Here is a 56001-nt window from a genome sequence, read left to right on the forward strand (position 1 = left end):
GACTGGGTGGTGCGCATTTCGACGACGGCGGCCTGTCGGACGGCACGAAGCTCCGCCTGGAGCCGGGGCACGGAGTCCAGGACGGAAGCGACCGCGCGGGCCCGGTCTGTCGCGTCGGGCATAGCGGCAAGCTCAGCGATGACGCCACGGATCGCGTCCACAGCAGGAGAAGTCTCGATCACGATTTTAGGGTACCCCTAAACATCTTGGGCGGTTAGCCTCTTCTGGTCGGGGAGCGCATCCTCGACAGAATGCCGACCCTCCGAGCATGCATAGATGTACGATGCTTCGCATGAACATACGCCCCACTCCCTACGACCACCCTGACGCGGTCAAACTCAACGACGCCGTTCAGCTGGAGTACGCCGCCCGCTACGGCGACGAGGGCGATGTCACACCACTCGACGCCGGCATGTTCGCGCCGCCATCCGGGCTCTATCTCCTCGCGTACGACTCCGCGGACCGCCCCGTCGCGACCGGCGGCTGGCGCACCCAGGACAGGAACGACGAGGGCTACTCGGACGGCGACGCCGAGCTCAAGCGGATGTACGTGGTGCCGGAGGCGCGCGGCCTGGGGCTGGCCCGTCGCATCCTGGCGGCCCTCGAGGCGGACGCCCGCGCGGCGGGCCGTATCCGCATGGTTCTGGAGACGGGAACGGCGCAGCCGGAGGCGATCGCGCTGTACACGAGCAGCGGGTACGAGCTGTGTGCGAAGTTCGGCCACTACCGGGAGTACGAGAACAGCCGCTGCTACGCAAAGCCTCTGACCTGAAATCGCCGACCTGATTCCCTGACGCGCCCCTGACAATCGTCTCACCATCTGGCACGCTTCCTCACGCACGTCGATCCGCACCGTTCTCATCCCCCACCTGCCTCGGCAGAAGGAGACATGCGTGAGACGCCATCGCACAGTCGCAGCCGTCCTGTTGTCGGTCGGAGCGCTGCTGACCGGAGCCCTGACCACGACCTCGGCGCAAGCGGCGGAGAAGCCCGCCTTCTGGACCGCGGAGCGGATGCGCTCGGCGACCCCGCTCGACCTCGAGGTCGCTCCCGGCGCCCTCAAGACCCTCAAGCAGGTCGCCCGCTCGTCCACCCCGACCACGATCTCCCCGACCTCCGTCGCCCCGACGGCCTTCCCGCAGCCGGGTGGCCCCTGGACAGGCGGCGGCGCGGTCGTGAAGACCTCGGGCCGGGTGTTCTTCACCTTCCAGGGCCGTACGGCCTCCTGCTCGGGCAACGCGGTCACCAGCCAGAACCAGAGCACGGTCATCACGGCCGGCCACTGCGTGAAGTACCAGGGCGCGTGGCACACGAACTGGGTGTTCGTCCCGGCGTACGACAACGGCAGCGCGCCGTACGGCCAGTGGGCGGCGACGAAGACGCTCACGACCCCGCAGTGGGAGGCGAGCGAGGACATCAACTACGACGTCGGCGCGGCGGTCGTGGCCCCCCTGAACGGCCAGAAGCTGACGTCCGTCACCGGCGCCCAGGGCATCCAGTTCAACGGCGGCTACAACAAGCCGATGTACGCCTTCGGCTTCCCGGCCGCCTCCCCGTACGACGGCTCGAAGCTGATCCACTGCGCGGGGAACTCCTCGAAGGACTTCCTCTTCTCCCAGGACCACAGCCTCGCCTGCAACATGACGGGCGGATCCAGCGGCGGCCCCTGGTTCACGGGCTTCAGCGAGGCCACCGGCACCGGCCTCCAGGTCTCGGTGAACAGCTTCGGCTACACCTTCCTGCCCAACCGCATGTTCGGCCCGTACTTCGGCAACGACGCGAAGGCCCTGTACGACCGGGCGCAGGTCTCCTGACCCCCGCCCGCGGCCCCCGGCGAACTCCTCCGCCGGGGACGCGGTGCGCCCCGGGTGCGTCCGGGGGCGTCCTGTCGTGTCTTGTGTGACGAGATGGGATAGGGGGCGTTCGGGTGGTAAGTCGCGGGAACCGCAACTGCCCGCGGCCCGGCCGCAGTCCTCATGGCCAGTGGCAGGACAACCGAGGAGGAACTCATGACTGCGCTCCAGTCTTTCACCGCGGCCCCGACCGAGATGGCGGACCTCGATCCCTACCGCTTCCCTGCTGCGTTCATCGACGACTTCGCCGAGGAGCCGGAGGCATGGACGCAGCCGCGGACGCAGACGTACGTCGCGCACGGCTTCATGGAGTCCGGCGACTACCCGCTGCCCGCGCCGGTGCCCAGCACGCGGCTGTCCGTGGCTCTGGAGCCGGCGGACCGGCGGCGGCTGGACCTGCACGCGGCGCTCACCACGGCGGGCATCGCCCCGCTGCCCGGCGACCTCGACGCGATCGAAGCGCTGTGCACGCTCGACGACTTCACCCACATCGCGCTCCAGCGGTGGATCACCCGCACCGCGTGAGCCAGGGCGCGGGCGGCCGCGTCGGTGCGGCCGCCCTCGCCCGGCGCGGAGGGGTCAGAACTCGTCGGCGCCGTTGCGCAGCTCGTGCGTCCAGTAGCCGGTCTTGGCGACCGCGTCGTCGACGGCGATGCCGCCCGCGGGCGCGGTGACGACCTTGCTGCCCTCGGCCGGGCCGTCCGCGGCGAAGAGGTTCACGTGGAACGACGACACCGCGCGGTTCTCCTCGTCGACACCGCCGTCGTTGATCCGCACGGCGGCATAGGCCGCCGCTCCGGCGGACAGCACGACGGGCGTGCCCGGCCTGCTCTTGGCGACGGACGGGACGTCCTTGGCCGTCTGGATCTCGCCGAACGCGATCAGCGGGTACTGGAGCAGCGTGCAGGAACGGCCGGAGACGTTCGTCGCGGTCAGGGTGATGTGCGTGGTGGGCACGCCGTCCTGCTTGGCCGCGGAGATCTTCACGTCGTTGACGGTGCACGCCGGGGTCTTGCCGTCGTTCTTCTTCTTGGTACCCGTCTGTGCGGCGGACGTCGCCGGGTTCGACGCGTCCGCGCCGGCGGTGCCGGTACTGCCCGTGCTGCCGCTGGTGCCGGTGCCGCCCGTCGTACCGGTGCCGCCCGTGCCCCCGGTGCTCGTTCCGCTGTCCGCGGCGCCGGCGCCGGGCGTGACCTCCGAGACGGACGCGGCGCCCTCGTCCTTCGTACCGGCGTCGTCCGCGCCGCCGCAGGCGGTGAGCGCAAGGGCGAGCGCGGCGGTGGCGGCGGCAAGGACGGTGGTGCGGGTGCGGAAGGTACGCATGTGAACTCCCCGTAGGTGGTGACCGCCTCGTCCGGCGGCCTGGTCACCACCCTGCGGCCGGGCCCGCCACCGCCGCCAGAGCCCACCGCCGATGCGGGACGCTGGGACGTTCCACCCCATCTGACCTGCGGGAACGCTCAGACCCAGAACGGTGGGGTGGAACGGGAAGGGAACGCTCCGCCGCCCCAATACGGTCCGTGCCCGGTAACGGTCCACCGCCCAGTCACGGTCCGCCGCCCGGATCAGGGCGTGTGCCCGCGCCTGCTCGGGGACTGGGCCGTCACGACCCCGGCCTCGTACGCCGCGATGACCAACTGCGCGCGGTCTCTGGCGCCCAGCTTGGCGAGGAGGCGGCCGATGTGGGTCTTCAGCGTGCCCGTGCTCATGTGCAGGTACGCCCTGATCTCGTCGTTCGCCAGCCCGCGGGCGATCAGTTCCAGGACCTCCCGTTCCCGCTCGGTCACCCCGACCAGCGCATGCGCGACGCGGCTGCTCGGTTCCGGGCGGCTCGTGAACTCCTCGATGAGCCGGCGCGTCACGGACGGCGCGAGGAGCGACTCGCCGGAGGCCACCACACGGATGCCCGCCAGTACCTCCGCGGGTGGGGTGTCCTTCAGCAGGAAGCCGGCGGCCCCCGCCCGCAGTGCCGCGTACACGTACTCGTCCAGGTCGAACGTGGTGAGCATCAGCACCCGTACGTCAGCGGTCTCCGGGGAGCCGCAGATCTGCCGGGCCGCTTCGATGCCGTCCATGACGGGCATTCGGACGTCCATCAGCACCACGTCCGGGCGGTGCAGCCGGGCGAGTTCCACCGCCTCTGCGCCGTCACCGGCCTCACCGACGGCGGTGAGACCGGGTTCGTTCTCCACAAGGATGCGGAAGCTGCCCCTCAGCAGTACCTGGTCGTCGACGACGAGTACCCGGATCGCCGCATCGCTCACGTGGTCCCCCCAGCGCTGTCCATCGGCAGTCGGGCGGCGACCGCGAAACCCCCGCCGGGGCGCGGGCCGGCCCTGAACGTTCCGCCGTACATCATCACGCGCTCCCGCATGCCGACCAAGCCATGCCCCCCGGACGGCAGACCGCCCCCGCCGCGGTCTCCGCCGCTGCCGTCTCCGCCGCGGCCGTCGTCGGTGATGTCGACGCGGACCTCGCGCCGGTCCGCCTCGATCTCGACCCGGCAGCGGGCGGGCGCCGCGTACTTGACCGCGTTGGTGAGGCTCTCCTGGACGATCCGGTGCACGGCGAGGGCGATGCCCGCGGGCAGTTCGTCCGGCACCGTCATGTCCACATCCACGACGAGTCCGGCCTGTTGGGCCTTCTCGACCAGGAGCGGTACGTCGTCGAGCCCGGGGACGGGGACGAGCGCGGCGCCGCCGCGGCTGCCCGGGGTGTCGGTGCGCAGCACCCCGAGCGTGCGCCGCATCTCGATCATCGCGGCGCGGCTGGTCTCCTCGATGACGCGCAGCGCGTCCCGCGCCTCCTCGGGGCGGGCCTGGGCGACGTGGCCCGCGACGCCCGCCTTGACCGCGATCAGGCTGAGGCTGTGGGACACGATGTCGTGCAACTCGCGTGCGATCCGCAGCCGTTCCTCGACGCGTCCTTGCTCGGCCTGTCGCTCGGCATCCGCCTCTTCCCTGGCCCGGCGCAGACGTACGACAGAGCCTGCCGCCCAGCTCGCGCCCAGGATGAGCCAGACGGTGGCGGCGATGCCGATCGCTCCGCTCCATGTCTCGGCGGGGGTCACCACGGCCTCGCCGGCCAGGACGGCGGCTCCCGACACGGCGAGCGCCAGGGCCAGTGTGGGCACGGAGCGCCGCGGTGGCTCGACGAGCGCGACCAGGTAGAGGGTGAGGGCGACGGCGGCGCACGGCTCTCGGGTGATGTCCAGGAGTGCGGCGGCCGTGGCTCCGGCGAGCGCGGTCGCGGTCGCGGCCAGGGGCCACTGCCGCCGTACCGCGACCGGCATTCCGACGGCGCAGGCCACGACCCAGCCCGCCCACACCGGTCCGGTGTAGGCGGGCTGGGTGTCGACCGCGGTCATGCCGGCGAACCCGATGTAGACGGCGGTCAGGAGGAGCGCGGCGACGAGGTCGAGCGCGAGGAGATGGCCGTCGCGCCGCAGTCGTCCGATACGCGGGGGTCGCATGGCTTGACCGTAACCGGTCAACCCGCTCGTCCCAGGACGATCATCGCGACGGCCACGGCCGCGACCAGCCCGATCCAGCGCAGAGCCGTGGCGCGGCGCGGCGCCGGACCGTCCCGCAGGACGGTGACCCCCAGCGGAACGAGCGCGAGGCACAGCCCGGCGACCGCCACGACCGACAGGGGTGTGGTGCCCTTGAGCACGCCGAGCGGCAGAGCGGCCGCCGCCGCGAGAGCGACGGCCCGGACCGGTCCGAGCACCCGCGCCCGCCAGGCGCCGAGGGCCAGCAGCAGCCAGCCGCCCATGATGGCGATGTTGAGTGCGCTGAAGACGTGGAAGGCGCCGTACGTCTCCGCGACGAACCTGCTCGCCTCCTGCGCGCCCTGGCGGTCGGCGAGTTGGAGGGCCAGGTGGTCCACACCCGCGTGGAACGTCCGGGCGAAGAGCCCCAGGACGGCGAACACCCCGCCCCACAGGGCCAGTCCCGGCCTGCTCCGCCCGATCCGGGAGGTGAGCACGGCCACGCCGGGCCACAGCAGCACGGTGCCGGCGGCGAAGGCGCCGTAGGAGGCGGCCATCAGTCCGGGGTGATCGGCGCGAGCGGCGAGCTGCTCGGGAAAGAAGAAGGGGAAGGGCAGCCGCAGGAGCACGCCGGTGAGGAGCAGCGACGGTCCGAGTACGAGCGAGACCCCACCGACCCACCGCCCGGGGAACGGTGTGTCTCCGGCCCATTCGACCGGCAGAGCCATCGTGCGTCTGCCGAGCAGAGAGGCCGTGCGCGTCGGCCGTTCCGTGGTGACGGGCGGGGTGTTCTGCGTTGTCGTCATGCGAGGACGATCCCGCGAACGGCTCCTCGCCCGCGTCGGACCTGGGCCCGGTTTCCGGCATCGGACCCAGGTCCGATGCCGCGCGGTCCGGAGACGCCGAGATGCCGAGGTGCCGCACCATCCCGGAAACGACGAAATCCCGCCCGATCAATCAGATCGGACGGGATCCCGTCTTGCGCTTGTGGACCTGTGGGGATTTGAACCCCAGACCCCCTCGATGCGAACGAGGTGCGCTACCAGACTGCGCCACAGGCCCTTGCGACGTGTGAAACATTAGCATCCCGATCGGGGTACGAGGAAATCCGTTCCCCCGCAGGTCAGCCGAGGGCCCCGAAGGGCCCACGGCCGGGGGTCATTCGTTGGCCGCGCGGGGCCGGTCGTCGTCCGCGTACTGGTCGAAGAGCGGGGTGCGGCCGTGGTCGCGCTGGCGGCGCGGCGGGTTGGTGCGCTGGCGCGGGGCCTGCGCCGGGGCCGGGGACGGAGCGGGGGTCGGGTCCGCCGCTGTGGAGGAGCGGGCCGAACTCCAGGTCTCCGGGTCCGTGATGTCGACACCGCTCGTCGCACGCGGCGCGACGGGGGCGGTGACGTACGTGGGGAGCGGGACCGGGACCGGGTCCCAGCTGTCGCCGCGGGCCGGGCCGCGCTCGCGCTGCTGGTCCACCCACTCCGCGTGGTCGGTCTGCTCGACGAGCGCGCGGCGGCCGGCCTCCTGCGGGGAGACCGAGGGGGCCGGTTCGGGTTCGGGGCGGGCCGGCTCCTCGTCGGCGTCCGGCACCGGCTGGCGGCGTTGCGGCCGGCTCTCGCGCAGGCGGGCCGCCGCTGCCTCGGCACGGCGGCGGTCCATCACGTACACGAAGCGCCGGCGCTCCGTCGTCCGCAGATGCACGATGTACGCGCTCAGCAGCACGGCCGGGACGCCCGGTGCCCACAGGAACGCGAGGCCGCCGACCGCGGCGACGACCGCGCCGAGGGTGAAGGCGAGGAAGAGGACGACCGTGGTGCGCCGGCGCCGGGCGAGGACCTTGCCGCGGCGGGCGCGCTCGGCGGCCGCCTTCGAGGGTCTCCGCGCGGCGGCGGGAGCCGGTGCCGGCTCGGGTGCCGGTTCCGGGATCTCCAGGCGGGCTTCCGTCCTGGCCGCGGGCGCGGAAAAGGCCCGGACGTCGACCGAGCTCAGATGCTCGGTCTCGGCGTCCGGGTCCACGTCGGGCTCCGCGTCGTCCGCCCCACGGTCCCGGTCCTTCAGCTCCTTGGCGTACCGGCGCTCCATCCCCGCCCGTCCGGACAGCAGCCGGATGGCGGTGCTGAAGCGTTCCGTCGGACGGGCTTCGTTGAGCTCGTCCTGCCTGCGGAGCCACATCGGTACCAAGTAGGCGGCCCAGGCCCCGACGATGACTGCGTAGATGAGGCCGCTGCTGCTCACGCTTCACACCGTAGAGGGGTTCCGTTACGGGCATCGGCCAATTGGCCCGGTGTGTCGCACGATCTGGCTGATATCACTGAACTTTTTTGTGATTGTTCAGATCGATTGAGGATCAACTGCTGATTGAATTCGAACACTTATTTTATTTTGCGGGGTGGGCGGGACGAGCCTGGTGCCAGCGGCGCAGCAGCCCCTCGGGCACTTCCTCGGCGGTGAGGGCGAACACGAGATGGTCCCGCCAGGCCCCGTCGATGTGGAGGTAGCGCGGCCGCAGCCCTTCCTCCCGGAATCCCAATTTCTCCACGACCCGTCGCGAGGGGCCGTTCTCGGGCCGAATGCAGACTTCCATCCGGTGCAGCCCCACCGTGCGGAAGCAGTGGTCGACGGCGAGCGCGACCGCCGTCGGCATCACACCGCGTCCCGCCACCTCGCTGTCCACCCAGTAGCCGACGTGGCCCGAGCACATCGAGCCCCAGGTGATTCCCGCCACGGTCAGCTGACCGACGAGCCGGCCGCGGTACTCGATCACGAACGGAAGCATCCGGCCGGCGTTCGCCTCGGCCCGCAGATGACGGACCATCTGCCGGTACGTCGGCCGCTGCGTGACCGGACCGCCGGGGGCGGGCGGCGGAATCGTCGCCTCCCACGGGCGCAGCCAGTCGCGGTTACGCCGGTTCACCTCGCGCCAGGCCCGCTGGTCGCGCATCTTTATCGGGCGGAGCACGACGTCTCCGTCGGAGAGGACCACGGGCCAGGACGGAATCATGACGCCGGGCCCGGTTCCGCGTCGGGTCTCGGGTGGTCACCGCCGCGGACCTGGTCGACCGCGTGGACGAGAAGCGGCTCCAGGACGGCCAGACCGTCGCGGACCCCGCCCGAGGAGCCCGGCAGATTCACGATCACGGTCCCGCGCGCGACACCCGCCAGGCCGCGGGAGAGTGCGGCGGTCGGGACCTTCTCACGGCCGTACGCGCGGATCGCCTCGGGGATTCCGGGGATCTCGTGGTCGAGGACCCGGCGGGTGACCTCGGGGGTGGCGTCGGTCGGCGAGATACCGGTGCCACCGGTGGTGAGGATGACGTCGTACCCGGCCGCGACCCCGGCCCGGAGCGCGGCCTCGACCGGCGCGCCGTCCGGGACGACCTGCGGGCCGTCCACCGCGAAGCCCATCCGCCGCAGCCCCTCGGCGAGCAGCGGGCCGCCCTTGTCCTCGTAGACACCGGCCGCGGCCCGGTTGGAGGCGGTGACGACCAGGGCGGAGTACGGGGCGGTGAGGGCGCCGCCGATGCCCTCACCCAGCGCCGCAGGGGGGTGCTCCTCGTGCTCGTGCGCCCCCGCCACGCGACCCGCGCGGGTCACGACTCGGCCCCTTCGCGGGTCCAGTCGCCCGACTTGCCGCCGGTCTTCTCCTCCACCCGTACGTCGGAGATGACCGCGCCCTTGTCGACCGCCTTGATCATGTCGACGACCGTCAGCGCGGCCACCGAGACGGCCGTCAGGGCCTCCATCTCCACGCCCGTGCGGTCCGTGGTCTTCACGGTCGCCAGGATCTCCACCGCGTCGTCCGCGACCGTGAGGTCGAGCGTCACGCCCGAGACGGCCAGCGGGTGACAGAGGGGAATGAGGTCGGGCGTCTTCTTCGCGCCCATGATCCCGGCGATCCGGGCGGTGGCGAGCGCGTCGCCCTTCGGTACGCCCTCGCCCCGCAGCAGCTCGATCACGCGAGGCGAGACGAGGACGCGGCCACTGGCGCGTGCGGTCCGCGCCGTGACGTCCTTCGCGGAGACGTCGACCATGCGGGCCGCACCCGCCTCGTCGATGTGGGTGAGTCCTTGCTGCGTGCTCATGGCCGTGACACTCCCGGTCGCTGTGTGGGACGCCACGGTACCGCCACCAGGGCCTCCTCAGCCGAGGAGGACCACCTCCAGCTCGCGGCCCGGCTCCACTTCCGTGGCCTCCTCCGGGACGACGAGCAGCGCGTTCGCCTGCGCGAGCGCGGCGATCAGGTGGGAGCCCGCGCCGCCCACGGGGGTGACGGTGCCCGACTCGGCGTCGTACGTCCCGCGCAGGAACTGGCGACGGCCGGCCGGGGACGAGAGCGCCTTGTCGGCCTTGAGCTCGGCGCGGACCCGCGACCTGTGGAGATCGCCGAGGCCCATCAGAGCCCGGATCGCGGGCCGTACGAACAGCTCGAAGGAGACGTAGGAGGAGACGGGGTTGCCCGGCAGGGCGAGCAGCGGGGTGTGCTCGGGGCCGATCGTCCCGAAGCCCTGCGGCTTGCCCGGCTGCATGGCCAGCTTGCGGAAGTCGACCCGCCCGTCGGCGGTCAGCGTCTCCTTGACCACGTCGTACGCGCCCACGCTGACCCCGCCCGTGGTGACGAGCAGGTCGGCGCGGATCAGCTGGTCCTCGATGGTGGCCCGGAGCGTCTCGGCGTCGTCGGTGACGGCGCCGACCCGGTAGGCGATGGCCCCCGCGTCGCGCGCGGCGGCGGCCAGCGCGAAGCTGTTGGAGTCGTAGATCTGGCCCGCGCCCAACTCCTCGCCGGGCTGGACCAGTTCACTGCCGGTGGAAAGCACGACGACGCGCGGGCGGGGGCGTACCCGCACCGTGGCGCGGCCGATCGCGGCGAGCAGCCCGATCTGGGGCGGCCCGAGAACCGTCCCGGCCTCCAGGGCCAGGTCACCGGCCTGGACGTCACTGCCCCGCGCGCGGACGTGCGCGCCGGCCCCGGCGGACCGGTGGACGCGGACCTCGCCACCGGCGCCCTCGGGGGCGGCGCTGGCGGCGCGCATCCCGCTCGCCGCTCCCCCGCCCGTACCGCCGTCGGTCCACTCGACGGGGACGACGGCCTCGGCGCCGGGCGGCAGCGGGGCACCGGTCATGATGCGGGCGGCCTGGCCGGGGCCGACCTCGGGCAGGCCGCCGGCGCCGGCGGCCACGTCGCCGATGACGGTCAGGACGGCCGGGAACTCCTCGGTGGCACCGGCGACATCGGCGACCCGGACCGCGTAACCGTCCATGGAGCTGTTGTCGAACGGGGGCAGTGCGACCGGCACCGTGACGTCCTCGACCAGGACACAGCCCTGGGCCTCGGGCAGTTGCAGCTCGATGGGTTCGAGCGGGGAGACCGCCGCCAGGATGTCGTCCAGGTGCTCGTCCACCGACCACAGGTCGCGGGAGGGACCCGCGCAGGGATCGCCGGGCGTATCGCCGGACACCGGTGCCGCACTGCTGCTCAAGGTGCTACAACTCCTCGGTGACGTAACTACGGAGCCAGGTCCGGAAGTCCGGGCCCAGGTCTTCACGTTCGCACGCGAGTCTGACAATGGCACGCAGATAGTCCCCGCGGTCACCGGTGTCATAGCGCCGGCCCTTGAAGACCACGCCGTGGACCGGGCCGCCGACCGTCTCGTCCTTGGCGAGCTTCTGCAGGGCGTCGGTCAGCTGGATCTCGCCGCCGCGGCCCGGCTCGGTCTCGCGCAGTATCCCGAAGATCGCGGGATCCAGGACGTATCGGCCGATGATCGCGTAGTTGCTGGGCGCCTCTTCCGGCGCCGGCTTCTCGACCAGATCCGTCACCTTCACGACGTCCGAGTCGATCGTCGCCTCGACCGCGGCGCTGCCGTAGAGGTGGATCTGGGAGGGCTCGACCTCCATCAGCGCGATGACGCTGCCGCCTTCACGCTCCTGCACCTCCACCATGCGGGCGAGCAGCGGGTCGCGCGGGTCGATCAGGTCGTCGCCGAGCAGCACGGCGAAGGGCTGGTCGCCGACGTGCGGCGCGGCGCAGAGCACGGCGTGGCCGAGACCGCGCGGGTCGCCCTGGCGCACGTAGTGCATCGTCGCGAGGTCGTTGGACTCCTGCACCTTGGAGAGGCGCTCCGCGTCGCCCTTGCGGACGAGTGCCTCCTCCAGCTCATAGTTCCGGTCGAAGTGGTCCTCGAGGGGACGCTTGTTACGACCGGTGATCATGAGGACGTCGGAGAGGCCGGCGGCGGCCGCTTCCTCGACGACGTACTGGATCGCGGGCTTGTCGACGACCGGGAGCATTTCCTTCGGCGTGGCTTTGGTGGCCGGAAGGAAGCGCGTACCGAGACCGGCGGCCGGGATGACAGCCTTGCTGATCCTGGGAGGGGACTGAGTCATGCGCGCATGATAGCCGTTCGATATGAGAGGAAGATGGGCGTCCCATTGGCTTCCTGCGGATACGACAGTTACGAGAGGTTTCGTGAGTTCACGTGAGTCCCCGGTGACGGCCGACATGGTCGAAAAGGCCGCATTGCGCCGCCGGCTTCTGGCTGCCCGTGCCCAGCTGCCCACCCATGTTCTCGAATCCACCGGGGAGCTGTTCGCCCGGGGTGCTCTGGAGCTGGCCGCGCTGGCGGAGGCGTCGACCGTGGCCGCGTACGTGTCGGTGGGACGCGAGCCGGGCACGCGCGCGTTGCTCGACGTGCTGCGGGCGCGGGGCGTCCGCGTCCTGCTGCCGGTGCTGCTGCCCGACAACGATCTCGACTGGGCGGTGTACGAGGGTGCGGGCAGCCTGGCGAAGGCCGGCCGGGGCCTGCTGGAGCCGACGGGGCCGCGGCTCGGTCCGGAGGCCGTGTGCGAGGCCGACGTGGTGCTGCTGCCCGGCCTCGCGGTCGACGAGCGCGGGATGCGCCTGGGCCGGGGCGGCGGCTCGTACGACCGGGTGCTCGCCCGGCTGGCCCGGGCGGACGCCCAGCCGTCCCTGGTGGTCCTCCTCTACGCGAACGAGGTGGTCGCCCGGGTCCCGGAGGAACCGCACGACCACCCCGTGCACGCGGTGGTGACCCCGGAGGGGGTCAGGCACTTCAGGCCTTAGGGCTTGTCGAGCCCTATGGCTTGAGGACCAGCGTCTCCTTCGTCGAGGCTTCGACCGCCGCCTTGCCGAAGGACCAGTCGAGCAGCTCGCCCTTCGCCCAGGCGTCGGTCTGGTCGGTGTAGTGCGAGTGGTACGCGTGGCCGGAGGCGCCGGACAGGTTGATCCAGCGGGACCTGTCCCAGTCGCCGACGTTGACGACCATCCGCATCGACGGGACCCAGATGACCTCGTAGCCGCCGGCCGCGTTCCAGCCGGTCGCGTTCACCGCCGCCTCTCCGCCGCCCAGGTTCCAGGGGCCGCGGTTGAGCATGGACTGGATGAAGCCCGGTCCGGCGGTGCCGAGGGTCTGGTTCTGCAGGGTCAGCTGGTGCAGTCGGCCCCAGCTCCAGGTGGAGACGTCCTTGCCGAGCTTGGCGGTCAGCTCCCAGCGGGCGTCCTCCATGGCCCGGGCGAGCAGCTGATCACGGTTCTCGGTGGCCTGGTTCGTGCGGTTGGCCTCGGTCTTCCACCAGTCGCTGTTCTCCTGCTTGAGGAGCGGGCGGACCACCTCGTACCAGCGGTCGCCGCCGTCGGGCTGCGCCGAGTCGGCGTCGCGCTCGCCGCACTCCCGTACCCGCTTGTTCTGCTCGTCCACCGGCAGTCCGGTGGAGTCGGCCGGGCGGACGCTGATGCAGTCGCCCTCGGCCCGCAGCTCCTTGGGCAGCTTGTCGCCGAAGGCGAGCTTGAGGACGTTGCGCCAGACCGCGTTGAAGTACGCGGCGGCGGCCGAGTCGGGCTCCTGGGTGTAGTCCCAGCCCTCGAGCAGCTTCTGCGCCTCGCGGACGTAGGGGTCCGAGATGTCGATCTTCAGCAGGAGCGGGTTGAGGAGGGTCGCGATCTCGCTGCGGTTGTCCATCTGCATGGTCCGCATGTCGTCGGGCGAGATCTTCCCGCCGTCCTTGGTCTTCGACTCGATGAGGTCGTTGATCCGCTGGCTGCGCGAGCCGTATCCCCAGTCCTCCGTCAGGAGGTAGGGGTACTTGTCGGCGTCGACGACGGCCTGGTTGGCGGTGACGATGTAACCGCGGTCGGGGTTCTCCTCGTACGGCAGCTCGTCGTACGGGATGTAGCCCTTCCACCGGTACGCGGAGTCCCAGCCGGGCGCGGGCACGGTGCCGTTGTGGCCCTTGGCGCGGACCGGGATCTTGCCGGGTGCCTGGTAGCCGATGTTCTCGGCGTCGGCGTAGATCAGGTTCTGGGAGGGGACCTCGAAGTTCTTGGCCGCGGCGCGGAACTGCTTGAAGTTCTGGGCGCGGTTGAGCTCGAAGATGGCGTCCATGGACTTGCCGGGCTGCAGGGCCGTCCACCGGAGGGAGACGGCGTAGCCGGTGCCCCGGTCGGGGGCGGCGTTGCCGACGGGGGCCTTCTGGCCGACGTGCTCCAGTTCCGAGGAGCGGTCGGAGACGAGGGGGCCGTTGCCGGTGGAGCGGATCGTGATCTTCCGGCTGCCGCCGCCCGCGATCTTGATGATCTCCTCGCGGATCGCGAACGGCTTGACCCGGCCGTCGACGAGGTAGCCCGTGTTCCCGACCTTCTCCAGGTAGAGGTCGGTGACGTCCGCGCCGAGGTTGGTGAGACCCCAGGCGATGGTGTCGTTGTGGCCGATGATCACGCCGGGCGTGCCGGAGAAGGTGTAGCCGGCGACGTCGTAGCGGCAGGTGGCCGAGACGGAGCGGCAGTGCAGGCCCATCTGGTACCAGAGGGACGGCAGCATCGGCGCGAGGTGCGGGTCGTTGGCGAGCAGCGGCTTGCCGGAGGTCGTGTACTTGCCGGAGACGACCCAGGAGTTCGAGCCGATGCCGTTGCCGTTGGGGCCGAGCAGCGCGGGGATCTTGTCGAGCGCGTCGGAGAGCGCGCCGAGCTGGGACTGCGTCCCCTGCAGCGCGCCGTCCGCACTGCCGTCGGTCGAGCCGTTGGTGCCGGTGCCGTCGGTCGAGCCGTCCGTGCCGGTGCCGTCGGTCGAGCCGGTGGCGCCCTTGCCCGTGCCCTCGACGATCGGCTGGTGCAGGTCGTACGGGTACGCCGGGTAGAGCTGCTTGATCTGCGCGGCGCTCAGCCGACTCGTCATCAGGGAACGGTCGATCTCGTCCTGCATGTTGCCGCGCAGGTCCCAGGCCATCGCCTTGAGCCAGGCCACCGAGTCGACGGGGGTCCAGGGCTCGATCTCGTAGTCGTTGGAGAAGGCCAGCGCCGCGTACTCGACCGAGATGTCCGAGGCGTCCCGGTCCTTGAGATAGGCGTTGACGCCCTCCGCGTAGGCCTGGAGGTTCTTCTTCGTCTCCTCCGAGAGGACCTTGTCGTACTCCTCCTGGGCAACCTGGCGCCAACCCAGGGTGCGCAGGAAGGCGTCGGTGTCGACCTGGTCCTTGCCGAACATCTCGGACAGCCGGCCCGACGTCATGTGACGGCGGACGTCCATCTCGTAGAAGCGGTCCTGGGCCTGGACGAAGCCCTGGGCACGGAAGAGGTCGGCCTCGGTGTCGGCGTAGATCTGCGGCACCCCGTAGGCGTCGCGCTTGACCTCGACCTGGCCGGAGAGCTTGTCGAGGCGGAGCTCGCCCGTGGTCTGCGGGAACGAGCCGCGAACGGTGCTGACGCCCCAGTACCCGCCGTATCCCATGCCCGCCACCAGTGCGAGGACCAGGACGAGGACGATCAGGCGGGCGCGTCGCCCCTTCTTCTTGGCGGGAGGCGCGGTCGTGTTGGAGGGCATCTCTGTCCTTCGAGGGGCAGGGTGGTCCTGGAGTACGGGAGCAACCTTAGGCGCAGCGTCCGAGCGGCCCGGACGCGGTGCCGGTAAGCAGACCGCACTGGTGATCGAGGCGATACCGAGGGAGATGCAAAAGGGCGTCAAGAAAGCGTTAAAGATTAGGTAAGGTAACGAAGTACCGGCTGCTGGAGGAACGATCCGGCTGCACGCGAGGGGAAGGATCGGCCACTGACTGTCCACCAGCTCAATGAACTCCTGCTCATCTGCTCGCTCGTGCTGCTCATCGCTGTCGCGGCGGTGCGGATCTCCTCCCGGAGCGGGCTCCCCAGCCTGCTGCTGTATCTCGGGATCGGGGTCGCCATCGGGCAGGACGGGATCGGCAACGTCGCCTTCGACAACGCCGAACTGACCCAGGTGATCGGCTATGCCGCACTCGTCGTGATCCTCGCCGAAGGTGGCCTGGGCACGAAGTGGAAGGAGATCAAACCCGCGTTGCCCGCGGCGGTCGTGCTGTCGACCGTCGGCGTCGCGGTGAGCGTGGGCATCACGGCCGCGGCCGCCCACTATCTGGTCGGCCTGGACTGGCGGCAGGCGCTGATCATCGGCGCGGTCGTCTCCTCGACGGACGCCGCCGCCGTCTTCTCCGTCCTGCGCAAGGTGCCGCTGCCCTCCCGGGTGACCGGCGTCCTGGAGGCCGAGTCCGGCTTCAACGACGCCCCGGTCGTCATCCTCGTCGTCGCCTTCTCGGCGGTCGGCCCCGTCGACAGCTGGTACGTCCTGGTCGGCAAGATCGCCCTGGAACTCGCCATCGGCGCCAGCGTCGGCCTCCTGGTCGGCTTCCTCGGCTCCTTCGGCCTGCGGCACGTCGCCCTGCCCGCCTCCGGCCTCTACCCGATCGCCGTCATGGCCATCGCGGTGGTCGCCTACGCGGCGGGCGCCCTGGCCCACGGCTCCGGCTTCCTCGCCGTCTATCTGGCCGCGATGGTCCTCGGCAACGCCAAGCTGCCGCACGCCCCCGCCAACCGCGGTTTCGCGGAAGGGCTCGGCTGGATCGCCCAGATCGGCATGTTCGTGCTGCTCGGCCTGCTGGTGACCCCGACCAAGCTGGTCGACGACTTCTGGCCGGCGGTCGTCATCGGCCTGGTCCTGACGGTCGTGGCGCGGCCCACGGAGGTCTTCGTCAGCCTGCTGCCGTTCCGTATCCCCTGGCAGGAGCAGGCCCTGATGTCCTGGGCCGGCCTGCGCGGAGCCGTACCCATCATTCTCGCCACGATCCCGATGGTCTCCGGGATCGAGGGCAGCGAGCGGGTCTTCAACATCGTCTTCGTCCTCGTCGTGGTCTACACGCTGGTACAGGGGCCGACGCTGCCCTGGCTGGCGAAGGCGCTGAAGCTGGGCGACTCCTCGGAGGCCGCCGACCTGGGCGTCGAGTCCGCACCGCTGGAGCGGCTGCGCGGACATCTGCTCTCCGTCGCCATCCCGGAAGGCTCGAGGATGCACGGCGTGGAGGTCGCGGAGCTGCGCCTCCCGCCCGGAGCCGCGGTCACCCTCGTCGTACGGGAGGAGAAGAGCTTCGTGCCCGGTCCGGCGACCGTGCTGCGGCACGGGGACGAACTGCTCGTCGTCGCGACCGATCCGGTACGGGACGCCACCGAGCGGCGGCTGCGGGCCGTCGGGCAGGGCGGAAAGCTGGCCGGGTGGCTCGGGACGGGCGGCGCGACGGCCGTTTCCGAGCACAAGGGGCACATGCATTGGCCGCATCTGCCGGGTGGAAAGCGAACGTCCGGTTAATCACAGGCATAGTTTCGGGCGGACGGGCGTTTTCCCAGGCGGGAAGACGCCCTTTCCCTGTACCATGAAGGCACACTTGATCGAACCAACTCTGCCTGACGCAGAGCTGGCGCGACCGTATGGCGGCCGTGACGCCCTCCGCAGTGGGGCCCGGTATCTACCGCAGTTCCGCGCATGAGGACAGCTCTCGGCAGCACCCGCACCACCGTGCACGGGCGCGCTACCAGGCGGCAGAAAGGCAAGGACCGTGGTGTCCACGGTCACTTCTGACACGCCTGCCACGACGTCGGGCACGACCGGCCAGGCCGACACGGCCGCGAAGGCCGACACGGCCGCCAAGCCGAGCAAGCGGGCCGGTTACGGACAGCTCCTGCGCACCCCCGGAGCCCTGTCCTTCCTGCTGCCCGGCTTCGCCGCCCGGCAGCCGTTCGCGATGCTGACGATCGGCATCGTCCTGCTCGTCCAGCACACCACCGGCTCGTACGGCAGCGCGGGCGCGGTCGCCGCCGTCACCGGCGTCTCCATGGCGATGTTCGCCCCGCAGAGCGGCAAGCTCGCCGACCGCTTCGGCCAGCGCGCCGTCCTGGTCCCCGGCGTGCTCATCCACACCGCCGCGGTCTCCCTGCTGGTGGTGCTCGCCCTGGCGGGCGCCCCGATGTGGGCCCTGTTCCTCGCCGCCATACCGGCCGGCGCCTCCGTCCCGCAGATCGGGCCGATGGTCCGCGCCCGCTGGGCGGCGAAGCTGGAGAACTCGCCGCTGATGCCGACGGCCGCGGCCTTCGAGTCGGTCACGGACGAGTTCACGTTCGTCGTCGGTCCGGTGCTCGCCACCGCGCTGTGCACCGGCGTGCACCCGGCGGCCGGCCTGATCGCCGAGGCGGCGCTCACGCTCTTCGGCGGCCTCTTCTTCGCCGCCCAGCGGGGCACCCAGCCGGCCCACGGGCTCATCGCCGCGGCCTCGAGCGAGCCGCGCGTCTCCGCCCTTTCGATCCCCGGCGTGCGGGTCCTGGCCATCGCCTTCCTGGGCATCGGCTCGGTCTTCGGCGGTATGCAGGTCTCGCTGACCGCGTTCTCCGAGGAGATCGGCAACCCCGGCGCCAACGGTCTGCTCTACGGGATCTTCGCCGCGGGCAACATGCTCGCGGGCATCGCGTGCGGCGCCATCGCCTGGAAGATCGGCCCGCGCCGACGCCTGATCCTGGGCTACGCCGGACTGACCGTGGCCGCCTCGCTGCTCTGGTCCGCGCACTCCGTGCTGCTGCTCGGCGCCCTCGGCCTGATCGTGGGTCTGTGCATCGCACCGGCCCTGATCACCGGCTACACCATCGTCGAGACCCTGGTCCCGGCCTCCGCCCGTACCGAGGCCTTCACCTGGCTCACCGGCGCGGTGGCCCTGGGGCAGGCGGCGGCCGTGACGGTCGCGGGCCGGCTCGCCGACGAGCACGGCGCGAGCACCGGATTCCTGGTGCCGCTGGTGGGTACGGCGCTCGCGCTGGCCACGCTGCTCACGCTGCGCTCGCGACTGGCGCCCCGGGCGTCGGGTCGGGTCGCGGCACGTGGTATCGGTCACCGAGTGCCGGTGACGGTGGACTGATCCCGCGGAATACGTCACTATGGATCGTCGTTAGCACTCCACGAGTGTGAGTGCCAGGAGGAAGACAAGTGCCGACCTACCAGTACCAGTGCACCGAGTGCGGCGAGGGCCTCGAGGCGGTGCAGAAGTTCACCGATGACGCGCTGACCGAATGCCCCAGCTGCAAGGGACGCCTGAAGAAGGTGTTCTCGGCGGTCGGCATCGTCTTCAAGGGTTCCGGTTTCTACCGGAACGACAGCCGCGGCTCGTCGTCCAGCAGCTCGCCCGCGTCGTCGTCGAAGTCCTCCACGACTTCTTCCACGTCGTCCACGTCCTCCTCGGACTCGAAGCCTGCCGCTTCGACGAGCTCGACGTCCACGGCCTCGACGAGCTCCAGCTCGTCCAGCTCCGCCGCCTGATCGAGTAACGCCCAGGTTCTTACGGAAGCCCTGCCGCTGTGCGCGGTGGGGCTTTCGGCGTTGCGCGCGGCAGGGCCTACGGCGCTGCGCGAGGCAGGGCTTTCGGCGTTGCGTGGGCAGTTAATCTGACCGGCATGGCGACCAATGCGTACGCGGACATCGGTGTGATCGGCGGCTCGGGGTTCTACTCCTTCCTGGAGGACGTGACGGAGGTGTCCGTGGACACCCCGTACGGCAGCCCCAGCGACTCGCTCTTCGTCGGCGAGGTCGCCGGCCGGCAGGTCGCGTTCCTGCCCCGGCACGGCCGCGGCCACACCGTGCCGCCGCACCGGATCAACTACCGCGCCAACCTCTGGGCGCTGCGCTCGCTGGGCGTACGGCAGGTGCTCGGGCCGTGCGCGGTGGGCGGGCTGCGGGAGGAGTACGGTCCCGGGACGCTCGTCGTACCGGATCAGCTGGTGGACCGGACGAAGACGCGGGCACAGACGTACTTCGACGGGGAGCCGCTGCCGGAGGCCTGGGGCGGGGCGGTGCCGAACGTCGTGCACACCACTTTCGCCGACCCGTACTGCCCGGACGGGCGGCGGGTGGCCCTGAAGGCGGCCCGGGGGAAGGGCTGGGACCCGGTGGACGGCGGCACGATGGTCGTCGTCGAGGGACCGAGGTTCTCGACCCGTGCGGAGTCGCGCTGGCACGCGGCGGCCGGGTGGTCGGTGGTGGGGATGACCGGGCACCCGGAGGCCGTCCTCGCCCGGGAGCTGGGGCTCTGCTACACCTCGCTGGCGCTGGTCACGGACCTGGACGCGGGCGCGGAGACGGGCGAGGGGGTCTCTCACACGGAGGTGCTGAGGGTGTTCGGCGAGAACGTCGGGCGGCTGCGCGAGGTCGTCTTCGACGCGGTCGGGGCTCTGCCGGACACCGCCGACCGGGACTGCCTGTGCACGCATGCGCACGACGGGTGGGACCTGGGGATCGAGTTGCCGTAGGTCGCGGCGAAGTGCCGTGAGTCCGTGGAGCGCCGTGAATCCCCCCGGTGGGTGAGGGAGTTGTCCACAGGCGGTGGGTGATCCACAGGCGGGAGCGGGATGTTCGCCGGGCCGGGAGAGTGGGAGCGGTTCTCCGGACGGTCCGGGGGACGGTACGCGACTCCCGACAGGCGGTTCACACGATGACGACCTCTCCTCCTCTCGACCGCTCCCCCGTTCCCGAGACGTGTGGTGTTCCGCGGTTCGAGCCGCTGCGGGTACGGGGCGGGCGGCAGCGGCTGCGACGGGCGCTGCGGCGCCGGCGGCGGACACCGGCCGCGATCCTCGCGATGAGTGCGGCCGCGCTGGCGGTGGCGGGCGGTGGCGAGGTGTCCGCCGATCCGCCGACGCGCCAGGCGGTGAAGGAGCAGCGCCGGCCGGCCGCGGTTCGGCTGGTGTCGGCTCCGGTACGGATCGCGGACGCGGCGACCGTGCGGCTGCTGCGCCCCGGCGACCGGGTCGACGTGATCGCCGCCCCCAACTCACCGATGGGCGAGGACGATGCGGCCCGAGTGGTCGCTACGGGCGCCCGGGTGGCCGAAGTTCCGCGCACGGGCGAGACTCGTCCGGACGGCGGGGCACTGATCGTCCTGTCCGTTCCACGGTCGACGGCGACGGCTCTGGCAGGCGCGGGGGTCACCTCCCGACTGGCGGTGACACTGTGCTGATTCGCACGGACTGCCTGTCAAGTAACCGTTCCGTGTGTACGGATTGGACGCCCCTGCGCCGTTCACGGCCTAATGGCTGCGCCAACTGCACACGCGACGAAAGGCACCTTGGTGAGCGACAAGAAGGAGAGCGTGCTGGCGGGCTTCAAAGCCTTCCTCATGCGCGGCAATGTGATCGACCTGGCGGTGGCGGTCGTCATCGGTGCCGCCTTCACCAACATCGTGAACTCGGTCGTCAAGGGTGTCATCAACCCGCTCGTCGGCGCCTTCGGCACGAAGGACCTGGAGAGCTACAAGTCCTGCCTCAGGGACCCCTGCCAGATCGTGAACGGCGAGATGCAGGGCATCGAGATCCAGTGGGGCCTCGTCCTCAGCTCCGTTCTGAGCTTCCTGATCACGGCGGCCGTCGTCTACTTCCTGATGGTCCTGCCGATGGCCAAGATCCTGGCCAAGCGGGCGGCCCACGACCGGGCGCAGGAGGGCGTCCAGGAGACGATGGAGGTCAGCGAGCTGGAGGTCCTCAAGGAGATTCGCGACCACCTGATCACTCAGCGCGGCCCGAGCTCGGGCGTCAGGACCGGGGCCGGGACGCACCCCACCCCCTAGCCGGCGACTCGCACCGGCGTCAGAGGTGGTGCGGCGGCTTCTCTTCGAGGAAGCGCGCGAGATCGGCGGCGCTGTCACTACCGCCGGGAGGCCGCTCGCCCCACCCGCGGTCCGTATCGTCCGCGGATTGCTGGTCCAGTGGATCGTCGAAGATCAGCTTCGGCTTCGTGGTGTTCTCGGGGTTGGGCTGTGCGCCGGGCTGCTTCGCGTCTCGCGGTCCGTGGGCGGGGGCGGTGCTCATACCTCCAGGGTACGCCGGGAATTCGGCCTCGTACCGCGTCGATCAGCGGTCTTTCGGGTCGATCAGCCACAGGCCCAGGACGACGAGGAACGACAGGACGAGGAAGCCGGCACCCCACCAGGCCGTGCCGGTGTCGCCCGCCATCCACTCGTCGACGACGATCGTCAGACCCCACAGCTGGCCGATGACGACCGTGAGGGCCAGGGCGAGACGCGCGCTCAGTTTCGACGAGCGCTCGGGCTCCTGCTCGGTGCCGGCGCCCGGGCCGGGCCCGGTGTGGCGGATCCGGGGGTCGCCGTAACCGCTGGTCGGCCGGATCTGCGGATATCGCTCGCGGACGGGGCGGTTCAGGCGGGGCTGCGCGCTGCCGGGCGTGTACGCGGGGCGGGGCGGCACAGGGGCCTCGGGGGTAGTGGGGGTCATGGGGGTGGCGGGGGTCATGGGGGTAGTGGGGGTCATGGGGGTAGTGGGGGTCATGGGGGTAGTGGGGGTCATGGGGGTGGCGGGTCCGCGGGGCGGGGCTTCCGGGTCCCTCGGGAACGGGGTGTCGGTCATGTCCGCTCGCTCCTCTTCCCCGCGCCGCGCGCCGCGAGTCCCGGGCAGTCGAGGCGCTCGGCCAGGTCCGGTCGTTCCTCACCGAGCTGGCGGCACAGGCCCTCCTGGACGCTCTCTCCGGAGCGCGTGGTGCCGACGGCCCAGACGCTGCCGTCGGCCTCCTCCACCAGGAGCACCTTCGGCAGCGCCCGGGGCGGCGGCCCCGCGGTCACCTCTCCCGTACGTGCGTCGAAGACTCCTTCGTGGCAGGGGCAGTACAGCTCGCCCTCGCTGCCCCGGTCCTTGCGCCACAACACGGCGCAGGCGAGATGGGTGCAGACGGCCGAGTAGCCGGCGAGGGTGCCGTCCTCCAGCCGGACGGCGACCGCCCGGTCCTCCTGCTCGGGATACCGGAAGGCGAGGGAGTCGCCGGGCAGCAACTGGTCGGCGATCTTCTTCGGCTGGGGCGCCCCGTCCGCGTCGCCGTGGCGGTGCAGGATGCCCGAGGCGACGCCGATGCCGCCGACGGCCAGGCCGCCGGAGACGGTGGCGACGATCCGCAGATAGTCGCGCCGGGTGGTCAGCGAGTCGGCCGCGATGCGGTCGTGCAGCGCTTCCTGGGCGGCATCGGCCGCTCCAGGGCCGTTGGTGGGTGGCTGCTCGGTGACACTCATCGGACGCCCTCCCGTCGCCCGCCGCCACCCTTGTTCGAGTTCGCTTCGCTCACGTCCATCCCATTGATCTCGACGACGGGGAGCCCGCCGGGGACCGGCCATTGGACCTTGTCGGCGGGAACGACCATCGCCACTCCGGTGGAGACGGTGGTGGAGCCGAAGGTGAAGGAGTCGGCGACCTGGACTTCGGGCCGTTCGGCCTGGAGCTCTTCGAGGGTTCCGTAGAAGAGGGCGCCGGTGGGGCAGACCGTGGCGCACATCGGGGCGAGCCCGTAGGCGGTGCGGTCGTAGCAGAGGTTGCACTTCATCTGCAGCTTCGCCTGGAGGTCGATCTTCGGGACACCGAAGGGGCAGGCGTTGACGCAGTTGGCACAGCCGATGCAGCGGGTGGTGTCCGCCTGCTGCACCACGCCGTCGGCGGTGACGAGGATCGCGTCGGCGGGGCAGACCTCGGCGCACGGGGCGACCGGGTCCTCGCAGTGCATGCAGACGGTCGGGAGGGAGGCGACGGAGTGGCCCTCGTCGGGGTAGTCGAGGTGGATCATCGACTTGCCCCGGTGCGAGTCGCACTCGCGGCAGGCCGAGACACACGCCTGGCATCCGATGCAGCGCCCTGGGTCGATGAAGATCGTGCGGCCCATCATGAGCGGCGTCAGCTCCTCTCCGCGGTGCCACGGCCCTGCGGGGACGTGGGAGGCAGGGGGTCGGTGCGGGAGACCTGGGTCTCCGGGTAGGCGACGTGTCCCGGGGCGGTCGGGGGCGCGGGGACCTCGTCGATCCGTTCCGCGGCCTCGATCCGGGCGGCGCAGACCTTGTACTCGGGGATCTTGGAGCGCGGGTCGAGGGCGTCGACGGTGAGGGCGTTGGCCGCCGTGGGGACCGGCCAGTGGTACGGCACGAAGGCGGTGTCGGGGCGGATCGCCTCGGTGACCAGCGCGGGGAAGACCTCGCTGCCGCGGCGGGTGACGACGCGGACGGGGTCGCCGTTGCGGAAGCCGTGGGAGGGGTGGACCTCGACCCACGGGCGTGGGGTCTGTTCGACGAGGGCGCCCAGGCGGCGGGTCTGGTTGCCGGAGAGGAAGTGGGCGACGGTGCGGCCGGTGGTGAGCGAGAGGGGGTACTCCTCGCTGTACGGGTCCATGGGCGGGTGCCATTCGACGACCTGCATATGGATCTTGCCGTCCGGGTGGTAGGTCCTGCCGTCCTCGAAGAGGCGGGGGGTGCCCGGGTGGTCCGTGGAGGGGCAGGGCCAGGCGATGCCGCCGGTCTCCTCCAGGCGTTCGTAGGTGATGCCGTAGTAGTCGTTGACCGTTCCCGCGGAGGCGATGCGGAGCTCCTCGAACACGGAGCGGGAGTCGGGGAAGGCGAACTTGTCGCCGGCGCCCAGGCGCTTGCCGAGCTCGCAGATCACCCAGGTGTCGGTGCGGACCCCGGCGGGCGGTTCCTGGGCCTTGTTGTGCTTGACGACCCGGGCCTCGGCGTTGGCCATCACGCCTTCGTCCTCGGCCCAGACGGTGACGGGGAAGACCACGTGCGCGTTGGCGGCGGTCTCGGAGAGGAAGAAGTCGAACTGGGCGTGGAACTGGAGGGTGTCGTAACCGTTCTTGACGGTCGCGTAGTTGGGGAGGGAGACGAAGGGGTTGTTGCAGATGCCGATCAGACCGCGGATCTCCGCGCGCTGCATCTGCCAGACCATCTCCATCATGGAGGTGCCTGCGGGCGGGAGTTCGGACTCCTCGATGCCCCAGATCTCGCAGATCTGGCGGCGGTGCTCGGGGTTCGTGATGGAGCGGCCACCGGGCAGCAGGTCGGACTTCTGGCCGTGTTCGCGGCCGCCCTGACCGTTGCCCTGGCCGGTGATGGTGCCGTAGCCCGCGCCGGGCTTGCCGATGTTTCCGGTGGCGGTGCAGAGGTTGATGATCGTCAGGCAGTTCTCGACGCCCTGGGAGTGGTGCTCGACGCCTCTGGCGTGCCAGGCCATGGCCCTGTCCGCGCCGGCGAACATCCGGGCGGTCCGGACGATCTGTTCCTCGGGGACGCCGCAGATCTGGGCGGACCGGGAGGGCGGGTAGTCCTTGACGGTCTTCTTCACCTCGTCCCAGCCGGTGGCGTGTTCGGCGAGATAGGCCTCGTCGGTGAGGCCCTCGGAGACGATCACGTGCAGGACGGCGTTGAAGAAGGCGGAGTCGGTGCCGGGCTTGAGGGCGACGTGGAGATCGGCGGTGCGGGCGATCGCCGTCTCGCGCGGGTCGACGACGATCAGGCTTGCCCCGCGGTCCCTGGCTCCCCAGAGGTACTGCGTCATCACGGGGAAGCACTCGCCGACGTTGGATCCCGCGATGAGCAGGCAGTCGGTGAGGAGGATGTCGGAGAACGGGTTGCCGGCCCGGTCGATGCCGAAGGCCAGTTTGTTGGCGCCGGCGGCGGAGACCATGCACAGCCGGCCGTTGTAGTCGACGTGCTTGGTCTTGAGGGCGACGCGGGCGAACTTGCCGATGAGATACGTCTTCTCCGAGTAGAGGCTGGCTCCGCCGAGCAGACCGAACGCGTCGTTGCCGTACTCGGCCTGGATGCGGCGGATCTCGGAGACGGTGAAGTCGAGCGCCTCCTCCCAGCTCGCCTCGCGGAAGGGCTCGTCGCGGTTGCCGCGGACGAGGGGGGCGGTGAGCCGGTCGGGGTGGTTGACCTGCTGGTAGGCGTTGATGCCCTTGGGGCAGAGCCGCATCCGGTTGATGTCGTGGTTGCGGGGTTCGACGCCGAAGACCTTGCCGCCGCGGTCGACGCGGAGGTACATGCCGCACTGGACGCCGCAGAAGCAGCAGTGGGTGGGGACGAGCGTCTCGCCGTTCTGGTCGGCGTGCCAGCGGTCGGCGGGGATGCCTCCGGCGTCGCGGAAGTTGCGGGTGCCGGGCGGGGCGATGGAGGGGTCGAGCGGAAGGGGGTGCTGCCCCGCCTGCTGCTGCGTCACTTGAAGCCTTTCTTGACGTGGGTGAGGTAGGCGGTGCCGCGCAGGACGCGCTTGCAGCGGGGGCAGTACTCGGCCCAGGCGTCGAAGCCGAGCTTCAGATCGCGCATGGTGCCCTGGAGGTTCTCGACGTAGGGGGCGGTGTCGATGGGCTGCCGGCAGCGGCGGCAGGCGAGGACCTCCTCGTCCTTCTTGCGGGAGGTGTACTTGAAGAGCTGCATACCGACGGCGGCGGGCCGTTGGACGATGTGGAAGAACTTCCCGAACGGGATGTAGATGAGGGTGAAGACCACCGAGACCATGTGCAGGATCGCCAGGAACTGGTAGCCGCCGCCGTGCAGGAAGATCGACGAGAAGGTGAGCAGGAGCCCGGTCACGGCGATGACGACGAGGGCGATCAGCGGGACCAGGTCGTAGGCGAAACGCTGGCCGGTGATGGCGCCGCGGTCCTTCATACGGCGCCACAGGAAGTAGGAGGCGCCGGGGATGACGAGGACGGCGGCGATGTCGAGGCCGTGGAACATCAGCCAGCCGACGAGGTTCAGCGAGTCGAAGCCGAGGACCTTGAAGCCCCAGATCCGCATCTCGTAGCCGGGCCCGGAGCCGGTGGAGGAGGTGAAGGTGAACCAGCCCCAGGTGAGCGGGAAGGTGATCAGGGCCGCGAGGACGCAGCCCCAGAAGATGAGTTGGTGGGCCGCCCAGCGTGCGTGGGAGCGGGCGCCGAGGAACTTCTGGAAGCCGAGATAGGTGGCGATCATCTTCGGCAGGGCAGTGGGTGCATTGCGGAAGTTGGCGGCGGAGAAGAAGGAGCCCCAGCCCTTTTTGAACAGGCGGTGGGCGCCGGGGGCGGAGATCCAGACCGTGTAGCGGTAGGCGACACCGAAGGCGAGGAAGACGGTGGCGACGGCGTACGGGAGGAGCGCCGAGTCGAAGTCACGCAGGAGCCGGCTTCCGAGGACGATCGCGACGATCAGCAGCACCGAGACGGCGGCCCCGGCGAGCGTGGCCCGCCGCCGCACGTCGGCGGGCGTCTGGACGACGCGCGCGGTCCCGTGGGCGGCCGGGGGCACCTCGGCCACGGTCGCGGGCGTCGGCCGAGTCGTCGGCGAAGTCGAGGTCGCGGTCGGGGCGGGCTGGGCCGGCGTCATATCTGCGGGGCCCTGCGGTGGCTCGGTCACCCGGTCACCGTAGGGTGATATGTCAAGGATCAGCCTGTTTTGCGGTACGAGTGGGTGAGGGTGTCACACCGGTCGACGGAGTACGCCAGTCAGCTGGGCGCCTCCGCGCCCCTGCGGGCGTAGAACCACCAGGTGACGCTCCACACCTGCCGGACGACGAAGGCCACCAGAAGCGCCGGCACCGCGATCCACAGGTTGCGGTGGGCGACGCGCTTACCGATCGACTTCCAGAAGAGCTCGCCTCTCCAGGCTCCGCCCGCCCACAAGGGACAGGTCAGAGGCCGTGGTCGCCGATCGGGCCGGGCGGAAGTCCCGTCCCTCCAGGGCCCTACGGACACGGGCGTGCCGTGGGTGTCGCCCCACCCGCGGCTCTGGTGTGCTGGGGCGCATGACGCAACCGTTTCTGCCCCTCACCGCGCGCTCCCGCGCCGAGGCGCATCGCGCCGCCACACCGCTCGAGCTCTTCTTCGACCTCTGCTTCGTCGTCGCCGTCGCCCAGGCCGGCGCCGAACTCGTGCATGCCGTCGCCGAGGCCCACACCGCCGACGGCATCGCCCACTACGCGATGGTCTTCTTCGCCATCTGGTGGGCCTGGATGAACTTCACCTGGTTCGCCTCCGCCTACGACAACGACGACGCCCTCTACCGCGTCGTCACCTTCGTCCAGATCGCCGGTGTCCTCATCCTCGCCGCCGGGGTCTCCCGCGCCTTCCAGGACGACTTCCTCGTCGTGGTGCTCGGCTACGTCGTCATGCGCGTAGCCCTCGCCTTCCAGTGGCTGCGCGCCGCCCACCACGCGTCCGAACCCGCCGAGCGCACGATGTGCCGCCGGTACGCGGCCGGCGTCCTCCTCTGCCAGATCGGCTGGACCACCCTCCTCTACACCCCCGAGTCCGCCCGCCCCTGGATCTTCCTCGTCATGGCCGTCGCCGAGATGGCGGTTCCGATGTACGCGGAGAAGGACGTCACCACCCAGTGGCACCCGCACCACATCGCCGAGCGCTACGGCCTGTTCACGATCATCGTGCTCGGCGAGACCATCGCCGCCGCGACCGTCGCCGTGAAGACAGGGATCACGGAGTACGACGCGCTCGACGAGCTACTCCCCATCGCCGCCGGAGGCCTGCTGATCGTCTACGCCGCGTGGTGGGTCTACTTCGTCGTGCCCGCCCACGACCGCCTGGTCTCCAACCGGCAGGGATTCCTGTGGGGTTACGGCCACTATCTGATCTTCGCCTCCGCCGCCGCCATCGGCGCCGGCATCGAGATCGCCGTGGAACAGGCCGTGGGCAAGGCCCACATCTCCACCCTCGCCGCGTCCTCCGCCGTGACGATCCCCGCCGCGCTGTTCCTGCTCTGCGTCTGGCTGCTCCACGCCCGCTACTTCAAGGTCGGGATCGCGCAGCAGTCCGTGCTGCCCGTCTCCGCGCTCGCGATCCTGATGTGCACGTTCGCCGGACACTGGGCGATCCTGGCGGCCGGTCTCGTGGCGGCGGCCACCGTGGCGGTCGGGGTGACACTGACCACCCGCAACCCCGCCACACGAGCCCGCACGTAGGGCGGCGCGCGTAGGCGACAATCCGGCGCATGATCTTCCGCCTTCTCGGCCCGCTGGCCGTGTCCGACGACTCCGGCGCCCCGATATCCCTCGGCGGCCCCAAGGTCCGGGCCCTGCTGGCCCTGCTCCTGCTCAACGCCGGCCGGACCGTCCCCGTCGAGCAGATCGTCGACGGACTGTACGGGGACGAGCCCCCGGCCGGGGCCATGAGCGCCCTGCAGTCGCAGGTCTCGAGGCTGCGCCGGGTCCTCCCCGCCCCGGACGTGGAGTTCTCGCCCGCCGGTTACCGGCTGGCCGTCGCCGCCCGCGACGACGTGGACGCGCTCCGGTTCGAGCGGCTCGCCCAGGAAGGGGCACGAGCGCGGGCCGCGGGAGATCCCGTACGGGCGGTGGGGGTACTTCAGGAGGCGCTCGCGCTGTGGCAGGGCCCCGCACTCGCCGACGTACAGGACGCGCCCTACGCGGCGGGGCAGGCGGCCCGCCTGGAGGCGCTGCGGCTGGACGTGGTGGAGGAGTGGGCGGCGGCTTCCCTGGCCCTGGGCGGCGATCCGGCCGTCCTCGTGAGGGAGTTGGAGGAGGCGGCCGCGGCGCATCCGCTGCGCGAGCGGCTGCGCGGGCTGCAGATGCGCGCGCTGCGCGCTGCCGGGCGGTCCGCGGAGGCGCTGGCGCTGTACGAGGAGGTCCGCGCGACGCTCGTGGAGGAGCTGGGGACGGACCCGTCGGCGGAGCTGGCGGCGGTGCATCTGGCGATCCTGCGCGGCGAGGCGGCGGAGCGAGCCGCCGGAACCACGGCCACCGCACCGGCGCCGGTACGCCCGCTGCCCGTCCCCCTGACCGGCTTCGTCGGGCGGGCGCGCGAACGGGGGCTGCTTGCCGAACTGTTGACGGCGGCCCGGTTGGTGACCCTGGTCGGCCCGGGCGGCGCGGGCAAGACGCGGCTCGCCCTCGAGGTGGGCGCCGGGGCGGCGGGCGAGGTGTGTTTCGTGGACCTGGAGGCGGCCGGGGCCGGCGAGGTCGCGCGGGCCTGCGCGGCCGCGCTCGGCCTGCGCGAGGAGGGACGGCTGACGACGGCTCTGGCGAACCGCCCGATGCTGCTGATCGTGGACAACTGCGAGCACGTGGTGGTCGAGACGGCGGTACTGGTACGCGACCTGCTCACCGCCTGCCCCGGCCTGCGGGTGCTCGCGACCAGCCGGGAGGCGCTCGGCATCACCGGCGAGTCTCTGCTGCCGCTGGCGGCGCTCGCGCCGGACGCGGCAGTGGAGTTGTTCGTCCGGCGGGCGGCCGCCGCCCGGCCGGGTTTCACCGGCCACGCGCGCGTGGCCGAGGTCTGCGCCGCGCTCGACGGGCTGCCACTGGCGATCGAACTGGCCGCGGCCCGGCTGCGGTCGCTGTCGGTGGACGAGCTCGCGGACCGGCTGGGCGAACAGCTCGGTGAACGGCCGGGTGAACGGCTCGGTAAACGGCCGGGTGAACGGCTCGGCGAAGGGCTCGACGACCGCTTCCGTCTGCTGTCGCGCGGGGACCGTACGGCGCCGGAGCGGCATCGCACCCTGCGTGCGGTCGTGGCGTGGAGCTGGTCGCTCCTCGCCCCGGAGGAACGCGAACTGGCCGCCCGGCTCTCGGTGTTCCGGGGCGGTGCGACCGCGGAGGCGGTGGAGCGGGTCTGCGGCGCGGATCGTGACGTCCTGGCCGGGCTGGCGGAGAAGTCCCTCGTGGAGGTCGTGGAGGTGTGGGACGGCCGGTACCGGATGCTGGAGACGATCCGCGCCTACGCGGCGGAGGAGCTGCCGCACGACGATCCGACGCCCGCCGCCCACACCGCGTACTACCTGGGCCTGGCCGAGACGGCGGACCCCGAGCTGCGCGGGGCGGCGCAGCTGGAGTGGCTGGCCCGGCTGGACACGGAGGACGCGAACCTGCGGGCGGCGCTGCGGCGGGCGGAGCCGGAGGCCGGGCTGCGGATGGTGGCCGCGCTGACCCCGTACTGGTGGCTGCGGGGGCTGCGGGGGCAGGTGACGGCCCCGGCGGCGGAGCTGCTCGCCCGGGTACCCGACTCTCCCGGAGACCTGGAGGAGGAATGGGTGCTGTGCGTGCTCGCGGCCGGCACGCGGGACCCGGCGCACCTGTCCCGGGCCCGGGCGCTCCTGGAGGCCCGTACCGAGCCGCTGCGCCAGCCCTTCACCGCGTTCCTGTGGGCGACGTCGATGGGCCCGGTGGAAGGCCTGCGGGTGGGCGACGACCCGTGGTCGCGCGCCCTGGATCTGGTGGGACAGGGCCACCTGGCGCTGGCCCGGGGCGACACGGAGGCGGCGGGCGCGCTGCTCACGGGGTCCCTGGCGGGCTTCCGCGCCCTCGGCGAGCGCTGGGGTCAGGCGACGGCGCTGGAAGCCCTGGCGTCGCTCTCGCCCGAGCCCCTGCCCCTGCTGGCCGAGGCCCTCGGGCTCCTCGAGTCCCTGGGCGTCGCCGAGGACGTCGTCGATCTCCTGCACCGCCGCTCCGCCGTTCACGAGGCGGCGGGCGACCTCACGGCGGCGTCCGAGGACCGCACCCACGCGGAGGCGGTGGCCCGCCGCGCAGGCCTGGGCGCCCGGTCCTGACCGGCACCCCGTGGGCCGCTGTCAGCCCCTGCCGGCGCCCGTCAGTCGCCGTCGGCGATCGGTGCGTGGACGGTGAGCGGGCGCCGACAGTCTCCTCCTTGTCGGGCAGGACGCCCGGCGCCCCACCCACCGAGGAGAACGTCATGAACGCCACCGCCCACCACGCCTCCCGTACCGCCCTCGTCACCGGCTCCTCCCGGGGCATCGGCCGAGCCGTCGCTCAGCGGCTGGCCGCCGACGGACTGCTCGTCGCCGTGCACTACGGGCACGACGGCGCCGCCGCCCAGGAGACCGTGGACCTGATCGTGAAGGCCGGCGGACGGGCGTTCGCCGTCGGCGCCGACCTCGCGAGCCACGAGGGGGTCCTCGCCCTCGTCGAGGGCGTACGGGCCGGCCTGCTCGCCCACACCGGGGAGGCCGCCCTCGACGTCCTGGTCAACAACGCGGCGGCGACCCGCTCCGGCGGTCACCTCGCGGACGAGACGCCGGAGCTGTTCGACCGGCTCTTCGCGGTGAACGTCCGGGCGCCGTACTTCCTCGTGCAGCAGCTGCTGCCGGTGCTGCGCGACGGGGGCCGGATCATCAACATCGGCTCCGCCGTCACCCGCATCGCCCTCCCCGACGAGCTGGCGTACGCGATGACGAAGGGCGCGATGGAGACCTTCACCCGCACCCTCGCGAACGTCGTGGGCGCCCGCCGGATCACCGTCAACACGGTCGCCCCCGGGCCCACCCAGACCGCCGAACTGACCGCCGCGCTCGCCGCGATGCCCCAGCTGGAGCAGATGCTGATCGGCGGACAGGCACTCCCCTGGGTCGGGCAGCCGCGGGACGTCGCCGACCCGGTCGCCTTCCTCGCATCGGAGGACGGCCGCTGGATCACCGGCACCGTGATCGACGCCTCGGGCGGCACCTACCTCGGCCCCAAGCGCTGACCGAACAGGCGTGGTACGCAAGGACCATGACGAAGCACGACGCACTGACGGACGTGGCCGGCCTGCGGGTCGGCCACGCGCGCGTGGCCGGTCCGCACGCCCTCAGCGGCACCACCGTCGTCCTCGCCCCGGAGGGCGGGGCCGTGGCGGCCGTGGACGTACGGGGCGGCGGCCCCGGCACCCGGGAGACCGACGCGCTCGACCCCCGTAACGTCGTCCAGCGGATCGAGGCCGTGGTCCTCACCGGCGGCAGCGCGTACGGACTGGAGTCGGCGGCCGGGGTGATGGCCTGGCTGGAGGAGCGGGGCAGAGGGGTACGGGTCGGGCCGGACCCCTCGCACGTGGTCCCGGTCGTCCCCGCCGCCTGCGTCTTCGACCTGGGCCGGGGCGGCGACTTCACGGCCCGCCCGGGAGCCGCCACGGGGCGCGCGGCGGTGGAGGCCGCCGCGGCGACCGGGCTCCACGCGCGCGTGGAGACGGGCGCGGTCGGCGCGGGCACCGGCGCCGTCGTCGGCGGGCTCAAGGGCGGGGTCGGTACGGCCGGCACGGTCCTGGACTCGGGCATCACGGTCGGCGCGCTGGTCGTCGTCAACGCGGTCGGCTCGGCGGTCGACCCGGAGACGGGCGTGCTGTACGGGCAGTACTTCCAGGGCCGCCCCGACTACCCCGCCCGGGCCGTCCACGAGGCGGCGCGGCGCCGCCTCGCCGAGGCCCTGGCCACGAACACCCCGCCGCCCCTGAACACCACGCTCGCGGTCGTCGCCACCGACGCCGTCCTGACGCGTGCCCAGGCGCAGAAGTTGGCGGGCACGGCGCACGACGGCATCGCGCGCGCCATCCGTCCCGTCCATCTCCTCAACGACGGGGACACCGTGTTCGCCCTCGCGACCGGGGAGCGGGAACTGCCCGCGAAGGCGGGTCCGCTCGCCCTGAACGACCTCCTGGCGGCCGGCGCGGACACGGTGACCCGGGCGATCGTGCGGGCGGTCCTGGAGACCGCCGAGGGCGTCAGGGGCCCCGGCGGCCACTTCCCGTCCTACCGCGAGCTGTACGAACCGGACCCGGGAACGCCCCCCGGACCGGAACCGGACCCCACTGTCGACTCCCCTTACAACAACGGGAGTTGAGTCCGGAGAGCGCCGGGCGCGCGGGAACTTCCCCCGCGCGCCCTTCGTTTTGCCGAACCCCGGACACGATGTCAGACCCAGGGACTACGTTAAGCAAGCACCAAGTGACATGCGGCGACGGCCTGGAGACCCTCTTGAACGATCCGCAGGATCCTCACGATCCGTACGAGACGACCGAGACGCAGGTTGAGCGGCTCCTCGGCCGGGCGCTCAACTCCTTCGACCTGCCGGACACCACGGTCGAGCGGCTGGAGACGGCGCTCGCCCACTCCAGCGCGCTGCACTCCTCGCACCACAGCGCGTCGCTGCACCGCACCACGTACCGCCACACCTATCTGCTCGCCGACGGCACGGCGCTCAGCCTGTGGGAGCTGGTGCACAACTCCGGCCGGGACGGCGCCGAGCAGCACGAGCTGTACGCGGACGAGGCGGAGGCCCGGCTCGCCGCGTCCCGGCTGCCGACCGGCCTCGACCCGGGATGGGGCGTCGACCGCTCCTCCGACCCGGACGCCGACGAGGACAGCGACCTCGAGCTGCTGAGCGCCCTGCTGTCCCACCCGATACCGACGCAGCCCCGGATGTACGTGCCGGAGAACTCCGCGGACCACGCACGCAGGGTGCTGCGCCGCGCGGAGAACGCGGACCGGCCGGGCGAGGAGACGGCGCGCCGGCTGCGGGTGGCGTTCGCGCACCACATCACCCAGGCGTTCGGCCGCCAGTGCGCGGTGGAGAGCGGCCGGGACGCCGGATTCACGCTCTACGAGCACGCGTTCCTGCTGCTCGACGGCGGCGAGCTGAGCCTGTGGGAGGTCGAGCACACGGCGACGCCGGACGGCCGACACATGTGCGAGGTGTACGAGGACGAGCGCACGGCCCGCGAGGCGATGGAGCACCGCGCCCGGGTGCGCTGACGCGGCCGCGTGGCCGCCCTGCCGAGCCCGCCTAGGGCCTGTCTTTCGGTTCAGGCCGGATCAGCGAGCGGCGTCTGGTGCGTGCGATCGCAAGGCGGAGGAAGGAGTCCACGCGGAGCGTCGACGACTGACGACAACGCGGCGAGCGTGCGTGCCAGGCGTCGCGAGCCCGGCAAGATCCGGAAGACAGGCCCTAGGAGGAGGTGCGCACGAGCAGCGCCACGGTCACGCCGGTCACCCGCTCGGCGCCGGTCGCGGTGTAGCGCGCCCGGAGAGCCCGGGCCTGGTCGGCCGGGAGCGCGTCCAGCGGGTCGGCCGCGTCACCGGCGACCACCAGCCAGATCCGCGGCTCGTCCTTCAGGCACGCGGCCGGGTCGGGGCACTCCGTCGGCCACAGTTCCGCGCGGTCGGCGGCCGACGTGCCGAGGAAGACGTCGCGGGGCCGCAGCCGGTCCGGCAGGTAGAAGCGGACGCCCACGTCGAGCATGCGCCAGTAGTCGTCACCCCGGTCGAACACGACCGCGTCCCCCGGTCGGTGGTACTTCTCGATGGTCCGCGCGGCGCCCTCGTAGTCGATGCCCTGCCAGAAGTGGGCGAACGGCCTCCGCACCGCCTGCTGGTCCGGCAGCGTGAGAACGGCGAGGGCGACCAGGACCGCCGCGACGACACCCCGGGAGCGCACGGCGCAGAGCCCCGCACCGGCCAGGACGGTCCACGCGGGCAGGGTGAAGAGCAGATACCTGTAGAAGAAGTACGAGGTGTCGCCGTGCGAGACCGCCCAGAGCAGCAGGGGAGGCAGCACGGCGAGTGCCGAGGCGACCAGGAGCGGGCCTCTGGTCGAGGGGCGTCGCTCGCCCCAGGCCAGTACCGCCAGGGTGGTCACCGCTCCGGCGACCAGCGCGGAGGCGTACAGCTGCGGCCAGAAAGTGACCAGGCCCCACAGGTCCGGGCCGGGGATCCAGGAGATCTGACGGCCTGCCTGCGCCCGCCCGAGAAGAGCGACGGGTACGACGAGGGCTGTCCCGGCCAGGACAGCGCAACCGAAGCGGAGGGCGACCGAGCGTTCCCCTCGTGCCCTCCGGGCGACGGCGACCAGGTGCCCGGCCAGGACGGTCAGCGCGATCAGGTGCAGCAGGCCGACCGCCGCCATGGACAGGGCGTACGCGGTCCAGCGCCACGCGCTCTCCGGGCGTTCCAGGGCCCGGAGCAGCAGCAGGGTGGCGACGGTGGCGGCCAGGACCACGAGGGCGTAGGGCCGGGCCTCGTGGGCATAGCGCGTGACGACGGGGGTGAGCGCGAACAGCAGCCCGGCGGCCAGGCCCGCCCGGTGGCCGAACAGACGCTGCCCGATCAGCGCCGTACAGCCGGCGGTGCCCGCCATCGCGAGCGCCGAGGGCATGCGCAGCGCGGTGGCGGAGTCCCCGAAGACGGTCATCCAGCCGTGCAGGAGGACGTAGTAGGTGCCGAGGACCGCGTCCACGCGTTGGACCGCGTCGAGGAGTTGGCCGAGGGAACGGCCGGCCATGTCCCAGGTGTTGAGCTCGTCCTCCCACAGCAGGGGCCGGCCGATCTCGTACACCGTCAGGGCGAGGGTGACCAGAGTCGGCCACAGCCACACGCCGTGCCGCCGCTGTCCGTCGTCGCGCCGGCCGTCGGGGTGTCGCGCGGGCGGCGGCCGGTCCAGGACCGGGGCGGCGACGGACGAGGGAGCGGAGGAAGGGGTCACCATGGCGGCCTCAGTCCCGCAGCGCGGTGGCCGCTCGGACCGCGGCGGCCGGCTCGGGAATCGGGACGAGCCCGAGGCCTCGTACGGCGAACTCGCGGTTCTTCACGGTCTGCCGGCGGTACTCCTCGGGCAGGTCCGGCATCGCCAGGAGTCGGTCGCAGGCGGCCAGCGACCCGACGAGGTCGCCGACCCAGTAGGCGGTGATCGAGAACTCGAACAGCAGCCCCCAGCGGTAGACCCACGGCTGGGTGAACAGGATGTCGTCCGGCGGCTCGCGGTCGACGGTGGCCGAGACGATCGCGTGGGCGCTGTGGTGACGGTTCATCCGGCGGAGCCGCGCCGCCAGTTCGTAGCAGGCTTCGAGGCGCTCCGGGCGGGATTCCCAGGCGCGGGACAGGGTGTCGGCCGCCGATGGCCAGTCGCCCGCCTCCGCCCTGAGGACCCCGGACTGGAGCAGCGCGCAGTAGACCTCCTCGGCCCAGCCACCCATGCGCGCGCGGCGCTCGTAGAGGTCGATCGCCTCGCCCGTACGGCCCATGTCCCGCATGGTCTGGGCGAGATAGAAGACCGTGCGGGTGTTGGCGGGGTCGCGTTCGAGTTCGGCGGAGAGCAGTCGGGCGTCCCGCTCGAACTTGTCGTGCCGCGAGCCCCCGTCGGCGTGGTCCTCGACGACGAGGGCGTCGAGGTTCTCCTCGACGTGGTCCTGGTCGGCGGTGAGGTACTCGTGGGTGACGCCCTCGTACCGCCAGGGAAGACCACCTCTGACCAGACGTTTGATGCGGTACTCCAGCGCGCCCCCGTGGCGCAGCAGATACGCGTCGGCGGTCAGCGGGGGCAGCGGCCCGTCGCGTCGGACCACGTGGTCCGCGTCGAGGAGCAGCAAGTAGTCGGCCCTGCCGCGGGCATGGCGGATGTTCAGGCTCCGGTTGTGGCCGAAGTCGGTCCAGGGCTCCTCGTACAGCTCGCCGGGGATCCCGCTCAGCGCCGCACGGATCAGATCCTGGGTCCCGTCGGTGGACCCGGTGTCGGAGATGACCCAGGTGTCCACCAGATCGCGGACGGATGCGAGGCAGCGCTCGATGACGCGCGCCTCGTTCTTGACGATCATGCACAGGCAGATCGACGGCTTCATGGCACCACCACTCCGGCGGATCGGTCCGGGCGACTTCACGCCCGGGCGACCCTACGAACCGGGCGGGCCGCCCGACAGCGGCACGCCGAGGCACAACGGCAGATTCGCTCCTGCGTATGCAGCCATTCGGCTCCGGGCGTACGCCAGGATGTTGATAGCTCCTCAACACGCTCAAGGCGTTGCAATCGCGATCCGATGACCCCAGGGGAAGCCCGAACCGGCTTCCACACCATCGCTCGATCCGGTTATCTAAGGAGCACACGTATGCGTCCTGATCTCAGGACCAGGTCCTCTCTGGGCCCGCTCGCCCGTCGACGTTCCTGGCTCACGGGTGGGGCCGTCGCCTCGCTCGCCCTCGTGCTGTCGGGCGTCGCGTCGCCTGTGATCGCCGCGCCCCAGAGCCCGGCGCAGCTCTCGAGCGTGAGCGCGGGAGGACCCACGGCCGGGGACGAATGCAAGGACCGCCCGCCGCACCACGAGGACGGCCCGGGCTACCCGGACGGCCCGCCTCCGCACCACGGTGGGGACCGGATCCACGAACTCGCACAAGGCCCGCTGCACGACCTCAAGGAGCTTCTGCCGCCGCACCTACGGGCCGGCGGCGGCGACGAGTGCAAGGAGGGGAAGCCCGGCCCGACGGGTCCCGCGGGCCCGGCAGGACCGACCGGACCGACCGGACCCACCGGACCGCAGGGCCCCGCAGGACCGGGCGGCGGCGCGACCGGCCCCGCAGGACCGGCAGGCCCGGCAGGCCCGGCGGGACCGGCAGGACCGGCAGGACCGGCAGGACCCCAGGGCCCCGCAGGACCGGGCGGCGGCGCGACCGGCCCCGCAGGCCCGGCAGGACCGGCGGGACCCGCAGGACCGGCCGGAGCGCAGGGCCCGGCGGGCCCGGCGGGCCCCGCGGGACCGGCCACGTGCAACGACATCGACGCCGTGCGGGACCAGAACAGCCGCGAGTACAAGGCCGTCACCAACAACGGTGCGGTGTCCGCCGGCATCCGAGACCTGCAGCCGACCCCTTCGCCGTTCGTCTGGACCCCTCTCCCGAACCCCCCGGCCGGGACGTGCTCCGTCTCCGTCGCACACCAGGCCAACGACATCTCGGTCGAGGTGCTCACCACCGGTGGGCAGGTGTATGAGTTCCGGTGCGCGGTGGAGCCGGGTCAGGGGCAGGATCCCAGTGCGCTCAACTGTGCCACCGTCACCAACGACCCCGCCGACCCCGACTACCCCCTGGGTCGCTGGCTCCCGCTGACCACCCCGCCGAGCGGAAACGGCGCTGCGGCGACCAACAACGCCAACAGGTTCCTGGGGAAGCAGGCCGGCTCCGGGAAGCTGAACCACGCCGTGAAGGCGACGAAGTGACCTGAGCCGGCAGCACTTCGGCTCGGAACACGCCCGAGGGGCGGTGCGCTCGTGATGCGCACCGCCCCTCGGTGTCCCTTGCGGGACCGGTCAGGCTGCTACGGCCACCCTCGTCTCAGCCTGAGGCTTCTCCTCCGTGCCCCCGTTTCCCACCGGGGCCGACTTCCGCGCGCCCTTGAGGAGGATCACCAGGCCGGCGCTGACGAGCGTGCCCGCCAGGATCGCGACCAGGTAGAGCAGCGGGTTGCCGATCAGCGGAATCACGAAGATGCCGCCGTGCGGGGCCCGCAGGGTGCACTCGAAGGCCATCGACAGGGCGCCCGTGACCGCGCCGCCCACCATCGCCGAGGGGATGACCCGCAGCGGGTCGGCCGCGGCGAACGGGATGGCGCCCTCGCTGATGAACGAGGCCCCGAGGACCCAGGCCGCCTTGCCGTTCTCCCGCTCGGCCTTGGTGAACAGCCTGCCGCGCACGGTCGTGGCCAGTGCCATCGCCAGCGGCGGCACCATACCGGCGGCCATCACGGCGGCCATGACCTTGAGGGAGCCCTCGTTGGGGGTGGCGAGACCGCCGACGGCGAAGGCGTACGCGACCTTGTTGACCGGGCCGCCGAGGTCGAAGCACATCATCAGGCCGAGGATGACGCCGAGGATGATCGCGTTGGCGCCGGACAGGCCGGACAGCCAGTCGGTCAGGGCCTTCTGGAGTTCGGCGATCGGCTTGCCGATCACCAGGAACATCAGGAAGCCGACGACGATCGACGCGAGGAGCGGGATCACGACCACCGGCATGATGCCCCGCAGGGCCGCGGGCACCTTCACCTTCTGGATGGCGAGCACCGTGCCACCGGCGATCAGACCGGCGGCGAGTCCGCCGAGGAAGCCCGCGTTGATGGTGAGGGCGATCGAGCCGCCGACGAAGCCGGGGACGAGTCCGGGCCGGTCCGCCATGCCGTACGCGATGTATCCGGCGAGGACCGGGACGAGGAAGCTGAACGCGAGCCCGCCGATCTGGAACATCAGCGCGGCCCAGGAGTCGGCCTGACCCCAGGCGAAGTACTCGGCGACGGAGGGGGCCTTGTCGATGTCGTAGCCGCCGATGGCGAAGCCCAGGGCGATGAGCAGGCCGCCGGCCGCGACGAAGGGAACCATGTAACTCACGCCGGACATGAGCCACTTGCGGAGCTTGGTGCCGTAGCCCTCGGTGGGCTCGCCGGCGCGCTCGACAGGGGTGGGCCTCCCGGCGGAGACCTCGCCGCGCGCCGCCTTGCCGCGGACCTCGGAGATCAGCTCGGTCGGCCGGTTGATCCCGGCCTTGACGCCGACGTCGACGGTCGGCTTCCCGGCGAAGCGCTCCTTGTCCCGTACGGGCACGTCGTGCGCGAAGATCACGCCGTCGGCCGCCTCGACGACCGCCGGATCGAGCCGGGTGAACCCGGCGGAGCCCTGCGTCTCGACGGCGACCTCGACCCCTGCGGCCTCACCCGCCTTCTCGAGGGCCTCGGCGGCCATGTAGGTGTGGGCGATTCCGGTGGGACAGGACGTGACGGCGACGATCCGGAACGGGGTTTCCGGCCCGTCCGCCGCACCGGCGGCTTCGCCGCCGGGGGCCGGGGCCGCCGGCTCCGAGGTCTCTTCGGCAGGAGCCTCCGGCTCCGCCTCCTCGCCCGCGATCAGCGCCGACGCCTCCCTCGCGGACGTCGCCGACCTCAGCGCCGTCGTGAACTCCTCGTTCATCAACTGGCGGGCCAGGGAGGAGAGGATCGTGAGGTGGGCGTCGTCCGCGCCCGCCGGGGCCGCGATCAGGAAGATCAGGTCCGCCGGGCCGTCCGGGGCGCCGAAGTCGATGCCCGACGGCGAGCGGCCGAAGGCGAGGGTCGGCTCCACCACGTGCGCGCTGCGGCAGTGCGGGATGCCGATGCCGCCCTCGAGGCCCGTCGGCATCTGGGCCTCGCGGGCGGCCACGTCCGCGAGGAAGCCGTCGAGGTCGGTCACCCGGCCGAGCGCGACCATGCGCTCGGCGAGCGAGCGGGCCGCCGCTTCCTTGGTGCCGGCGGACAGGTCGAGATCGACCAGGTCCGCGGTGATCATCTTGCTCATCGCGGGCTCCCTTGCTCGCTGAGTACTCGGTCGAGGGGCACGCCGTCGGTCACCGTGACCGCCGGCGGGTTCAGATCGCCCGGGGTGGGCATCTCGCTCCCCGGCAACTGGACGGCCGCCGCGCCGTGCGCGACCGCCGCCGCGAGGGCCTCGGGGCCCTCTCCCCCCGCCGCGAGGAATCCGGCCAGGGACGCGTCGCCCGCGCCCACGTTGGACCGGACGACCTCGACGTCCGCGGTGCCGAACCAGATACCGCCGTCCGACACCAGCAACTGGCCGTCCGCCCCCAGGCTCGCGAGGACCGCGCCCGCCCCGAGCTCCCGCAGCTCCTCCGCCGCCTTCACCGCGTCCCCCACGGTGGCCAGCGGCCTCCCCACCGCCTCCGCCAGTTCGTCGGCGTTCGGCTTGACCACATCCGGCCGGGCCGCGAGGGCCGCGAGGAGCGAAGGACCCGAGGTGTCGAGGGCGATCCGGGCGCCCGCGCCGTGGGCGCGGGTGACCAGCTCGGCGTACCACTCGGGCGCGAGACCGCGCGGCAGGCTGCCGCAGCAGGCGATCCAGTCGGCCGCCGGCGAGTACGCGCCCACCGTGGTGAGGATCGTCTCCGACTCCTCCGAAGTCAGCTCCGGGCCGGGCGCGTTGACCTTCGTCAGCGTTCCGTCCGGCTCCGCGAGCGCGATGTTGGAGCGGGTGTGGCCGGCCACCGGCACCGGTGCCACCTCGATGCCCTGTCCGGCGAGGAGTTGGGCGACGAGCGCGCCGGGCGCGCCGCCGAGCGGGACGACGGCGACCGTACGGTGTCCGGCCGCGGCCACGGCCCGGGAGACGTTGACACCCTTGCCGCCCGGGTCCATGCGCTCCACGGACGCGCGCAGCACCTCGCCGCGCTCCAGGGCCGGGACCTCGTACGTCCGGTCCAGCGACGGGTTGGGGGTGACGGTGAGGATCATGTGCGTACGACTTCCGTTCCCGCGGCCTCGATCGCCGCGGCGTCCTCGGGGCTGAGCCCGCTGTCGGTGATGAGCAGATCGACGTCGGTGAGGTCGCCGAAGCGGGCGAAGTGCTCCTGGCCGTGCTTGGCCGAGTCGGCGAGGAGTACGACGCGGCGGGCGGAGGCGATCACGGCCCGCTTGACGGCGGCCTCGGCGAGGTCGGGGGTGGTGAGCCCGTTGTCGGGCGAGAAGCCGTTGGCGCCGAGGAAGGCGACATCGGCGCGGATCTCTCCGTAGGCCCGCAGCGCCCACGCGTCGACGGCGGCGCGGGTACGGTGCCGGACGCGGCCGCCCACGAGGTGAAGGTCGATGCCCGGGTGGTCGGCGAGGCGGGCCGCGACGGGCAGCGCGTGGGTGACGACGGTCAGGCCGCATTCGAGCGGGAACTCGGCGGCGAGCCGGGCGACGGTGGTGCCGGCGTCGAGGACGACGCTTCCCTCGTCGGGGAGTTCGGCGAGAGCGGCCCGGACGATCCGGTCCTTCTCGTCGGCCGCGTGGGCCTCGCGCTCGGCCAGGTCGGGCTCGAAGTCGAGCCGCCCGGCCGGTATCGCGCCACCGTGCACCCGGCGTACGAGTCCGGCCCGGTCGAGGGCCTTGAGGTCGCGCCGTACGGTCTCGGCGGTGACCTGGAACTCCTCGGCGAGGGAGAGGACGTCGACACGTCCGCTCTCGCGGGCGAGCCGCAGAATCTCTTGCTGGCGCTCGGGTGCGTACATGTGGCTTTACGTCCGTTTCAATGCCCGAACCTGTGGTTTCACTGGTAGGCTACGCCCGGTTTTCCGGAAAGTAAACGGATCTGGGCAGCGATACGGACACGAACGGGCATCGGACACGGTTCCTCTTACGCCAGAAGGCCCGGACCGGGGGCATCCCGGTCCGGGCCTTCGTCACGTCATCCGTCCTCAGTGCGTGAGCACCGGCTCCTTCTCGACGATCGCGGAGTCGTCCCCGCCCGCGTCCTCCGCACCTTCCACGTGCTGCTTCGGCTTCGCCGGCAGCGCGAACATCACCAGGAAGATCCCGGCGAGCACCACCACCGCCCACCCGAGCGCGTTCTGGAACGCGTCCGTGAACGCCGCGCCCACCTCGGCCGGAGCCTTCGCGAGCCGCTCCTCGTCGATCGCCCCGAAGAAGACGACCGAAACGAGCCCGAGCCCGAGCGCGTTGCCCATCTGCCCGGTCGTGTTGATCAGACCCGACGCGGAACCCGCGTGCTCGCGCGGCACGTCCGAGAGGACCGCGTCCGTCAGCGGGGCCACGATCAGCCCCATGCCCAGGCCCATGACCACCAGCGGCGGGATCATCTGCCAGGAGTCGATGGCGGTCCCGTACCGGCCCGCCACCACCATGTAGAGCAGCACGCCCGCCGCCATCGTCAGCGCGCCCGCCTGGAGCACCTTGCGGCCGAAGCGCGGCACCAGCTTCTGCACCGACAGGCCGGCCGCCGTCGAGACGGCGATCGAGAACGGCACACCGGTCAGACCCGCCTTGAGCGGGCTCCAGCCGAGCCCGACCTGCATGTACAGCGTCCAGACCAGGAAGAAGATGCCCATCACGACACCGAAGGTCAGCTGGACCGCGATGCCCGCCGCGAAGCTCTTCACCTTGAACAGCGACAGCTCGAGCAGCGGGGAGCCGTCCTTCTTCGTCTTGTACTTCTCGTACGCGACGAGGGCGGCGAAGACGACGAGGCTGCCGGCCATGCACAGATGACCCCACAGCGGCCAGTCCAGCTCACGGCCGCGCGTCAGCGGGTAGATCAGCATCAGCAGCGCCAGCGTGACCAGCAGGACGCCGACGATGTCGAGCCGGAGCGCCTTGGGCGCCTTCGACTCGGTGATGAACTTCCGGCCCAGCAGCAGGCCGGCGATGCCGACCGGCAGGTTGATCAGGAAGATCGGCCGCCACTCCAGGCCCGCGATGTTCCACTGCGTGAGCAGCGCGCCGAGCAGCGGGCCGGAGACCGCGCCCAGACCGATGATCGCGCCGAACATGCCGAACACCTTGCCGCGCTCATGCGCGGGGAACGTGACGTGGATGATCGACAGGACCTGCGGCACCATCATCGCCGCCGCGGCGCCCTGGAGCAGGCGGGAGGCGACCAGCATCTCCGGGCTCGCGGCGAAGCCGCAGAGCGCGGAGGCGAGGGTGAAGCCGGCAGTGCCGAGGAGGAACAGCCGCTTGCGGCCGTAGATGTCGCCGAGCCGTCCGCCCGTGATCAGGCCGGCGGCGAACGCGAGGGCGTAACCGGCGGTGATCCACTGGATGGCACCGAACGAGGCGCCGAGGTCGCGCTCGATGCTCGGGATCGCGATGTTGACGATCGTGGCGTCGACCAGGTCCATGAAGGCTGCGGTCATGACGATGGCGAGGGCTATCCAGCGCCGGCGGTCGGCAACCGCTTCCGTGGCGGCCTGCGCTTCCGTGGCCGCTGCGGGAACGGCGTCGTGTGAACTCATATGAGGAAGATAGAGGCCATCTAGGTCAGATGATGTCCTAGATGAACGGCATCCTGGGACCTATGACGGACACCCCGGCACGACTCCTGAATCTGCTGTCGCTGCTCCAGACCCCGCGCGAGTGGCCGGGCAGCGAGCTCGCCGACCGGCTCTCGGTCTCCGCCCGCACGATCCGGCGGGACATCGACCGGCTGCGGGAGCTCGGCTACCCGGTCGAGGCGACGAAGGGCGCGGTGGGCGGATACCGCCTGGTCGCCGGTACGGCGATGCCGCCGCTGCTCCTCGACGACGAGGAGGCGGTCGCGATCGCGGTGGGTCTGCGGGCGGGGGCGGGGCATGCGATCGAGGGGGTGGAGGAGGCGTCGGTACGGGCCCTGGCGAAGCTGGAGCAGGTGCTGCCGTCGCGGCTGCGCCACCGTGTCTCCACGCTGCAGAACGCGACGATCCCGCTGACGCGCGGGGACGGGGCGACGGTCGCGCCGTCGACCCTGACGGCGCTCGCGGGAGCGGTGACGGGGCAGGAGCGGCTGCGCTTCGGCTACCGGGCGGGGGACGGCACGGAGTCACGGCGCCAGGTGGAGCCGTACCGGCTGGTGTCGACGGGGCGGCGGTGGTACCTGGTGGCGTACGACCTGGAGCGCGAGGACTGGCGTACGTTCCGGGTGGACCGGGTGTCCGACCCGTTCGCGACGGGGGCGCGGTTCACTCCGCGGGAGCTGCCGGAGGGCGGCGCGGCCGAGTACATGGCGCGCTCGATGAACCGCACGCAGCAGACCGAACTCGACCTGGACGTCACGTTCCACGCCCCGGCGGAGTTCGTGGCGGCCCGCCTGCCCGCCCACCTAACCTTGACGTCGACGGGCCCGACCACCTGCCGCCTGCGCACCCCCACGGCGGACTCGGTCGAATGGCTGGCCCTCCGCCTGGCCCTGGTAGACATCCCCTTCACCATCCACGCCCCACCCCCACTGATCACCTACGTAACAGCCCTGGCAACCCGCCTGACGGCTTCGACCGCCTGAGGCACGTGGTGGGGGTGGGGGGTGGGGATGCGGGGGTGGGGGGCCCTCGGCCCCGTACCCCCGCACCGCGTAGCGGTGCCGTGGCGCGGCCCGCAGGGCCGCGGTCACGGTCCGCCGGCCGCTCTAGGCCACCGCGTCGAAGCCCGTGTCCCGCGCCATCTTCTTCAGTTCCAGCAGCGCGTGCTTCTCGATCTGGCGGATCCTCTCCCGCGTCAGGCCGTGCTCCTTGCCGACCTCCGTCAGCGTCCGCTCCCGGCCGTCCTCGATTCCGTACCGCATCCGGATGATCGACGCCGTGCGGTGGTCGAGCTTGTCGATCAGGTCGTCGAGCTCCTCGCTGCGCAGCAGCGTGAGCACCGACTGCTCCGGGGACACCGCCGAGGTGTCCTCCAGCAGGTCACCGAACTGCGTCTCGCCCTCGTCGTCCACCGACATGTTCAGCGAGACCGGGTCCCGCGCCCAGTCCATGACGTCCACGACGCGCTCCGGCGTCGAGCCCAGCTCCGCCGCGACCTCCGCCGGCTCCGGCTCCCGGCCGTTCTCCCGGTTGAACTCGCGCTGCACACGCCGGATCCGGCCCAGCTCCTCCACCAGGTGGACGGGGAGCCGGATCGTGCGCGACTGGTCGGCTATGGACCGCGTGATGGCCTGTCGGATCCACCACGTGGCGTACGTCGAGAACTTGAAGCCCTTCGCGTAGTCGAACTTCTCGACCGCGCGCACCAGGCCCGCGTTCCCTTCCTGGATCAGGTCGAGCAGCGGCAGCCCGCTGCGCGGATAGCGTCGCGCGACCGCGACGACCAGCCGCAGGTTCGACTTGATGAAGAGGTCCTTGGCACGCTCGCCCGCCGCGTACAGCGCTTCGAGCTCCTCGCGGGACGCGCCGCCCGCATCGGTCTCCACCTCACCGTCGAGGATCTGCCGGGCGTACACACCCGCCTCGATCGTCTGGGAGAGCTCGACCTCCTTGGCAGCGTCGAGCAGGGGCGTGCGGGCGATCTCGTCGAGGTACATGCCGACCAGGTCGCGGTCGGCGATCTCCCCGCCCACGGCGCGAACGCTGCTGGCCCGTGTGCTGCTACCGCTGGTGGCGGACGAACGACGGGCGACGGCACGGGTTGCCATGCGTGCTCCCTTGCTGAGTAGGTCGCGACACCCTCTCGGGTGCCCTGCATCCGACGGAAACAACGACTGGAATCAGGACAGAATTCCCACGCGGCACATCGATTTTCGCGATCATGCAGTACCCTGTGCCGCCACCGAGGGGGATGCATGCTGTCTGAACGCACAGAGGCGCAGGTCAGGGCGGGCACGGAGGGTGACCTGGAGGCGCTCACGGAGCTGTACAACCACTACGTCCGCGAGACCGCGATCACCTTCGACACCGAGCCCTTCACACCGGAGCAGCGGCTCCCTTGGCTCCGCTCCCACCCTGAAGACGGCCCCCATCGCCTCATGGTTGCTCGCGATGTCCGAAAAGATACGAAAAGCCGAATTCTCGGGTATGCGACCAGCAGCGCGTTCCGCCCCAAGCCCGCGTACTCCACGTCCGTGGAGGTCAGCGTCTACCTCTCCCCCGACGCCGCCGGCCGGGGCATCGGCTCGCTCCTCTACGAGCGGCTCTTCGAGGCCCTCGCCGACGAGGACGTCCACCGCGCCTACGCCGGCATCGCCCTCCCCAACGAGCCCTCGACCCGCCTCCACGCCCGTTTCGGCTTCCGCCACATCGGCACGTACGGAGAGGTCGGCCGGAAGTTCGGCCGCTACTGGGACGTGGCCTGGTACGAGAAACGCCTCGCCGCCGAGAACTAAGCCCGCCGGCCACGGACGGCTACGCCCCAGGTCGGCGCTGACGGTCGGCCGGCGCCGGCACCCCCGACCTCCCACCTAGCCGAACTGGACCGAACGCTTCGCCAGCCCCATCCAGAACCCGTCGATCACGCTGCGTCCGCCACCCAGGTCACCCGCCGCGTCCGCCGCGCCCAGCGTGACGAACAGCGGCGCGAAGTGCTCCGTGCGCGGGTGGGCGAGCCGGCCCGCCGGGGACTTGTGCTCGAAGTCGAGGAGCGCGTCGACGTCCTCGGCCTCCAGGGCGTGGCGCCCCCAGTCGTCGAACTCCGCCGACCAGCCCGGCACCCCCGGCCCGGAGTGCCGCAGCGCGGCCAGGTTGTGGGTGAAGAACCCGCTGCCGACGATCAGGACGCCCTCGTCGCGCAACGGCGCGAGCCTCCGCCCGATGTCCATCAGCTTCCGCGGGTCGAGGGTGGGCATGGAGATCTGGAGTACGGGGATGTCGGCGCCCGGGAACATCTCCACGAGCGGAACATAGGCACCGTGGTCGAGCCCCCGGTCGGGGATGTCCTGCACGGGCGTACCGGGGCCGTGCAGGAGCTTGCGGACGGACGCGGCGAGCCCGGGCGCGCCGGGAGCCGCGTACTGGACCCGGTAGTAGTGCTCGGGGAAGCCCCAGAAGTCGTAGACGAGGGGGAGGGTCTCGGTCGCGCCGAGCGCGAGCGGGGCCTCTTCCCAGTGGGCGGAGACCATGAGGATCGCCTTCGGGCGGGGCAGTCCCGCCGACCAGGCGGCGAGTTCGCCGGGCCAGACCGGGTCGTCGGCGAGCGGCGGGGCGCCGTGCGAGAGATAGAGCGCGGGCATCCGTTCCAGCGCGGCATCGGCGTCCATGACGACCGCCTCCAGTCTCAGTCTTTGAAAGTTCAAGCTCACCTGACATGACGAGCTTAGACCCGATCTAGTTCAACTTTCAAGAATGAGTCGTAGGATAGATACATGACCATGGCACCCAACGACGCGCCCCGCTGGCTCAGTGACGAGGAGCAGCACGTCTGGCGCGCATACCTGCACGCCACCACCCTCCTCGAGGACCATCTCGACCGCCAGTTGCAGCGCGACGCCGGGATGCCGCACATCTACTACGGTCTACTCGTCCAGCTGTCCCAGGCGCCCCGGCGGCGACTGCGGATGACGGAACTCGCCAAGGCCGTCAAGATCACCCGCTCCCGGCTCTCCCACGCCGTCGCACGCCTCGAGAAGAACGGCTGGGTGCTCCGCGAGGACTGCCCCTCCGACAAGCGGGGGCAGTTCGCGTACCTCACGGACGAGGGTTTCGAGATGCTGAAGCGGGCGGCCCCGGGCCATGTCGCCGCCGTACGGCAGGCGATGTTCGACCGGCTCACCCCGGGCCAGGTGGAGCAGCTCGGCGAGATCATGAAGGTGATGGCGGAGGGCCTGCAGCCGACGGACCCGGACGCGGACCTGCCCTGGCTCCGCTGAGCCGAAGCCCGAAGGCGACGGACCTGCCCTGGCTCGGCTGAGCCGAAGCCCGAAGGCGACGGACCTGCCCCGGCTCCGCCGAGCCGCAGCTCGAACGCAACCAGGGCAGATCACTCCCCCACCGAGGATCAGTGCACGACGACGGGGATCTTCACCTCGTCCTCGACACCCTCGCCGGCCCCGGCCCCGGAACCGGCGACCGCGCCGGACCCCGGCTTCCCGGTGTTGATGAAGGTGACGGCGATCGCGGCCGAGACGGCCAGGATGCCGACCGCCCACCAGATGGCCGCCGCGTAGCCCTCGACCATGCCCTGGAGCTGGAGCAGCTTCTGGGCGGCGGGGGTGGTGGCGCCGGCCGCGTGGTCGGTGATGAACGCGGTCGTGGCCGAGGCGGCGATCGTGTTCAGCAGCGCCGTACCGATGGCGCCGCCGACCTGCTGCGAGGTGTTGACCATCGCGGAGGCCACACCGGCGTCCCGCGGGTCGACGCCGTGCGTGGCGAGGGACATGGCCGGCATGAAGGCCGTACCCATGCCGAGGCCGAGCAGCAGCTGGGCGGGGAGGATCAGACCGGCGTACGAGGTGCCGATCTCCAGCTGGGTGAGCAGCAGCATGCCGACGGCCGCGGTCAGGAAGCCCGGACCCATCAGCCAGCGCGGGGGAACCCGCGTCATCAGCCGCGTACCGATCTGGGTCGAGCCGATGATCATGCCCGCGATCATCGGGAGGAACGCGAAGCCCGTCTTGACCGGCGAGTACCCCTTCACGACCTGGAGGTAGTACGTCAGGAAGAGGAACAGACCGAACATCGCGATGACGGCCAGACCCAGCGAGAGGTACACACCGCCGCGGTTGCGCTCGGTCAGGACGCGCAGCGGCAGCAGCGGGGACTTCACCTTCGCCTCGGTGAGGACGAAGGCGGCGAGGAGCACGGCGGATGCGACGAACATGCCGATCGTGGTCGCGTCCGACCAGCCCGCGGACTCGGCGCGGGTGAAGCCGTAGACCAGTGCGACCAGACCGAGGGTGGACAGGATCACGCCCGGGATGTCGAGCGGCGAACGGTTGCGCCCGCCGGCCGGCTCACGGATGACGAAGTACGCGCCCGCCGCCGCGACGATCGCGAAGGGGATGTTGACGAAGAAGGTCCAGCGCCAGTCGAGGTACTCGGTGAGGAAGCCGCCGAGGATCAGACCCACGGCGCCACCGCCACCGGCGATCGCACCGTAGATGCCGAACGCCTTGGCGCGCTCCTTGGTGTCGGTGAACATCACCGCGAGCAGGGAGAGCGCGGCGGGCGCGAGCAGCGCGCCGAAGGCGCCCTGGAGCGCGCGGGCCCCGAGCATCATCGCCTCGCCGGTCGCGGCCCCGCCGAGTGCGGAGGCGGCTGCGAAGCCGATCAGGCCGACGACGAAGGTGCGCTTACGGCCCCAGAGGTCGGCGATGCGGCCACCGAAGAGCAGCAGACCGCCGAAGGCCAGCGCGTAGGCCGTGATGACCCACTGCCGGTTGCCGTCCGAGATCCCCAGGTCCTGCTGGGCGGAGGGCAGCGCGATGTTCACGATCGTCGCGTCGAGCACGACCATCAGCTGGGCGAGAGCGATGAAGACCAGCGCTTTCCAGCGCCGGGGATCTGTTTCGGACATGGGGGTAGCCACCTCTTGGTGCGTAAAAGTAAAAACGGGACGTAAGCAACTGGGTGCCGCGGGAGTGGGTACGACCCTGCGGCGTTACAGCGCTGCGGCGTTACAGCGCTGTGGCGCTACGGCGCCCTGGCCTTGTGGCGCTTGGCGTCATGGCGCCTGGCGTTATGGCGCTTGGCGATACGGGACGGTCAGCTCGGGGTCACGACTCGTGGGAATCGCCCCGCAGATCCTCCAGAGTGGCGGCCGAGCCGGGGAGCTCGGAGCGCGCGGGCGCTTCGAGTCCGTCCAGGAACAGCTGCAGATGACGGTGGACGAAGCGGTCCATGTTCAGGCAGGCGGTGCCCGGCAGCGGACGGGTCAGCTGGGAGACCGCCACCAGCAGGTCCCCGACGCCGGCGTCGGGGCGGAGCCGCCCCGCCCGGTGCGCGCGGTCGACGAGGCCCTGTACGGCCGCCTCCAACCGCTTGCGTTCGGCTTCGAGTTCGGGCTGGTCCATGTCGAAGGTGCCGTCGAGCATCGGGCACAGCGCGCCGATCCGTTCGTCGGCGGCGCCGTGGACGAAGCGGCGCAGCGCGTCGAAGGCGTCGGCCTCCGCCGCGTCCACGGCCGCGATCGCCTCGTCCGCCAGGTCCGTGGTGCGGGACGTGACGGAGAGGACGACCTCGTGGATGAGGTCGTTGCGCTCGGGAAAGTTGCGGTAGAGCGTGGCGTTGCCGACCCCGGCGCGGCGCGCGATCTCGTCGAGCGGCACCTGGGGGCCGAACTCGACGAACATCTCGCGGGCCGCCGTCACGATCCGCTCGCGGTTGCGCAGGGCGTCGGCCCGCGGGCGGGGTACGCGACGGGCGGGCGCGGTGCCGGTTTCGATGGTCACGCCACGGCCTCCCTCTGATGATCGATGATCCGGGGACTGAGTCCCCACTTCCTTCGGACACAGGCATAAACGGGGAGGGAGTCCCCGGTTATTTCCCCCTTCAACTGTGACCTGGGCCACATCCCGAAACGCCGCGACGGAATACCCACGATCGGGCCACCCGGCGCGCGCCCTCGCACCTCTCGACACAGGCTGATCGAACAGCAGCGCTGCCCAGCTGACCTGAGGCCGACCAGAGAGGCGACCGGATGCAGCACACCCGCCGGCGGATACGCAGACCCGTCGCCCTCGCAACCGTCGCAGCCCTGGCGCTCGCCGCGCTGGCCTCGGCCAGCACGACCCTCCCCGGCCCGGCCCCGGCCTCGGCCGGCCCTGTGGCCACCACGCAGGGGGAGGCGCAGCTCGGGCCGTGCCGGATCGCGACGACGATGGGTGTGCAGATGTCGGAGGGGCTGCCGACCGCGCCCGGATACGCCCGCTCCACGGGCCTGGTCAGGGCCCTCAACCTGATGGTCGACTTCCCGGACGCGCCCGGAGAGGGCACGGCGCTCAGCCGCTACGACGAGTTCTTCCCGAAGACCTCCGAGTGGTTCCGCGTCAGCTCGTACGGGCGCCTGCACTACCGCCCCGAGGCTCCGATACCCGACTGGCTGCGCATGCCGCGGCCGTTCTCCTCGTACGGGATAGAGCGCGGCTCACCGTACGAACCGGGCTACCGGGGGCTCGTCGAGGACATCGTGAAGGCCGCCGACCCGAAGGTGGACTTCAGCGCGTACGACCTGGTCAACATCCTGGTCACCCCTAACGCCGGGCCCTCGGCCCTGGACACCGTTCTGTCCGTGACCTTCTCCGGCAACGACGACGCCCCTTACGCCGACGGCGTCCCGCTCTCCCACACGTCCTTCGTCTACAGCCGCCAGGACGACGGCTCGGGGTCGTACGCCGAGACCGGTTACCGCGTCCTGCCGCACGAGAACGGCCATGTCTTCGGCCTGCCCGACCTCTACACCGTGGACGGCGGCGGCACGGTCGGGCACTGGGACATCATGTCCGAGGACTGGGGGGCCAACAACGACCTCCTCGGCTGGCACAAATGGAAGCTCGGCTGGCTCGACAACGAGCAGGTCGGCTGCGCGTCCACGCCCGGGACGCACGAGTACACGCTGAATCCGCTGGCGGCCGCCGGCGGCCCGAAGCTCGCCTTCGTACCGCTCTCCGAGAAGTCGGGGTACGCGATCGAGGTCCGCACCCGCGACGGCAACGACGAGGCCGTCTGCGAGCCGGGCGTCCTGATCTACCGGGTCGAGTCGGACGTCGACACCGGGCACGGCCCGGTGACCGTGGCGGACAGCGACAAGGACAGCGGCGGCTGCACGCGCCGCCCGAACGTCCACGCGGAGCTGTCGGACGCCCCGTACCGCCCGGGCGAGACGTTCACGGACCGGACGAACGGCATCCGGATAGTGGTGGTCGACGAGGACGACGAAGGCCGCTACCGCGTCCGCGTCACGCGCTCCTGATCTCTTCCCTGAGCTCCCGCTTCAGCACCTTCCCGGTGGCGTTCCGGGGCAGCTCGGTGTCCCGTACGAAGACATGGGCGGGCACCTTGAAGGCGGCGAGGCGAGCGCCGACGTACCCCCGCAGCTCCTCGACGGTGGCCCCCGACCCCTTCCTGAGCCGTACGACGGCGGCGACCTCCTCCCCCAGGCCGGAGTGCGGCACGCCGAGGACGGCGGCGTCGAGGACGTCGGGATGGTCCAGCAGGACGTTCTCGACCTCGACGCAGTACACGTTCTCGCCGCCGCGGATCACCATGTCCTTGAGCCGGTCGACGATGCTGACGCGCCCGTCGTGGAGCCGGGCGAGGTCCCCGGTACGGAACCACCCGTCGGCGGTGAAGGCGATCTTCGTCGCCTCCTCGTCCCCCCAGTACCCGCGGACGAGAGACTGCCCGCGCAGCCACAGCTCCCCGACGCCGTCCGCGTCGGGCCGGTCGATACGGACCTCGGTGGCGGGCGTGGGCCGGCCGACGCTCCGCGGATCCGCGCGGTACTCGGCCCCGAAGTTCGCGAACACGCCCCCGCAGGTCTCGGTGAGCCCGTAGCCGTTGCGGGGCTCGATGCGCTCCCCGTACGCGGCGGTGAGGCGGGCCACGATCTCGGGCGGGGCGGCGGCGCCACCGGTGTTGAGCATGACGAGGCTCTCCAGCGGATCGCCGGTCTGCTCCGCCCGGTCGAGCAGCTGCAGAGCGGTCGTCGGCACACCGGCGTAGTGCGTGACGTGATGGCGCCGGATCAGTTCCAGGGCCTTGTCCGCGTCCCACTTCCGCATGAGGACGAGGGTCCCGCCGGCGGCCATGACCGAGTAGAACGAGGTGAACGCCGCCACGTGGAAGAACGGAAACGTGGTGAGCGAGACGGGCGAGGGCCCCTGCCCGGGAACCATGCCACGCCCGAGGGCGGAGGCGGCGGCGAAGTACCGCGGATTCATCGCGGCCCCGGCCTGGGCGAGATGCGTGGCGACGGCGCCCTTGGGCCGGCCGGTCGTCCCGGAGGTGTAGATGATCGTGGAGTCCTGCTCGGGCAGGACGTCGACGGCCGGGGGCCCGAGGAGCGCGTCGGTGTCGCGGACGTACGCGACGAACCCTTCCTCCGGCGCCCCCTGAAAGACGATGCCGGGCACGTGGTGCTTCCGCGCCCACTCCCGCACCCTCCCGACCCGCTCGCCGTCGACGAGAAGGATCCGGGGCGTGCAGTCGTCGAGGGCGTACGCGAACTCCTCCTCGGTCCACCAGGCGTTGAGGGGCACGGCGACAAGCCCGGCGAGCTGGGCGGCCCAGAAGGCGATCTGCCACTCGGGATGGTTCCGCATCGCGACGACGGCCCGGTCCCCCGGCCGCAGCCCGTACTCGTCGACGAAGCGCCGGGCGAGCCCGCAGGCGGCGTCGAAGAACTCCCGGTACGTCAGCTCCCCACCCTCGGACACCAGGAACACCCGGTCCCCGTACGCCCAGGTGGCCTCCACGAACTCCCGCAACGTGCGGGGCCCGTCGACATACACACCGTCCTCGACGGCGAAGGCCGCCCTGACGTCCACCACATCCACCCTCTCTAAGCGCTTGCTCACCCCAGCCGGGACGCTATGTCCACCCTCCCACCCGGTCAACCCCGCCCGCCGACGCCCACCCGCTACACTGTCGCCCGTACCGGCCTTCGTAGCTCAGGGGATAGAGCACCGCTCTCCTAAAGCGGGTGTCGCAGGTTCGAATCCTGCCGGGGGCACGGCCAGAAGGGCCAGCTCAGGGGAACCTTCCCCCGATGCTGGCCCTTCGCCATGATCCCGGCCGTGCCATCTACGTGCCAGAAGGTGGCGGATCATCTACCCGAGCTTCCCCGCGATGTGCTGATCACGGTCACTCGTCCTGTGCGGATAGATCAGCGCGGCCCGGGTCGTGCCGCGCCCCATCCGCGTCAAGAGCTCCCGCGTACTCGCCCCCGCGCTCGACGCCAGGATGTTCCCGGTGTGGCGGAGGTCGTGGAAGTGCACGCTCTCGGAGACGCTGGCCTTGGCACGGGCAGCGGTCCAGTCGTCCCGGAAGTTGCTCCGGCGGAGGAGGCCGCCGCGGGGCCCTGGAACACGTGGCTGTCCTGACCGGCACCGGCGAACTGCGCGCCTCGCCAACAAGCCCCACAAGGCCGACCAGTTCGCCGAAGCGCAAGCGGACGCGATCACCGACGACATGCAGGCCATTGCCGACGCACTCACCACGGCGTAGCCGAGGCTCAACGGGGGAGCTGTTACAGGTTTCTCTACCTCATCAAGCGCCCGGCTGCGCTCCGCTTCGCCGACGCCCGCCCTGCAAGACGGGATAGGCCCAAGGGCATGAGCCGAGCCTCAACGGCCGCGGTTCCATCTGTCACCGACCTGCCTCCGGCGAGGGCCTCAGGCTCCGGGATGGCGTGGGCGCCGGCTGGGTGCCTTTGAGCGGCGCTGGGTCACCGGATCAGGGCGACGACTGCTGCCTCGATGGGTTCGATGTCCGGGTCAGCATCATCTGAGGTATCGACTTCAATGACGGCATCGACTCCGCTCGGCGGATCGAAAATCGACCGCTTCATCTCGCCTCGCTGGAACTGAGATGAGAGCTGTCGGTCGACCGCCCCGCCTTCGGCCGCCCGGGCGCGGAGGCGCTCGTCGATGACCGATTCGCGGGCGACGGCGTGGACAGCGAGCACTCGGGCGTCACATGCGAGTAGCGCGTCCAGCAGCTTGCGCGACAACACGGAGGACTCCACGACGAAGCTCACCCCTGAGGAGGCGAGCAGCTGGGCTGCGTTGACCATCACGGCCTCAGCGCGGAGGCTCAAAGGCCCGCCGGCTATGTGGAAGTCCGGGTTGAGCTGAACACCGCCGTCCTTGGCGACGGAAGCGGAGGACAGCCCGAGACCGACCTTGACCTCATCCCGGGTCAGGAACAGCACACCGAGGCGGCGCGCCGTTGCGCGAGCAACGGTGGTCTTTCCGGCTCCCGGGGACCCACATACGGCGACCACCACCGGCCGTTCCCACTTCGACATCCGCCGATCCTGCCGGATCTTGACCGCACTGTCTACGAGCCGATCATGGTCAGCCGAGCAGCCGTCAGCGACCGCACCGCCCGCAGTTCGCATCGAGGGACCCAAGGAACGGTCCCGTGGCCGTGCCACTCTCGTGCCAGAACGGACGGGGACTCACGGGGAATCGAGGTCCGCAAGCAAGGGGTCTACTGGCACAGTCGGATCTTGCCAGCCCTACGGCGGGCATCCGAGTCGGGGCACCCCGGAGGTGTCGGTCATCCTGGCCAGACCACGAAACTGCTGCGATTGCACGGCTACCGGACGACGACGTTGTGCGCCGGAATGATCGTGGGCTGCAGGTCGGCGTGGCCGAGGTCGGCCAGGATCGGACCGAAGGTCTTCGCGTGGGTTTCGAGGGCCTCCACGCTCTCCCAGACCTCGGTCACGCGGAATCCTCCCTCGACCGGCCCCGCCGCGTGAGAGACGAGACCCGCATTCGGCAGGTCTGCGAACTGCGTGAAGCCCTGCCCACCGGTCACCCGTTCGATGACTGCGTCGTAAAGCTCCTGTCCGGCGCCAGGGAGGTCGAAGGTGACGATGATGGCCATGAAGATGCCCCAATCTCGGTCCGCCGCGCGGGTGCGGCAACGCCGTGATACTAGCGTTAAGTAATCGCGCGGATTCACAGAGCGACGTGGTGGGCGCGGGTCGCACAGCCTGGGGCTCCGCCGTAGCGACCCCCGGGTTAGAGTGCACGCCGATCCGATCGGCCGGCGGCAAGGAGAACCAGGTGGCGATGACCTCAGGCAGTGACCTCGGTCCTCTGCCGTCGGTGGGTGGAGCCGTGAAATACCGTCCGGCGCCGG

General features: G+C 71.4%; 53 protein-coding genes and 2 tRNA genes (2 of these 55 running past the window's edge). 22 read left to right on the forward strand and 33 right to left on the reverse strand.

Annotation, left to right across the window (positions count from 1 at the left end):
- Positions 1 to 182 carry the 5' portion of an RNA polymerase subunit sigma-70 gene (locus ABZ939_RS14725; protein WP_361853641.1) on the reverse strand. 88 nt of this gene lie to the left of the window's left edge, so 182 of the gene's 270 nt are visible here — the first part of the coding sequence; its start codon is at positions 180 to 182; its stop codon lies off the left edge, out of view.
- 110 nt (positions 183 to 292) lie between these two features.
- Between ABZ939_RS14725 and ABZ939_RS14730 the strand changes: the two genes are divergently transcribed.
- The 3 genes from ABZ939_RS14730 to ABZ939_RS14740 all read left to right on the forward strand — a co-directional run bounded on the left by ABZ939_RS14730 (position 293) and on the right by ABZ939_RS14740 (position 2378).
- Entirely contained in the window at positions 293 to 772 is a 480-nt protein-coding gene (locus ABZ939_RS14730; RefSeq protein WP_361853644.1) for a GNAT family N-acetyltransferase, read from the forward strand.
- Positions 773 to 893: 121 nt separating this feature from the next.
- Positions 894 to 1814 (forward strand): peptidase, encoded by a 921-nt coding sequence (locus tag ABZ939_RS14735; RefSeq protein WP_361853647.1) that lies wholly within the window; start codon positions 894 to 896, stop codon positions 1812 to 1814.
- 195 nt (positions 1815 to 2009) lie between these two features.
- A complete protein-coding gene (locus ABZ939_RS14740) occupies positions 2010 to 2378 on the forward strand; it encodes a hypothetical protein (RefSeq protein WP_361853650.1) in 369 nt (122 codons plus the stop codon).
- Positions 2379 to 2432: 54 nt separating this feature from the next.
- Here ABZ939_RS14740 and ABZ939_RS14745 read toward each other — a convergent pair whose 3' ends face one another.
- The 11 genes from ABZ939_RS14745 to galU form a co-directional block, all read right to left on the reverse strand.
- Complete coding sequence (locus ABZ939_RS14745) at positions 2433 to 3176, reverse strand: DUF4232 domain-containing protein (protein WP_361853653.1); 744 nt, start codon at positions 3174 to 3176, stop codon at positions 2433 to 2435.
- A 242-nt stretch (positions 3177 to 3418) separates the two neighbouring features.
- Positions 3419 to 4117: a response regulator transcription factor gene (locus ABZ939_RS14750; protein WP_361853655.1), complete on the reverse strand. Its 699-nt coding sequence runs from the start codon at positions 4115 to 4117 to the stop codon at positions 3419 to 3421.
- Positions 4114 to 5325, reverse strand: a complete 1212-nt coding sequence (locus ABZ939_RS14755; RefSeq protein ID WP_361853658.1) for a histidine kinase — start codon at positions 5323 to 5325, stop codon at positions 4114 to 4116. The genes ABZ939_RS14750 and ABZ939_RS14755 overlap by 4 nt, the downstream gene beginning before the upstream one ends.
- A 17-nt stretch (positions 5326 to 5342) precedes the next feature.
- Positions 5343 to 6149, reverse strand: coding sequence for a hypothetical protein (locus ABZ939_RS14760; protein ID WP_361853661.1), 807 nt, complete (start codon positions 6147 to 6149; stop codon positions 5343 to 5345).
- A 182-nt stretch (positions 6150 to 6331) separates the two neighbouring features.
- Positions 6332 to 6405: transfer RNA gene (locus tag ABZ939_RS14765), tRNA-Ala, on the reverse strand.
- Between the two features lie 96 nt (positions 6406 to 6501).
- Positions 6502 to 7569, reverse strand: coding sequence for a gephyrin-like molybdotransferase receptor GlpR (gene glpR, locus ABZ939_RS14770; RefSeq protein WP_361853664.1), 1068 nt, complete (start codon positions 7567 to 7569; stop codon positions 6502 to 6504).
- 142 nt (positions 7570 to 7711) lie between these two features.
- Entirely contained in the window at positions 7712 to 8335 is a 624-nt protein-coding gene (locus ABZ939_RS14775) for a GNAT family protein (protein WP_361853667.1), read from the reverse strand.
- Positions 8332 to 8868 carry a MogA/MoaB family molybdenum cofactor biosynthesis protein gene (locus ABZ939_RS14780; RefSeq protein WP_361853918.1) on the reverse strand — a complete coding sequence of 179 codons (537 nt, stop codon included), beginning with the start codon at positions 8866 to 8868 and terminating at the stop codon, positions 8332 to 8334. The genes ABZ939_RS14775 and ABZ939_RS14780 overlap by 4 nt, the downstream gene beginning before the upstream one ends.
- Before the next feature lie 56 nt (positions 8869 to 8924).
- Complete coding sequence (gene moaC, locus ABZ939_RS14785; RefSeq protein ID WP_329119549.1) at positions 8925 to 9416, reverse strand: cyclic pyranopterin monophosphate synthase MoaC; 492 nt, start codon at positions 9414 to 9416, stop codon at positions 8925 to 8927.
- A gap of 57 nt (positions 9417 to 9473) precedes the next feature.
- Positions 9474 to 10790 carry a gephyrin-like molybdotransferase Glp gene (glp, locus tag ABZ939_RS14790; RefSeq protein ID WP_361853921.1) on the reverse strand — a complete coding sequence of 439 codons (1317 nt, stop codon included), beginning with the start codon at positions 10788 to 10790 and terminating at the stop codon, positions 9474 to 9476.
- 25 nt (positions 10791 to 10815) lie between these two features.
- Complete coding sequence (gene galU, locus ABZ939_RS14795) at positions 10816 to 11718, reverse strand: UTP--glucose-1-phosphate uridylyltransferase GalU (RefSeq protein ID WP_361853672.1); 903 nt, start codon at positions 11716 to 11718, stop codon at positions 10816 to 10818.
- A 103-nt stretch (positions 11719 to 11821) separates the two neighbouring features.
- On the opposite strand from galU, the gene ABZ939_RS14800 reads away from it, so the two are divergent.
- Positions 11822 to 12415, forward strand: a complete 594-nt coding sequence (locus ABZ939_RS14800; RefSeq protein WP_361853924.1) for a 5-formyltetrahydrofolate cyclo-ligase — start codon at positions 11822 to 11824, stop codon at positions 12413 to 12415.
- 13 nt (positions 12416 to 12428) lie between these two features.
- Here ABZ939_RS14800 and ABZ939_RS14805 read toward each other — a convergent pair whose 3' ends face one another.
- Positions 12429 to 15167 (reverse strand): penicillin acylase family protein, encoded by a 2739-nt coding sequence (locus tag ABZ939_RS14805; protein ID WP_361853675.1) that lies wholly within the window; start codon positions 15165 to 15167, stop codon positions 12429 to 12431.
- A 270-nt stretch (positions 15168 to 15437) separates the two neighbouring features.
- Between ABZ939_RS14805 and ABZ939_RS14810 the strand changes: the two genes are divergently transcribed.
- The 6 genes from ABZ939_RS14810 to mscL all read left to right on the forward strand — a co-directional run bounded on the left by ABZ939_RS14810 (position 15438) and on the right by mscL (position 21246).
- Positions 15438 to 16955, forward strand: a complete 1518-nt coding sequence (locus ABZ939_RS14810) for a potassium/proton antiporter (RefSeq protein WP_361853678.1) — start codon at positions 15438 to 15440, stop codon at positions 16953 to 16955.
- 370 nt (positions 16956 to 17325) lie between these two features.
- Positions 17326 to 18549 (forward strand): MFS transporter, encoded by a 1224-nt coding sequence (locus ABZ939_RS14815; protein ID WP_361853926.1) that lies wholly within the window; start codon positions 17326 to 17328, stop codon positions 18547 to 18549.
- Positions 18550 to 18617: 68 nt separating this feature from the next.
- Positions 18618 to 18947: an FmdB family zinc ribbon protein gene (locus ABZ939_RS14820; RefSeq protein ID WP_361853681.1), complete on the forward strand. Its 330-nt coding sequence runs from the start codon at positions 18618 to 18620 to the stop codon at positions 18945 to 18947.
- A 134-nt stretch (positions 18948 to 19081) separates the two neighbouring features.
- Positions 19082 to 19933: an S-methyl-5'-thioadenosine phosphorylase gene (locus tag ABZ939_RS14825; RefSeq protein WP_361853684.1), complete on the forward strand. Its 852-nt coding sequence runs from the start codon at positions 19082 to 19084 to the stop codon at positions 19931 to 19933.
- Between the two features lie 182 nt (positions 19934 to 20115).
- Positions 20116 to 20640, forward strand: coding sequence for a hypothetical protein (locus ABZ939_RS14830; protein ID WP_361853687.1), 525 nt, complete (start codon positions 20116 to 20118; stop codon positions 20638 to 20640).
- 111 nt (positions 20641 to 20751) lie between these two features.
- Positions 20752 to 21246, forward strand: a complete 495-nt coding sequence (mscL, locus tag ABZ939_RS14835; RefSeq protein WP_361853689.1) for a large conductance mechanosensitive channel protein MscL — start codon at positions 20752 to 20754, stop codon at positions 21244 to 21246.
- 19 nt (positions 21247 to 21265) lie between these two features.
- On the opposite strand, the gene ABZ939_RS14840 is transcribed toward mscL, so the two are convergent.
- The 7 genes from ABZ939_RS14840 to ABZ939_RS14870 form a co-directional block, all read right to left on the reverse strand.
- Positions 21266 to 21487 carry a hypothetical protein gene (locus ABZ939_RS14840; protein WP_361853692.1) on the reverse strand — a complete coding sequence of 74 codons (222 nt, stop codon included), beginning with the start codon at positions 21485 to 21487 and terminating at the stop codon, positions 21266 to 21268.
- Positions 21488 to 21529: 42 nt separating this feature from the next.
- The gene (locus ABZ939_RS14845; protein ID WP_361853928.1) at positions 21530 to 21910 is read right to left on the reverse strand and encodes a hypothetical protein; all 381 of its coding nucleotides are present in this window, start codon (positions 21908 to 21910) and stop codon (positions 21530 to 21532) included.
- 128 nt (positions 21911 to 22038) lie between these two features.
- Positions 22039 to 22695, reverse strand: coding sequence for a Rieske (2Fe-2S) protein (locus ABZ939_RS14850; RefSeq protein ID WP_361853695.1), 657 nt, complete (start codon positions 22693 to 22695; stop codon positions 22039 to 22041).
- Entirely contained in the window at positions 22692 to 23339 is a 648-nt protein-coding gene (locus ABZ939_RS14855; RefSeq protein ID WP_361853698.1) for a 4Fe-4S dicluster domain-containing protein, read from the reverse strand. The genes ABZ939_RS14850 and ABZ939_RS14855 overlap by 4 nt, the downstream gene beginning before the upstream one ends.
- An 8-nt stretch (positions 23340 to 23347) precedes the next feature.
- Positions 23348 to 25663: a molybdopterin oxidoreductase family protein gene (locus ABZ939_RS14860; RefSeq protein ID WP_361853701.1), complete on the reverse strand. Its 2316-nt coding sequence runs from the start codon at positions 25661 to 25663 to the stop codon at positions 23348 to 23350.
- A complete protein-coding gene (locus ABZ939_RS14865) occupies positions 25660 to 26808 on the reverse strand; it encodes an MFS transporter (RefSeq protein ID WP_361853931.1) in 1149 nt (382 codons plus the stop codon). The genes ABZ939_RS14860 and ABZ939_RS14865 overlap by 4 nt, the downstream gene beginning before the upstream one ends.
- Positions 26809 to 26927: 119 nt before the next feature.
- Positions 26928 to 27104 (reverse strand): hypothetical protein, encoded by a 177-nt coding sequence (locus ABZ939_RS14870; RefSeq protein WP_361853704.1) that lies wholly within the window; start codon positions 27102 to 27104, stop codon positions 26928 to 26930.
- Positions 27105 to 27226: 122 nt separating this feature from the next.
- On the opposite strand from ABZ939_RS14870, the gene ABZ939_RS14875 reads away from it, so the two are divergent.
- The 5 genes from ABZ939_RS14875 to ABZ939_RS14895 all read left to right on the forward strand — a co-directional run bounded on the left by ABZ939_RS14875 (position 27227) and on the right by ABZ939_RS14895 (position 33969).
- Entirely contained in the window at positions 27227 to 28396 is a 1170-nt protein-coding gene (locus tag ABZ939_RS14875; RefSeq protein ID WP_361853707.1) for a low temperature requirement protein A, read from the forward strand.
- Positions 28397 to 28425: 29 nt separating this feature from the next.
- Positions 28426 to 30996 carry a BTAD domain-containing putative transcriptional regulator gene (locus ABZ939_RS14880; protein WP_361853710.1) on the forward strand — a complete coding sequence of 857 codons (2571 nt, stop codon included), beginning with the start codon at positions 28426 to 28428 and terminating at the stop codon, positions 30994 to 30996.
- Positions 30997 to 31139: 143 nt separating this feature from the next.
- A complete protein-coding gene (locus ABZ939_RS14885) occupies positions 31140 to 31931 on the forward strand; it encodes an SDR family oxidoreductase (RefSeq protein ID WP_361853713.1) in 792 nt (263 codons plus the stop codon).
- Between the two features lie 26 nt (positions 31932 to 31957).
- Positions 31958 to 33058 carry a P1 family peptidase gene (locus ABZ939_RS14890; RefSeq protein ID WP_361853716.1) on the forward strand — a complete coding sequence of 367 codons (1101 nt, stop codon included), beginning with the start codon at positions 31958 to 31960 and terminating at the stop codon, positions 33056 to 33058.
- Between the two features lie 134 nt (positions 33059 to 33192).
- On the forward strand, positions 33193 to 33969 hold the full coding sequence (locus ABZ939_RS14895; RefSeq protein ID WP_361853719.1) for a DUF6227 family protein: 777 nt from the start codon (positions 33193 to 33195) through the stop codon (positions 33967 to 33969).
- 193 nt (positions 33970 to 34162) lie between these two features.
- Here ABZ939_RS14895 and ABZ939_RS14900 read toward each other — a convergent pair whose 3' ends face one another.
- Both ABZ939_RS14900 and ABZ939_RS14905 read right to left on the reverse strand, forming a co-directional pair.
- Positions 34163 to 35698: a glycosyltransferase family 39 protein gene (locus tag ABZ939_RS14900; protein ID WP_361853722.1), complete on the reverse strand. Its 1536-nt coding sequence runs from the start codon at positions 35696 to 35698 to the stop codon at positions 34163 to 34165.
- 7 nt (positions 35699 to 35705) lie between these two features.
- A complete protein-coding gene (locus tag ABZ939_RS14905) occupies positions 35706 to 36827 on the reverse strand; it encodes a glycosyltransferase (RefSeq protein ID WP_361853725.1) in 1122 nt (373 codons plus the stop codon).
- A 264-nt stretch (positions 36828 to 37091) separates the two neighbouring features.
- On the opposite strand from ABZ939_RS14905, the gene ABZ939_RS14910 reads away from it, so the two are divergent.
- Positions 37092 to 38195, forward strand: a complete 1104-nt coding sequence (locus ABZ939_RS14910) for a hypothetical protein (protein ID WP_361853728.1) — start codon at positions 37092 to 37094, stop codon at positions 38193 to 38195.
- Positions 38196 to 38285: 90 nt separating this feature from the next.
- Here ABZ939_RS14910 and ABZ939_RS14915 read toward each other — a convergent pair whose 3' ends face one another.
- From ABZ939_RS14915 to ABZ939_RS14930, 4 genes are all read right to left on the reverse strand, one after another.
- Positions 38286 to 40295 carry a fructose-specific PTS transporter subunit EIIC gene (locus ABZ939_RS14915; protein WP_361853731.1) on the reverse strand — a complete coding sequence of 670 codons (2010 nt, stop codon included), beginning with the start codon at positions 40293 to 40295 and terminating at the stop codon, positions 38286 to 38288.
- The gene (pfkB, locus tag ABZ939_RS14920; protein ID WP_361853734.1) at positions 40292 to 41245 is read right to left on the reverse strand and encodes a 1-phosphofructokinase; all 954 of its coding nucleotides are present in this window, start codon (positions 41243 to 41245) and stop codon (positions 40292 to 40294) included. Before pfkB ends, ABZ939_RS14915 begins: the two co-directional genes overlap by 4 nt.
- Positions 41242 to 42003, reverse strand: a complete 762-nt coding sequence (locus ABZ939_RS14925; protein ID WP_361853736.1) for a DeoR/GlpR family DNA-binding transcription regulator — start codon at positions 42001 to 42003, stop codon at positions 41242 to 41244. Before ABZ939_RS14925 ends, pfkB begins: the two co-directional genes overlap by 4 nt.
- A 186-nt stretch (positions 42004 to 42189) precedes the next feature.
- Positions 42190 to 43746 (reverse strand): MFS transporter, encoded by a 1557-nt coding sequence (locus ABZ939_RS14930; protein WP_361853739.1) that lies wholly within the window; start codon positions 43744 to 43746, stop codon positions 42190 to 42192.
- Between the two features lie 62 nt (positions 43747 to 43808).
- On the opposite strand from ABZ939_RS14930, the gene ABZ939_RS14935 reads away from it, so the two are divergent.
- Positions 43809 to 44768: a YafY family protein gene (locus ABZ939_RS14935; protein ID WP_361853934.1), complete on the forward strand. Its 960-nt coding sequence runs from the start codon at positions 43809 to 43811 to the stop codon at positions 44766 to 44768.
- Positions 44769 to 44891: 123 nt separating this feature from the next.
- Here the strand turns inward: ABZ939_RS14935 and ABZ939_RS14940 are convergent, their stop codons facing one another.
- Positions 44892 to 45893: a sigma-70 family RNA polymerase sigma factor gene (locus ABZ939_RS14940; protein ID WP_361853742.1), complete on the reverse strand. Its 1002-nt coding sequence runs from the start codon at positions 45891 to 45893 to the stop codon at positions 44892 to 44894.
- A gap of 147 nt (positions 45894 to 46040) precedes the next feature.
- On the opposite strand from ABZ939_RS14940, the gene ABZ939_RS14945 reads away from it, so the two are divergent.
- Positions 46041 to 46580, forward strand: coding sequence for an N-acetyltransferase family protein (locus ABZ939_RS14945; RefSeq protein ID WP_361853744.1), 540 nt, complete (start codon positions 46041 to 46043; stop codon positions 46578 to 46580).
- 75 nt (positions 46581 to 46655) lie between these two features.
- On the opposite strand, the gene ABZ939_RS14950 is transcribed toward ABZ939_RS14945, so the two are convergent.
- Positions 46656 to 47450: a class III extradiol ring-cleavage dioxygenase gene (locus tag ABZ939_RS14950; RefSeq protein WP_361853747.1), complete on the reverse strand. Its 795-nt coding sequence runs from the start codon at positions 47448 to 47450 to the stop codon at positions 46656 to 46658.
- A 105-nt stretch (positions 47451 to 47555) separates the two neighbouring features.
- On the opposite strand from ABZ939_RS14950, the gene ABZ939_RS14955 reads away from it, so the two are divergent.
- Positions 47556 to 48059 (forward strand): MarR family transcriptional regulator, encoded by a 504-nt coding sequence (locus tag ABZ939_RS14955; RefSeq protein ID WP_361853750.1) that lies wholly within the window; start codon positions 47556 to 47558, stop codon positions 48057 to 48059.
- Positions 48060 to 48187: 128 nt separating this feature from the next.
- Here ABZ939_RS14955 and ABZ939_RS14960 read toward each other — a convergent pair whose 3' ends face one another.
- Positions 48188 to 49705 carry an MFS transporter gene (locus ABZ939_RS14960; protein ID WP_361853753.1) on the reverse strand — a complete coding sequence of 506 codons (1518 nt, stop codon included), beginning with the start codon at positions 49703 to 49705 and terminating at the stop codon, positions 48188 to 48190.
- Positions 49706 to 49904: 199 nt separating this feature from the next.
- Positions 49905 to 50579, reverse strand: coding sequence for a TetR/AcrR family transcriptional regulator (locus ABZ939_RS14965; RefSeq protein WP_361853757.1), 675 nt, complete (start codon positions 50577 to 50579; stop codon positions 49905 to 49907).
- 248 nt (positions 50580 to 50827) lie between these two features.
- Between ABZ939_RS14965 and ABZ939_RS14970 the strand changes: the two genes are divergently transcribed.
- Complete coding sequence (locus ABZ939_RS14970) at positions 50828 to 52099, forward strand: M6 family metalloprotease domain-containing protein (protein WP_361853760.1); 1272 nt, start codon at positions 50828 to 50830, stop codon at positions 52097 to 52099.
- Here ABZ939_RS14970 and ABZ939_RS14975 read toward each other — a convergent pair.
- On the reverse strand, positions 52086 to 53684 hold the full coding sequence (locus ABZ939_RS14975) for a class I adenylate-forming enzyme family protein (RefSeq protein WP_361853936.1): 1599 nt from the start codon (positions 53682 to 53684) through the stop codon (positions 52086 to 52088). The two genes, ABZ939_RS14970 and ABZ939_RS14975, sit on opposite strands and share 14 nt — an antisense overlap.
- A 103-nt stretch (positions 53685 to 53787) precedes the next feature.
- Here ABZ939_RS14975 and ABZ939_RS14980 point away from each other — a divergent pair.
- A tRNA-Arg gene (locus ABZ939_RS14980) sits at positions 53788 to 53860 on the forward strand.
- Positions 53861 to 54574: 714 nt separating this feature from the next.
- Here ABZ939_RS14980 and ABZ939_RS14985 read toward each other — a convergent pair.
- Together ABZ939_RS14985 and ABZ939_RS14990 are read right to left on the reverse strand one after the other, a co-directional pair.
- Positions 54575 to 55156 (reverse strand): AAA family ATPase, encoded by a 582-nt coding sequence (locus ABZ939_RS14985; RefSeq protein ID WP_361853763.1) that lies wholly within the window; start codon positions 55154 to 55156, stop codon positions 54575 to 54577.
- A 293-nt stretch (positions 55157 to 55449) separates the two neighbouring features.
- Complete coding sequence (locus ABZ939_RS14990; protein WP_361853766.1) at positions 55450 to 55743, reverse strand: hypothetical protein; 294 nt, start codon at positions 55741 to 55743, stop codon at positions 55450 to 55452.
- A 188-nt stretch (positions 55744 to 55931) separates the two neighbouring features.
- Here ABZ939_RS14990 and ABZ939_RS14995 point away from each other — a divergent pair, with 188 nt between their 5' ends.
- Positions 55932 to 56001: the 5' end (the start) of an RDD family protein gene (locus ABZ939_RS14995; protein ID WP_361853769.1), read on the forward strand. 437 nt of this gene lie beyond the right edge of the window; the window shows 70 of its 507 coding nt (coding positions 1–70); its start codon is at positions 55932 to 55934; its stop codon lies beyond the right edge, outside the window.

Source organism: Streptomyces sp. NPDC046712, from assembly GCF_040645695.1.
Lineage (GTDB): Bacteria > Actinomycetota > Actinomycetes > Streptomycetales > Streptomycetaceae > Streptomyces.

Coding starts and splice junctions, on each gene's coding strand:
- ABZ939_RS14730 (WP_361853644.1), top strand. CDS start 293: ATGAACATACGCCCCACTCCCTACGACCACCCTGACGCGGTCAAACTC.
- ABZ939_RS14740 (WP_361853650.1), top strand. CDS start 2,010: ATGACTGCGCTCCAGTCTTTCACCGCGGCCCCGACCGAGATGGCGGAC.
- ABZ939_RS14745 (WP_361853653.1), bottom strand. CDS start 3,176: ATGCGTACCTTCCGCACCCGCACCACCGTCCTTGCCGCCGCCACCGCC.
- ABZ939_RS14755 (WP_361853658.1), bottom strand. CDS start 5,325: ATGCGACCCCCGCGTATCGGACGACTGCGGCGCGACGGCCATCTCCTC.
- ABZ939_RS14760 (WP_361853661.1), bottom strand. CDS start 6,149: ATGACGACAACGCAGAACACCCCGCCCGTCACCACGGAACGGCCGACG.
- ABZ939_RS14775 (WP_361853667.1), bottom strand. CDS start 8,335: ATGATTCCGTCCTGGCCCGTGGTCCTCTCCGACGGAGACGTCGTGCTC.
- moaC (WP_329119549.1), bottom strand. CDS start 9,416: ATGAGCACGCAGCAAGGACTCACCCACATCGACGAGGCGGGTGCGGCC.
- galU (WP_361853672.1), bottom strand. CDS start 11,718: ATGACTCAGTCCCCTCCCAGGATCAGCAAGGCTGTCATCCCGGCCGCC.
- ABZ939_RS14805 (WP_361853675.1), bottom strand. CDS start 15,167: ATGCCCTCCAACACGACCGCGCCTCCCGCCAAGAAGAAGGGGCGACGC.
- ABZ939_RS14825 (WP_361853684.1), top strand. CDS start 19,082: ATGGCGACCAATGCGTACGCGGACATCGGTGTGATCGGCGGCTCGGGG.
- ABZ939_RS14830 (WP_361853687.1), top strand. CDS start 20,116: ATGACGACCTCTCCTCCTCTCGACCGCTCCCCCGTTCCCGAGACGTGT.
- ABZ939_RS14840 (WP_361853692.1), bottom strand. CDS start 21,487: ATGAGCACCGCCCCCGCCCACGGACCGCGAGACGCGAAGCAGCCCGGC.
- ABZ939_RS14845 (WP_361853928.1), bottom strand. CDS start 21,910: ATGACCCCCACTACCCCCGAGGCCCCTGTGCCGCCCCGCCCCGCGTAC.
- ABZ939_RS14850 (WP_361853695.1), bottom strand. CDS start 22,695: ATGAGTGTCACCGAGCAGCCACCCACCAACGGCCCTGGAGCGGCCGAT.
- ABZ939_RS14855 (WP_361853698.1), bottom strand. CDS start 23,339: ATGATGGGCCGCACGATCTTCATCGACCCAGGGCGCTGCATCGGATGC.
- ABZ939_RS14865 (WP_361853931.1), bottom strand. CDS start 26,808: ATGACGCCGGCCCAGCCCGCCCCGACCGCGACCTCGACTTCGCCGACG.
- ABZ939_RS14875 (WP_361853707.1), top strand. CDS start 27,227: ATGACGCAACCGTTTCTGCCCCTCACCGCGCGCTCCCGCGCCGAGGCG.
- ABZ939_RS14880 (WP_361853710.1), top strand. CDS start 28,426: ATGATCTTCCGCCTTCTCGGCCCGCTGGCCGTGTCCGACGACTCCGGC.
- ABZ939_RS14885 (WP_361853713.1), top strand. CDS start 31,140: ATGAACGCCACCGCCCACCACGCCTCCCGTACCGCCCTCGTCACCGGC.
- ABZ939_RS14890 (WP_361853716.1), top strand. CDS start 31,958: ATGACGAAGCACGACGCACTGACGGACGTGGCCGGCCTGCGGGTCGGC.
- ABZ939_RS14900 (WP_361853722.1), bottom strand. CDS start 35,698: ATGGTGACCCCTTCCTCCGCTCCCTCGTCCGTCGCCGCCCCGGTCCTG.
- ABZ939_RS14905 (WP_361853725.1), bottom strand. CDS start 36,827: ATGAAGCCGTCGATCTGCCTGTGCATGATCGTCAAGAACGAGGCGCGC.
- ABZ939_RS14910 (WP_361853728.1), top strand. CDS start 37,092: ATGCGTCCTGATCTCAGGACCAGGTCCTCTCTGGGCCCGCTCGCCCGT.
- ABZ939_RS14915 (WP_361853731.1), bottom strand. CDS start 40,295: ATGAGCAAGATGATCACCGCGGACCTGGTCGATCTCGACCTGTCCGCC.
- pfkB (WP_361853734.1), bottom strand. CDS start 41,245: ATGATCCTCACCGTCACCCCCAACCCGTCGCTGGACCGGACGTACGAG.
- ABZ939_RS14925 (WP_361853736.1), bottom strand. CDS start 42,003: ATGTACGCACCCGAGCGCCAGCAAGAGATTCTGCGGCTCGCCCGCGAG.
- ABZ939_RS14930 (WP_361853739.1), bottom strand. CDS start 43,746: ATGAGTTCACACGACGCCGTTCCCGCAGCGGCCACGGAAGCGCAGGCC.
- ABZ939_RS14935 (WP_361853934.1), top strand. CDS start 43,809: ATGACGGACACCCCGGCACGACTCCTGAATCTGCTGTCGCTGCTCCAG.
- ABZ939_RS14940 (WP_361853742.1), bottom strand. CDS start 45,893: ATGGCAACCCGTGCCGTCGCCCGTCGTTCGTCCGCCACCAGCGGTAGC.
- ABZ939_RS14945 (WP_361853744.1), top strand. CDS start 46,041: ATGCTGTCTGAACGCACAGAGGCGCAGGTCAGGGCGGGCACGGAGGGT.
- ABZ939_RS14950 (WP_361853747.1), bottom strand. CDS start 47,450: ATGGACGCCGATGCCGCGCTGGAACGGATGCCCGCGCTCTATCTCTCG.
- ABZ939_RS14955 (WP_361853750.1), top strand. CDS start 47,556: ATGACCATGGCACCCAACGACGCGCCCCGCTGGCTCAGTGACGAGGAG.
- ABZ939_RS14960 (WP_361853753.1), bottom strand. CDS start 49,705: ATGTCCGAAACAGATCCCCGGCGCTGGAAAGCGCTGGTCTTCATCGCT.
- ABZ939_RS14970 (WP_361853760.1), top strand. CDS start 50,828: ATGCAGCACACCCGCCGGCGGATACGCAGACCCGTCGCCCTCGCAACC.
- ABZ939_RS14985 (WP_361853763.1), bottom strand. CDS start 55,156: ATGTCGAAGTGGGAACGGCCGGTGGTGGTCGCCGTATGTGGGTCCCCG.
- ABZ939_RS14990 (WP_361853766.1), bottom strand. CDS start 55,743: ATGGCCATCATCGTCACCTTCGACCTCCCTGGCGCCGGACAGGAGCTT.